Source organism: Saccharothrix sp. NRRL B-16348 (assembly GCF_001280085.1).
GTDB lineage: Bacteria > Actinomycetota > Actinomycetes > Mycobacteriales > Pseudonocardiaceae > Actinosynnema.
In genome coordinates this window covers 1-57,671 of the sequence record NZ_LGED01000113.1, presented here as the reverse complement: position 1 = coordinate 57,671, position 57,671 = coordinate 1, and the positions used below count along the sequence as shown (strand labels likewise).

General features: G+C 70.9%; 39 protein-coding genes and 2 pseudogenes (1 of these 41 running past the window's edge). 22 read left to right on the top strand and 19 right to left on the bottom strand.

Translation table 11 applies throughout. The features are described from left to right. From ADK67_RS11865 to ADK67_RS11845, 5 genes are all read right to left on the bottom strand, one after another. A protein-coding gene (locus tag ADK67_RS11865; protein WP_053716458.1) for a glycoside hydrolase family 31 protein crosses the window boundary here: on the bottom strand, nt 1-1,056 show its 5' portion. 975 nt of this gene lie to the left of the window's left edge; only the first 1,056 of its 2,031 coding nucleotides appear in the window; the start codon lies at nt 1,054-1,056; its stop codon lies off the left edge, out of view. 80 nt (nt 1,057-1,136) lie between these two features. Continuing rightward, the gene (locus tag ADK67_RS11860; RefSeq protein ID WP_053716457.1) at nt 1,137-2,177 is read right to left on the bottom strand and encodes a LacI family DNA-binding transcriptional regulator; all 1,041 of its coding nucleotides are present in this window, start codon (nt 2,175-2,177) and stop codon (nt 1,137-1,139) included. 70 nt (nt 2,178-2,247) lie between these two features. After that, nucleotides 2,248-3,225: a carbohydrate ABC transporter permease gene (locus tag ADK67_RS11855; protein WP_053716456.1), complete on the bottom strand. Its 978-nt coding sequence runs from the start codon at nt 3,223-3,225 to the stop codon at nt 2,248-2,250. Continuing rightward, nucleotides 3,222-4,160: an ABC transporter permease gene (locus tag ADK67_RS11850; protein WP_197289408.1), complete on the bottom strand. Its 939-nt coding sequence runs from the start codon at nt 4,158-4,160 to the stop codon at nt 3,222-3,224. The genes ADK67_RS11855 and ADK67_RS11850 overlap by 4 nt, the downstream gene beginning before the upstream one ends. 5 nt (nt 4,161-4,165) lie before the next feature. Then, on the bottom strand, nt 4,166-5,779 hold the full coding sequence (locus ADK67_RS11845) for an ABC transporter substrate-binding protein (RefSeq protein WP_053716454.1): 1,614 nt from the start codon (nt 5,777-5,779) through the stop codon (nt 4,166-4,168). 265 nt (nt 5,780-6,044) lie between these two features. On the opposite strand from ADK67_RS11845, the gene ADK67_RS11840 reads away from it, so the two are divergent. Then, the gene (locus ADK67_RS11840; protein ID WP_053716453.1) at nt 6,045-8,888 is read left to right on the top strand and encodes a glycoside hydrolase family 3 protein; all 2,844 of its coding nucleotides are present in this window, start codon (nt 6,045-6,047) and stop codon (nt 8,886-8,888) included. A 72-nt stretch (nt 8,889-8,960) separates the two neighbouring features. On the opposite strand, the gene ADK67_RS11835 is transcribed toward ADK67_RS11840, so the two are convergent. From ADK67_RS11835 to ADK67_RS11800, 8 genes are all read right to left on the bottom strand, one after another. Further along, the gene (locus tag ADK67_RS11835; protein ID WP_231648141.1) at nt 8,961-10,286 is read right to left on the bottom strand and encodes a ricin-type beta-trefoil lectin domain protein; all 1,326 of its coding nucleotides are present in this window, start codon (nt 10,284-10,286) and stop codon (nt 8,961-8,963) included. 52 nt (nt 10,287-10,338) lie between these two features. Beyond that, nucleotides 10,339-11,046 (bottom strand): hypothetical protein, encoded by a 708-nt coding sequence (locus ADK67_RS11830; RefSeq protein ID WP_053716451.1) that lies wholly within the window; start codon nt 11,044-11,046, stop codon nt 10,339-10,341. Between the two features lie 87 nt (nt 11,047-11,133). Next, the gene (locus ADK67_RS11825) at nt 11,134-14,604 is read right to left on the bottom strand and encodes a ThuA domain-containing protein (RefSeq protein ID WP_053716450.1); all 3,471 of its coding nucleotides are present in this window, start codon (nt 14,602-14,604) and stop codon (nt 11,134-11,136) included. A 480-nt stretch (nt 14,605-15,084) separates the two neighbouring features. Continuing rightward, nucleotides 15,085-15,858 (bottom strand): FadR/GntR family transcriptional regulator, encoded by a 774-nt coding sequence (locus ADK67_RS11820; protein ID WP_231648140.1) that lies wholly within the window; start codon nt 15,856-15,858, stop codon nt 15,085-15,087. Between the two features lie 265 nt (nt 15,859-16,123). Further along, entirely contained in the window at nt 16,124-16,918 is a 795-nt protein-coding gene (gene larC, locus ADK67_RS11815) for a nickel insertion protein (RefSeq protein WP_082403401.1), read from the bottom strand. Between the two features lie 115 nt (nt 16,919-17,033). Then, nucleotides 17,034-18,314, bottom strand: coding sequence for a nickel-dependent lactate racemase (gene larA / locus ADK67_RS11810; protein ID WP_053716449.1), 1,281 nt, complete (start codon nt 18,312-18,314; stop codon nt 17,034-17,036). Next, nucleotides 18,311-19,204, bottom strand: coding sequence for an amidohydrolase family protein (locus ADK67_RS11805; protein WP_082403400.1), 894 nt, complete (start codon nt 19,202-19,204; stop codon nt 18,311-18,313). Before ADK67_RS11805 ends, larA begins: the two co-directional genes overlap by 4 nt. 340 nt (nt 19,205-19,544) lie before the next feature. Further along, nucleotides 19,545-22,367 carry a glycosyl hydrolase family 95 catalytic domain-containing protein gene (locus ADK67_RS11800; RefSeq protein ID WP_231648139.1) on the bottom strand — a complete coding sequence of 941 codons (2,823 nt, stop codon included), beginning with the start codon at nt 22,365-22,367 and terminating at the stop codon, nt 19,545-19,547. Nucleotides 22,368-23,370: 1,003 nt separating this feature from the next. On the opposite strand from ADK67_RS11800, the gene ADK67_RS11795 reads away from it, so the two are divergent. The 11 genes and pseudogenes from ADK67_RS11795 to ADK67_RS11750 all read left to right on the top strand — a co-directional run bounded on the left by ADK67_RS11795 (nt 23,371) and on the right by ADK67_RS11750 (nt 36,955). Further along, nucleotides 23,371-26,190, top strand: coding sequence for a PQQ-dependent sugar dehydrogenase (locus ADK67_RS11795; RefSeq protein WP_053716447.1), 2,820 nt, complete (start codon nt 23,371-23,373; stop codon nt 26,188-26,190). A 111-nt stretch (nt 26,191-26,301) separates the two neighbouring features. Continuing rightward, nucleotides 26,302-28,002, top strand: a complete 1,701-nt coding sequence (locus ADK67_RS11790; protein ID WP_053716446.1) for a ThuA domain-containing protein — start codon at nt 26,302-26,304, stop codon at nt 28,000-28,002. A gap of 16 nt (nt 28,003-28,018) precedes the next feature. Beyond that, nucleotides 28,019-29,377 (top strand): annotated as a pseudogene (locus ADK67_RS53525) (RICIN domain-containing protein); the annotation flags it as partial. Nucleotides 29,378-29,643: 266 nt separating this feature from the next. Next, on the top strand, nt 29,644-29,835 hold the full coding sequence (locus ADK67_RS50720; RefSeq protein ID WP_157620181.1) for a hypothetical protein: 192 nt from the start codon (nt 29,644-29,646) through the stop codon (nt 29,833-29,835). Between the two features lie 103 nt (nt 29,836-29,938). Beyond that, a complete protein-coding gene (locus tag ADK67_RS11780) occupies nt 29,939-30,337 on the top strand; it encodes a hypothetical protein (RefSeq protein WP_053716444.1) in 399 nt (132 codons plus the stop codon). Between the two features lie 32 nt (nt 30,338-30,369). Further along, a complete protein-coding gene (locus ADK67_RS11775; RefSeq protein ID WP_053716443.1) occupies nt 30,370-31,515 on the top strand; it encodes an inositol-3-phosphate synthase in 1,146 nt (381 codons plus the stop codon). After that, the gene (locus tag ADK67_RS11770) at nt 31,512-32,291 is read left to right on the top strand and encodes an SCO3242 family prenyltransferase (RefSeq protein ID WP_053716442.1); all 780 of its coding nucleotides are present in this window, start codon (nt 31,512-31,514) and stop codon (nt 32,289-32,291) included. The genes ADK67_RS11775 and ADK67_RS11770 overlap by 4 nt, the downstream gene beginning before the upstream one ends. Beyond that, a complete protein-coding gene (locus ADK67_RS11765; protein ID WP_053716441.1) occupies nt 32,288-33,616 on the top strand; it encodes an EboA domain-containing protein in 1,329 nt (442 codons plus the stop codon). Before ADK67_RS11770 ends, ADK67_RS11765 begins: the two co-directional genes overlap by 4 nt. Beyond that, a complete protein-coding gene (locus ADK67_RS11760; RefSeq protein WP_053716440.1) occupies nt 33,616-34,491 on the top strand; it encodes a TatD family hydrolase in 876 nt (291 codons plus the stop codon). Before ADK67_RS11765 ends, ADK67_RS11760 begins: the two co-directional genes overlap by 1 nt. Then, a complete protein-coding gene (gene eboE / locus ADK67_RS11755) occupies nt 34,488-35,567 on the top strand; it encodes a metabolite traffic protein EboE (RefSeq protein WP_053716439.1) in 1,080 nt (359 codons plus the stop codon). The genes ADK67_RS11760 and eboE overlap by 4 nt, the downstream gene beginning before the upstream one ends. After that, complete coding sequence (locus tag ADK67_RS11750) at nt 35,564-36,955, top strand: alkaline phosphatase family protein (protein WP_053716438.1); 1,392 nt, start codon at nt 35,564-35,566, stop codon at nt 36,953-36,955. The genes eboE and ADK67_RS11750 overlap by 4 nt, the downstream gene beginning before the upstream one ends. Before the next feature lie 26 nt (nt 36,956-36,981). Here ADK67_RS11750 and ADK67_RS11745 read toward each other — a convergent pair whose 3' ends face one another. Both ADK67_RS11745 and ADK67_RS11740 read right to left on the bottom strand, forming a co-directional pair. After that, the gene (locus ADK67_RS11745) at nt 36,982-38,037 is read right to left on the bottom strand and encodes a LacI family DNA-binding transcriptional regulator (protein WP_053716437.1); all 1,056 of its coding nucleotides are present in this window, start codon (nt 38,035-38,037) and stop codon (nt 36,982-36,984) included. A 553-nt stretch (nt 38,038-38,590) separates the two neighbouring features. Then, on the bottom strand, nt 38,591-39,364 hold the full coding sequence (locus ADK67_RS11740) for a FadR/GntR family transcriptional regulator (protein WP_082403399.1): 774 nt from the start codon (nt 39,362-39,364) through the stop codon (nt 38,591-38,593). Between the two features lie 148 nt (nt 39,365-39,512). Between ADK67_RS11740 and ADK67_RS11735 the strand changes: the two genes are divergently transcribed. From ADK67_RS11735 to ADK67_RS11690, 10 genes are all read left to right on the top strand, one after another. After that, complete coding sequence (locus tag ADK67_RS11735; protein ID WP_053716436.1) at nt 39,513-40,781, top strand: ABC transporter substrate-binding protein; 1,269 nt, start codon at nt 39,513-39,515, stop codon at nt 40,779-40,781. A gap of 39 nt (nt 40,782-40,820) precedes the next feature. Beyond that, entirely contained in the window at nt 40,821-41,771 is a 951-nt protein-coding gene (locus ADK67_RS11730; protein WP_082403398.1) for a carbohydrate ABC transporter permease, read from the top strand. After that, entirely contained in the window at nt 41,771-42,598 is an 828-nt protein-coding gene (locus ADK67_RS11725; RefSeq protein WP_053716435.1) for a carbohydrate ABC transporter permease, read from the top strand. Before ADK67_RS11730 ends, ADK67_RS11725 begins: the two co-directional genes overlap by 1 nt. 1 nt (nt 42,599) lies before the next feature. Continuing rightward, complete coding sequence (locus tag ADK67_RS11720) at nt 42,600-43,790, top strand: mandelate racemase/muconate lactonizing enzyme family protein (protein ID WP_053716434.1); 1,191 nt, start codon at nt 42,600-42,602, stop codon at nt 43,788-43,790. A gap of 235 nt (nt 43,791-44,025) precedes the next feature. After that, nucleotides 44,026-44,406 (top strand): L-rhamnose mutarotase, encoded by a 381-nt coding sequence (locus tag ADK67_RS11715; protein WP_231648138.1) that lies wholly within the window; start codon nt 44,026-44,028, stop codon nt 44,404-44,406. 175 nt (nt 44,407-44,581) lie between these two features. Continuing rightward, nucleotides 44,582-46,936, top strand: a complete 2,355-nt coding sequence (locus tag ADK67_RS53520; protein WP_053716433.1) for a ricin-type beta-trefoil lectin domain protein — start codon at nt 44,582-44,584, stop codon at nt 46,934-46,936. 217 nt (nt 46,937-47,153) lie between these two features. Beyond that, the gene (locus ADK67_RS11705) at nt 47,154-48,977 is read left to right on the top strand and encodes an alpha-galactosidase (RefSeq protein WP_082403397.1); all 1,824 of its coding nucleotides are present in this window, start codon (nt 47,154-47,156) and stop codon (nt 48,975-48,977) included. Between the two features lie 297 nt (nt 48,978-49,274). After that, nucleotides 49,275-50,711 carry an arabinofuranosidase catalytic domain-containing protein gene (locus tag ADK67_RS11700; protein WP_082403418.1) on the top strand — a complete coding sequence of 479 codons (1,437 nt, stop codon included), beginning with the start codon at nt 49,275-49,277 and terminating at the stop codon, nt 50,709-50,711. 78 nt (nt 50,712-50,789) lie between these two features. Then, entirely contained in the window at nt 50,790-51,914 is a 1,125-nt protein-coding gene (locus ADK67_RS11695; protein ID WP_231648137.1) for an RICIN domain-containing protein, read from the top strand. Nucleotides 51,915-52,135: 221 nt separating this feature from the next. Next, the gene (locus tag ADK67_RS11690; protein ID WP_197289407.1) at nt 52,136-52,891 is read left to right on the top strand and encodes a GH12 family glycosyl hydrolase domain-containing protein; all 756 of its coding nucleotides are present in this window, start codon (nt 52,136-52,138) and stop codon (nt 52,889-52,891) included. A gap of 61 nt (nt 52,892-52,952) precedes the next feature. Here ADK67_RS11690 and ADK67_RS11685 read toward each other — a convergent pair whose 3' ends face one another. From ADK67_RS11685 to ADK67_RS11680, 4 genes and pseudogenes are all read right to left on the bottom strand, one after another. Next, nucleotides 52,953-55,055, bottom strand: coding sequence for a family 43 glycosylhydrolase (locus tag ADK67_RS11685; protein ID WP_053716430.1), 2,103 nt, complete (start codon nt 55,053-55,055; stop codon nt 52,953-52,955). Between the two features lie 78 nt (nt 55,056-55,133). Beyond that, nucleotides 55,134-55,298, bottom strand: coding sequence for a hypothetical protein (locus ADK67_RS50715; protein ID WP_157620172.1), 165 nt, complete (start codon nt 55,296-55,298; stop codon nt 55,134-55,136). A 74-nt stretch (nt 55,299-55,372) separates the two neighbouring features. Beyond that, a complete protein-coding gene (locus ADK67_RS52430) occupies nt 55,373-55,747 on the bottom strand; it encodes an RICIN domain-containing protein (protein WP_442974133.1) in 375 nt (124 codons plus the stop codon). Nucleotides 55,748-55,900: 153 nt separating this feature from the next. After that, nucleotides 55,901-56,718: pseudogene (locus tag ADK67_RS11680) on the bottom strand (endo-1,4-beta-xylanase); the annotation flags it as partial. Between the last annotated feature and the right edge of the window lie 953 nt (nt 56,719-57,671).

Sequence of the window (57,671 nt, the reverse complement as noted above, 5' to 3'; positions counted from 1 at the left end):
GCCCTTGTCCGGCCAGTCGGCGTGCGCCACCGGCCCGTGGTCGGAGCCGATGAACAGGCCCTGGTCCAGCATCGCGTGGTAGTTCTCGCTCACCGGGCTGACGGACGGCCAGACCGAGACCATGAGCTTGACGCCCAGCTCGTCCAGCTCGCGGACCATCCCGGCCGGGTCGGGCCACTCCTCCGGGTCGAAGCGCCACTCGCCCAGGTGGGTCCAGTGGAAGAAGTCGCACACGATCACGGACAGCGGCAGGCCGCGCCGCCGGTGCTCGCGGGCCACTTCCAGCAGCTCGTCCTGGGTGCGGTAGCGCAGCTTGCACTGCCAGAAACCGGCCGCCCACTCAGGCAGCTCCGGCGCGTGACCGGTCGCGTCGGCGTAGCGCCGCAGCACGTCGGCGGGCGCGCCCGCGGTCACCCAGTAGTCGATCTGGCGCGCGCTGTCGGCCACCCACCGGGTGCCGGTCTCGGCCAGCTCGACGCGGCCGACGGCCGGCGAGTTCCACAGCAGGCCGTAGCCGCGGTCGGACACCAGCAGCGGGATGGTCACCTCGCCGTTGCGCTGCACGAGGTCGACGACGGCGCCCTTCTGGTCGAACATGCCGTGCGTGTGCTGGCCGAGGCCGAAGAGCCGTTCACCGGGGTAGGCGCGGAAGCGCTGCTCCAGGCGGTGGTAGCCGTTGCCGTTCGGCGCCGCCGACCGCGGACCCGGCCACCAGAAGTGGGCGGGCTGCTCGGCCAGCAGCTCCGCGCCGTCCTCCGTGCGCAGGAACGTCAGCCGGCCCGCGGTCGCCGGGAGGTACGGGGTGACGGAGCCCGCGGTGTCGGCGTCGACCCGCACCGTCAGCGCGCCGTTGACCAGGGTCGCGTGGTGCTCGGCGAGGCTGATCTCCGGCTCGGCGCCCGGCGGGGCGTCGAGCAGCGCGCCGGGCAGGTCGTCGAGCACCGGCCCGCCGGGGGTCGCCCGGACCCGGACGGCGTCGGGTCCCCACGCCTCGACGCGCAGGGTCTCGCCGTTGGCCCGCCATTCGAGGGCGTTGCCGAGATCGCGGAAGTGCATTCGGTGCTCCTGGCGGTGGTGATGGTTCGTCGCGTCCGCGCCGCGGGGAGGTGGACGCGGGGGAGCCGCTCGCGGGTGGTTCAGGTCGAGCTGGGTGTCCGGGCGCGGTGCGGGCCGGTGCTCTCCCGGACGGTCAGCACGGGTTCGAGCAGGACGAGCTCGTCGTCCGGTTGTTCGTCGCGGCCGGCGGCGGTGATCCGCTCCATCAGCTGCTCGACGGCGACCCGGCCGAGTTCCTGCGCCGGGCCGGTGACCGCCGTCAGGGCGGGCGCGTACTGCTCGGCGAGCAGTTCGGGGCACAGCGCGATCACGGAGGCGTCCTCGGGCACCGTCCGCCCGCTGATGCGCAGCAGGCTCAGCAGCGGGCCGATCGCGCCCTCGTTCTGCACCACGAACCCGGTGGTGTCCGGTCGGTCGGCGAGGATGCGGGCCAGCGTCCCGGCGGTGCTCTCGTACGTGCCCTCGCACGGCCGGTGCACGAAGCGCAGCCCGCGCGCCTCGGCGCGTTCCCGGAAGCCCATCAGGGTGCGCTCGGCGTACCCGGCGTGCCGCTGGTAGACGCCCGAGCCGTACCCGATGAACGCGACCTCCCGGTGGCCCAGGTCGGCCAGGTGGTCCGCGCACAACGCGCCCGCGGCCGCGAAGTCGTGGTCCACGCAGGACAGGCCGCTCCGGTCGTCGGGCAGGCCGATGAGCGCGGCCTGCGTGCGCAGCTCGCGCAGCACCGGGATGCGCTCGTCGTCCAACCCGACGTCCATCAGGATCACCCCGTCCGCCAGTCCGCTCACCGCGACCCGGCGCACGCCCTCCGGCCCCTCGTCGTTGGTGATCAGCAGCACGTCGTAACCGTGCTTGCGGGCCGTCATGGTGACCGAGATGGCGATCTGCATCATGATCGGCACGTAGACGTCGGCGCGCAGGGGCACCACCAGGGCGACTATGTGCGAGCGCTTCGCGGCCAGCGCTCTGGCGCCGGCGTTGGGGTGGTAGCCGAGCTCGGCCACCGAACGCTCGACGCGGCGCCGGGTCTCCTCGGAGATCGAGCGCTTGCCGCTGAGCACGTAGCTGACCGTGCTGGCGGACACGCCCGCGTGCCTGGCCACATCGGCGAGTGTCACCATGCGTGATGCTCCTGCTTTCTCGTCCTCTTCCGGGCCCGCTCCGGTGCCCGCGTGCGCCCAGTGTGCCGGTTCAGCCCTTGACCGCCCCCGTGAGCACGCCGACGCGGAAGTGCTTCTGCATGAACGGGTACACCAGCAGCAGCGGCACGATCGTCAGCACCACCACTGCCATCTGCAACGACAGCGGCGCGGTCTGCGCGAACTGCGAGCCGAAGCCCGAGTTCACCGAGCCGGGCAGCCCGTTGCCCCGGTTGACGTAGGTCAGCAGTACGTACTGGAGCGGCCACTTCTCGCTGTCGGTCGGCATGTAGAGCATCACGTTGAAGAACGAGTTCCAGTAGCCGACGCCGTAGAACAGGGCGACGACCGCGGTCACCGCCCGGGACGTCGGCAGGACGATCCGCCACAGGATCCGCCAGTCGCCGGCGCCGTCGATCCGCGCCGCCTCGATCAGGTCGGCCGAGGTGCTGGAGTAGAACGCCCGCAGCACCAGGATGTTGAACACCGACACCGCGCCGGGCAGGATCAGCGACCAGTACTGCCCGTAGCCGCCGAGTTCGGTGACGACCAGGAAGGTCGGGATCAGGCCGCCGCTGAGGAACATCGTGAGGATCAGCAGCACCAGGATGAAGCGGTGGGCCACCGAGCCGGACCTGGACAGGCCGTAGGCGCACAGGACCGACACGACCATGGACAGCGCCGTGCCGACCACCGTGATGCCGAGGCTGACCAGCAGCGCGTTGCGCACGGTGGGGTCGCTCAGCATCACGCGGTACGCCTCGAACGTCACGTCCGTCGGCCACAGCACCAGGCCACCGGCGCGGTTGACCGCCGCCTGCGTGGACAGGCTGGTCACCACGATGATCCACAACGGGACCAGGACGACCGCGACGACCAGGCCGAGGGTCAGGCCCTTGGCGGTCTGACCGGCCGCGCTCGGCGGCTCCTCCCAGACCGGGCGCTTGCCGCGCTTCCGCCGCCGGACGGGCGACCGCCCGGTCGCGTCGCGCTTGTCCTTGGTGCGTTCGATGGTCAGCGTCTCGGTCATTTCCGGTACAACCCGTCTTCGCCGAATGCGTGCGCCAGCTTGTTCGCGCCCCAGATGAGCAGCAGCGAGATGACGCTCTTGAACAGCCCGGCCGCCGCGCCGTAGCTGTAGTTGTTGGTGGCGATGCCGTAGTAGAACGCGAAGGTGTCGAGCACGTCGGCCGCTTCGTGGCCGACCGCGTCCCGCTGGATCAGGAACTGCTCGAAACCGACGCTGAGCGCGTTGCCCAGGCGCAGCACCAGCATGAGCATGATGACGCCCATCATGCCGGGCAGGGTGATGTGCCACAGGCGCCGCCACCGGCCGGCCCCGTCCACCGCGGACGACTCGTACAGGTCGGTGTTGATGGCCGCGAGCGCGGCCAGGAACACGATGATCGACCAGCCGGCTTCCTTCCAGATCGCCTGCGAGGTGATCAGCAGCGCGAAGGTGTCCGGGTTGGTCATGATGTCCCAGATGCCGATGTCGTTGCTGCGCAGGAACTGGTTGAGCAGCCCCGCACCGCCGAACATCTGCTGGAAGATCGTGATCGCGAGCACCCACGAGAAGAAGTGCGGCAGGTAGGCGATGGACTGGATGAGGTTGCGCAGCCGTTCGCTGAGCACCGAGTTCAGCAGCAGCGCCAGCGCGATCGGGATCGGGAAGAACAGGATCAGCTGCACGAAGCTGAGGTACAGCGTGTTCGTCAGCGAACCCCAGAACAGCGAGTCGTCGAACAGGGCCACGAACTGGGCGAAGCCCACCCACTCGCTGTTCCACACCCCCACCAGCGGGTTGTAGTCCTGGAACGCGGTCAGCAGCCCGAAGAGCGGCACGTAGTTGAAGACCAGGAGCAGGGCCACGGAGGGCACGGTCATCAACAGCAGCGACCGGTCCCGCCGCAGCCGCGACCGCAGGCTCAGCTTGTTCTTCGGTGCGGGCTGCTCCGTGGTCACGGAGCTCATTGCCCGGTCCCGAACTTCTGCAGGACGTTCTCGTCCGTCCACTGGACCAGCTTGTCGCCGCCGCCGCTGGACTTCCAGGTGTTGATCGCCTCCTTCACGTCGGAGACCTTCTTCTTGCCGTGGTAGCAGTCCTTGATGGCGTCCTCGACGGCCTGTCCCGCGTCGGCGGTGGCCATCGAGCGCGGCAGGCTGATGTTCATGTTCCAGAACACCGGCTTCTTCAGGTGCTTGACGTTCGCGGCCTGCCAGGCGGTGTAGTCGTTGGTGACGACGTCCGCGCCGGGGTTGCTGATCACCGAGGCCGGCGAGGCCAGGAACGGGAAGGTCTGCGGCTGGACGTTCTTCTTGCCCTCTTCGGTGGCGGTCGGCACGCCGTTGACCATCGTGTGGTGGACGCCTTCGATGCCGAAGTTGATCAGCGTGTACTCCTTGGAGCCGTACGGCGCGGCCAGGTAGTTCGCGACCGCCAGCAACTCCTCGATCTGCTCCGGCTTCAGGTTGCTGTTGAGGTAGCTGAGGATCCGGGAGGAGGAACCGACCTCGATCCGCGGCTCGCCCTTGCCGTCCTTGGTGAAGAAGTCGAAGAAGCCCTTCCGGTAGTTCGGGTTGGCGGCCGTGCCGGACTGGTGGTCGGAGGCGTTCCACCCGCCGGCGCCGCCGCCCGCGATCAGCACCTTCCCGGCGTAGAAGCGCACGTTGCCGTCGGCGTTGTTGCCGGCCAGCGCGTCCGGGTGGATGTAGCCCGCGGTCGCGAGCTTGTGGTGCCACTCCAGGGCGTCCAGCAGTTCCGGCATGTCGTACTTGTGGACCAGCTTGCCGTCCTTCACCGTCCACTTGAGGGGCACGCCCCAGGACGGGAACATGTAGGTCCACACGTCGTCGAAGGCCCACACGCCGCCCTTGGCGTCGGTCAGCTCCTTGCCCAGGTTCATCAGGTCGTCGGCGGACTTCACCTGGTCCGCGGTGATGCCCCTGGCCTCGAGGAGGTCGCGGCGGTAGGCCGTGCCGCCGGCGATTACGAATCCGCTGGAGAACGACGGGATGCCGTAGAGCTTGTCGCCCCAGGCGCCTGCCTGCCACGCGCCCGTGGGGATGGCCGCGAGGTTGGGGTACTTCTCGATCTTGTCGCCGGCCAGGTAGGGCGTCAGGTCCGCGAGCTGCGACCCGGCCAGTTCGCCGACGTTGAAGTTGGCGTTCCACCAGTTCGGCAGCTGGATCCAGTCGGGCAGCCGCTTGGCGGCGGTCATGGTGGGGATGATCGTCGCGTAGTTGTTGCCGTCGGCGGGCTTCATGTCGAGCGTGACGCCCAGCGCCTGGTTCATGGCCTGGTAGAACGAGTTGTCGGCGGGCGGGATCGTGCCCCACAGCGGCGTGACGGCCGTGTACTTGCCGCCCTTGCCCGGGATGCCGGACACCGTGGCGACCGGGTTCGACGGGTAGGTGAGGAAGCCGGGGTCGGTCAGGATGTCCGGGCCACCGGCGACGGACGCGATGTCCGCCTTGATCGCGCTGCTCGGGACGTACTTCGGCAGCGCGGCCTTGAGGGCGTCGCTGTTCGCGCCGGTCTTCTGCTGAGCGCCGCCGCCGCAGGCGGACAACAGGCCACCCATGGCCGCTAGTCCCGCGACCGAGACCGTGGTGCTCAGGAACCTTCTGCGATTCAGCTCAATCCCCATGACAGGGCCCACCCTTCTACGTTGAAAGCCGGAGTGTCGAAGCGCTTGACGATGCCGGGAGAGTAGTCATGTGACGTGACGCACGGCAAGGGGTAGTTGCCAAGCAAGATGCGAGGTTGAAGGCATCGATTGACAGCGCTACCAGGGCCATGTCAGCGTTGAAGCGCTTCACCTGATCTCAGTTGAGGGGTTGTGCCGAGTGAGTTCCTCATCCCTGTCCGCCACCGAGCGGCTGCCGTTCCACGACTCCGAGCTGGACGTGCGCAAGCGCGTCGATGATCTCCTCGAGCGGCTGACGCTCGACGAGCGGATCGCGATGCTGCACCAGCACGCGCCGGCCGTGCCGCGGCTGGGCCTCGGCCCCTTCCGCACCGGCGCCGAGGCGTTGCACGGCGTGTCGTGGCTGGGCGTCGCCACGGCGTTCCCGCAGGCCGTGGGCCTGGGCGCGACCTGGGACGAGGACCTGGTGCGCCGCGTCGCGGAGGCGACCTCGATCGAACTGCGCGCCTTCCACCGGCACCGCCCGCCCGCCGACGGCGACGCACCGACGAGCCTGCAGGCGTGGGCGCCGGTGGTGAACCTGCTGCGCGACCCGCGCTGGGGGCGCAACGAGGAGGGCTACTCCGAGGACCCCGTGCACACCGCGCGGCTGGCGGAGGCGTTCTGCCGCGGCATGGCGGGCGACGACCCCCGGTTCCTGCGCACGGCGCCCGTGCTCAAGCACTTCCTGGCCTACAACAACGAGGACGACCGCTGCACCACCTCCTCCGGTGTGCGTCCCCGCGTGCTGCAGGAGTACGACCTGGCGGCGTTCCGGCCCGTGGTGGAGTCCGGCGCGGCGACCGGCGCCATGGCCGCGTACAACCTGGTCAACGGCCGCCCGTGCCACGTCAGCCCGTTGATCGAGGACGAGCTGCGCCGGTGGGCCGAGCCGACCGGGCACGAGCTGTTCGTGGTCAGCGACGCGGAGGCGCCGTCCAACCTGGTCGACCTGGAGCACTACTTCGACGACCACGCGGAGTCCCACGCCGCCGCCCTCAAGGCGGGCATCGACAGCTTCACCGACCACGGCCTGGACAGCGCCACGCCGGTCGGCCGGCTGCGCGAGGCGCTGGACCGCGGCCTGATCGACGAGGCCGACATCGACCGCGCGGTGCGCAGGCAGCTGGCGCTGCGGTTCCGCCTCGGCGAGTTCGACCCCGACCTCGACCCGTACGCGGCGATCGGCCCCGACGTGATCGACCACCCGGACCACCGGGTGCTCGCCGCGCGTGCGGCCACCGAGTCCGTGGTGCTGCTGAAGAACGACGGGCTGCTGCCGCTGGACAAGGCCGCGGCGCCCCGCGTCGCGGTCATCGGCCCGCTCTCCGACGTGCTGCAGGAGGACTGGTACAGCGGCACGATGCCGTACCAGGTCACCGTCGCCGCCGGCCTTGAAGAGGCGCTCGGCGAGGTGGTCCGCGTGTCGGGTGACGACCGCGTTGCGCTGCGGTCCCGCACCACCGGCAGGCTGCTCTGCGACACCGAGTTCGACGTCACCGAGTGGGGCGACGACGTGCTGACCCTGCGGTCCGCCGACACCGGCCGGTACCTCGGCGCCAAGTACGGCTCGCTGGTCATCGAGGAAGAGCGCGTCAAGAGCTGGGACGTGCACGAGACGTTCCGGCTGGAGCCCGTCGCGGACGACGGCGACGCGGTGCTGCTGCGCAACGTCCTCACCGGCCGTTACGCCGCGGTCGACCCCGCCGACGGCCGGGTGGGCGTCACGGCCGAGACGCCCGAGGCCGCCGAGCGCTGGTCGCGTGAGCTGGTGCGCGACGGCGCGGCCGAGGCCCGTGCCGCCGCGGCCGACGCCGACCTCGCGGTCGTCGTGCTCGGCAACCACCCGCTCATCAACGGCCGCGAGACGCAGGACCGCACCGGCACCGCGCTGCCCGGCACGCAGGAGGCGCTGCTCCGCGCCGTCGCCGAGGTCCGGCCGGAGACCGTCCTGGTGGTGATGAGCAGCTACCCCTACGCCCTCGACTGGGCCGATGAGCACCTGCCCGCCGTGGTGTGGACTTCCCACGGCGGGCAGGAGACAGGTCACGCGCTCGCCGACGTGCTGCTCGGCGACGCGGAGCCGGCGGGCCGGCTGCCGCAGACGTGGTACCGGGGCGACGACGACCTGCCCCACCCGCTCGACTACGACGTCATCAAGGCGGGGTGGACCTACCAGTACCACCGGACCGCGCCGCTGTACCCGTTCGGCCACGGCTTGTCCTACTCCGACTTCGCCCACCGCGACCTGCGGTTGTCGGCGGAGGTCGTGCCGCAGGACGGGGCGCTCGACGTCTCGGTGGCGGTGGCGAACACGGGCGCGCGGCCCGGCAGCGAGGTGGTCCAGGTGTACGCGCGTGCGCTGGGCGCCCGCTACGACGCGCCCCGGCTGCGCCTGGTCGACTTCCGCAAGGTCCGCGTCGCCGCGGGGGAGAGCGCGGAGCTGACCTTCCGGCTGCCCGTCGAACGGCTCGCCCACTGGGACGTCGCCCGCGGCGCGTTCACGGTCGACCCGGGCGACTACGAGATCGTCGTCGCCCGTTCCGCCGAGGACCACGTCCTCGTCGCACCGCTCACCGTCACCGGCGACAGCCCGGCGCCGCGCGCGGTGGTCGACCGGGACACCCGAGCCGTCGACTTCGACGACTACTCGGAGATCGTGCTCGTCGACGCGACCAGGGCCGCCGGCGACGCGGTCGCCCCGGTGGACCCGGCGCGCCCCGCGACGCTGCTGTTCCGCGCCGCGGACCTGACCGGCGCCGTCGGCGTCGAGGTCGAGGTGGCGCGCGCGGGTGGTCCGGGGCAGGCACGGCTGGAGCTCCACCTGGCCGACCGGTCGCTCGGCGTGGTCGACGTGCCGGTGACGGGCGACCGCTACCAGTGGACGAGGGCCGCGGCGCTGTTCCCGGAGCGGGTGGACGGTGTCCACGACCTGTCGTTGACGCTGCACGGCGACTTCGGGCTCGCCGCGTTCCGGCTCACCTCGGAGCACCCGGCCGGCTGAGGCGCTCCGCGCACCTGTCGCTGACCGATGAGTCGAGGCGGCCCGCACTGCGCGGGCCGCCTCGGTCTTCATCTAGGCCCGGGCCCAGCGCTGGTTCGCGCCGGTGTGGCAGTTCCACACGATCACCGCGGAGCCGTTGGCGGTGGCGGCCCCGTTGACGTCGAGGCACAGCCCGTTCTGCACGTTGCTGACCGTGCCGTTGGTGTTCAGGTTCCACTGCTGGTTCGTGCCGCTGTTGCAGTCCCAGATCCGCACCCGCGTGCCCGCGGCGGCGTTGCTCGGCATGTCCAGGCACTTGCCCATCACCTGCAGGGCCTTCCCGTTCACGGTGAACTGCTGGTTGGCGCCGGTGTTGCAGTCCCAGATGATCATCTGCGTGCCGCTCGCCGAGTTCGCGCCGTTGACGTCCAGGCACCGGCTGCTCGCCTCGCCGCGCAGCCGGAACGTGGTCGGGTCCGGGATGGGGCCCTGCTCACCGGTGAAGAACTTCCACACCTCGCCCTTGACCCAGCTCCTGGCGCCGGACTCGCAGCCCGCGCACCCGTCCACCGGTCCCTGCTGGTGGCCGCCGTCGAACGGGGCCCAGACGACCGGGTACCCGGTCCGGCACCCCGAGTAGGCGGTGGTGATGTGCGTGTTGCTGCCGCGGGCCGGCTCCGGCGGGTTCTGGACCGTGCAGCCGTTGTTGCGGACCCACCGGTCGCGCTGGCCGCGGCCGCTGCCGATGTTGTCCGAGATGCCGTGGATGCCCATGTAGGCGACGGGCGCGGTGCCGCCCGAGCAGCCGCTGATCTCACCGGGCGAGGCGATGGCGGCGATGGCGCGGAACACCGTCGGCCGGGAGCACGCGAGCGAGATGCTCATCGCGCCGCCGTAGCTGAAGCCGAGCGAGAACCGCTGCGTGGTGTCGACGCAGAGGTCGTCCTCGATCCGCTTGATCATGGCGTCGACGAAGTTGACGTCCTCGCCGCCGGAGTTGCCCCAGCCGTTGTTGAGGCCCTGGGGCGCGACGAAGATCGCCGTGTTGTTCGACAGCTGCTTCAGCCCGTAGTGGGCGTAGACCGCACCGTCGCTCCCGCCACCGGCGACCTGGTCCATGGTGCCGCCCAGCCAGTGGAACCCGAAGACCAACCGGTGCTGGTAGGTGTTGTTGTAGTTGTCGGGGATGCTCAGGATGAAGCTGCGGTTCTTGCCACCGGTCTGGATGGTGTGCGTGCCGCTGCGCAGGGTCGGCGCCTTGCCGCAGCCCGGGGTCGCGGCGGCGGTGGTGACGGTGTCCGACGTGACGGGCGCCGCGGGAGCGGGCTCGGCGCCCGCGACGTCGGTGCCGGCCAGGAGCAGCGCGGCGGCGGCGCCGAACAACGTCCAGCGCCGGTGAAAGCGGTTGTCCTTTGACACGGTTGTGCTTCCGTTCTGTGTGGGTGTGCTTGCTGATGGGGTGGGTCGGCGGTCACCCGCTGCCCTCCGGCGCCGTGTCGGCCGGGATCGTGCCGGAGTCCGGCCCGGACGGCAGGTACACGTGCACGTGGCCCTTGCCGGCGTCGATGCTGATCACGTCCAGCTGGAGCGCGGCGACCGACCAGGTGCGCAGTGCCAGCGTGCGTTGCGCGCCGGCCAGGGTCAGCAGGTCGCCCGCCAGTGGCGCGGGCGCGGTGGCCGCGGCGGCGAAGCCGTCGATCGCGGCGGCGAGCTGCTCGACGGCGGTGCGCATCCCGGTGCGGGCGACGTTCACGCCGTTGCCCGCGGACGGTGTCTCGGCGTACCGCTGGACCTCCGCGGACACCACGTCGCGCCATCCGCGCACGACGTCGACCGCGGGCGCGGCCGGTGACCCGGTGCCCGGTGGGGGAGACGCGGTCGCCATCGCCTGGAGCACCGGGGTCAGGCGTTCCCGGCCGCCCTTGGCGAGTTCGATCAACGTGCCGACCTGCTCGACGTCACGCTGCGCCTCGGCCTGCTCCAACTCGGCGATCCGGCGCTCCGTCGCGTCCGGGCCCGTCGTCCACGAGCCGGACACGAAGGCGACGGCGAACCCGAGCGCGAACGTGGTGACCAGGGCGGTGGCCGAGCCCCACAAGGAGCGCGGCGATCGCGGCCCGGCGGCCTGGCGTGGGGACTTCCCCGGCCGTGCCCGTGCCACCGACGTGGTCCTGCCCATGACCGTCCTCCTTGCCGTGCGGTGAGAAAGGACCTCGCGGCGAAGGGTCCGCGGCTCCGGCGCGTGCCGGAGCCGCGGACCGCCCGCTCAGGACACCGTCCACCGCTGGTTGGTGCCGCCGTTGCAGGTCCAGATGATCAGCTGGGTGCCGTCGGCGGAGCTGCCGCCGTTGGCGTCGAGGCACTTCGAGCCGTTGCGGATCGTGCCGTCGGTACCCACCGACCAGTTCTGCGCGGCGGAACCGTTGCAGGTCCACAGCTGCACCAGCGCGCCGTCGGCGGTGCTGCCACCGTTGACGTTGAGGCACTTGCCCAGGGCCTGGAACGTCTGCCCGGTGCGCGTCCACGTCTGGTTGACGCCGTTGTTGCAGGTCCACAGCTGGACCTTGGTGCCGTCGGCGGTGCCGCCGGCGTTGACGTCGACGCACTTGCCGCCGAGGCCCACGATGCGACTCGTCCCGCCGCCGGGGCCCGGTACGCCGACCCCGTTCCCGGTGAACGACATCGAGTCGACGTCGAAGGAACTGGTGCCGGTCCTGAACACCATGAACAGCTCCGTGGTGCCACCGGGGTTGGTGACGTTCACGGCGGGCGTGCTCACGTAGTTGTCCCAGCCTCCGGTGCTCGGGACCGGGACCGTGGCGATCAGCGCCCCCGTCGGCGAACCGGCGCGGAACTCGACCGAGCCACCACCGCTCGGCGACGACAGCCGCACGGACACCTGGTTGATGCCGCTGAAGTTGTACGGCGTGAAGGAGATCCAGTCGCCGGTGGCGATGTCACCGACCCGCGCGCCCGACTCGGCCGCGGCCTGCGACACGACCCGGACGCCGGAGGAGCCGGTGAAGTACTCGGCCTGCTTGCGCTTGGGCTGCAGCAGGACCTGGCGGCTGCCGTCCAGCGCGGGCACGCCGGTCGCGCCGTTGTCGGTGTACTTGCTCGCCGCCACCCAGAACGAGTTCAGGCTGGCGTGCGCGCTGTCGGTCTCGGCCTTCATCGTGCCCGTGCAGCCGGGGATCGGCGAGAGGTCGTGCCCGTGCTGGTCGTGTCCCAGCGCCGGGGTGGTGGTCACCCTGCCGCAGTCGATCGTGCCGTCCTCGGGGTCGGTGACCGTGACCGTGTACGGGATCGAGTCGCCCCAGCCGAACATGCCGCCGTTCGGGATGCTCAGGTTGACCGTCGGCGCGGTGTTGCCCGCCGTCACGACCACGCTGCCCACGCCGGACTTCCCGCCCACGTCGGTGACGGTGAGCTTGGCGTTGAACTGGCCCCTGGCGGTGTAGGTGTGCGTGGGGTTGGCCTCGGTGGACGTGCCGCCGTCGCCGAACTCCCACCGGTAGGTCACCGGGCCGCCTTCCGGGTCACCGGAGCCGGCGCTGGAGAACCGCACCGTCAGGGGTGCCGGACCGGAGGTTGGCGACGCCGTCGCGGTCGCGGTCGGGCTGCGGTCGCCGCTCTTGTAGTCGATGCGGTAGAGCCCGGAGTCTGGGTTGTCCCGACCGTAGCCGGAGCCCCATTCGAGCAGGTACATCGCCCCGTCCGGGCCGAACTTCATGTCCAGCGGCGACTTGAAGCTCAGGTTGGACAGGAAGTCGTTGATCTTCAACAGCTTCCCGTCCTGGCCGACCCGGAACTCCCACATCCGGTTGCGCGACCACTCGCCGAAGAACGGCGTCTGGTCGAAGTAGGCCGGGAACTTGGTGGCCGACGGGTTGTTCGCGTCGTACTGGTAGATCGGGAACGCGCCGGGAGCCTCGCCGCCCGACGGGCTGCCCATCTCCGGGAACTTGTTGCCGTTCGCGCCGTTGCCGTACCAGACCTCGGCCTTGCGCGCGGCCGGGAGCGTGGTCAGGCCGGTGTTGTTGGGCGAGTTGTTCACCGGCTGGTCGCAGTTGAACTTGGCGCCCGACTGCCCGGTGGCGAAGTTGTAGTCGTTGAACGGGATGTTGTCGCCGATGCAGTACGGCCAGCCGTAGAAGCCGGGCGACGTGATGACGTTCCACTCCACGGTCCCGCCGGGCCCGCGGTTCGCGTTGTCGTTGGCGGCGTCCGGCCCGTAGTCGGCCGCGTAGATCGCGCCCGTCGTCGGGTGCACCGAGAACCGGAACGGGTTGCGGAAGCCCATCGCGTAGATCTCGGGCTTCGTCCTGGCCGTGCCCGGTGCGAACATGTTGCCCGCCGGGACGGTGTAGGTGCCGTTGGTCTCCGGGTGGATGCGCAGGATCTTGCCCCGCAGGTCGTTGGTGTTGGCCGCGGTGGCCTGCACGTCGTTGTTCGCCCAGCCCGGCCGCTCGTCGATCGGCGCGTAGCCGTCGGAGCGGTGCGGCTGCACGTCGTCGCCGGTGCCGATGTAGAGGTTGCCGCCCGGACCGAACGCGATGTAGCCGCCGGTGTGGCCCGGTTCCGGCGCCTGGCGCGACGACGGCACCTTCATCAGGATCCGCTCGCTGGCCAGGTCGAGCGCGTCGCCGTTCACGGTGAACCGGGAGACCCTGGCGATGTCCTCGCCGCCGCCAGCGGGCGAGTACATCAGGTAGATCCACTTGGTGGTGGCGAAGTTCGGGTCGAGCGCGAGACCGGTCAGACCGTCCTCACCGCCGGTGTAGACGCTGAGGCTGGCCGCCGTGACGGTGGTGCGGGTGTCCGGCTTGTAGACCTTCACCCTGCCGCCGTACTCCGCGTAGAACACGCGGCCGTCCTTGGCGACGTCCAGCGCCGCCGGGCCGACGGTGTTGTCGTCCAGCGTCACCTTCTCGAAGCTGCTCCACGTGGTGGGGCCGCAGTCGGCCTGCACCTTGCCGCCCGCCGACTCCACGCCGCCCTTGACGTGCTCGCGGAACAGCGGTTCGGAGTAGCTGGACGCCTGGTGACCCATGGCGGTGGCCCACAGCCGGCCGCCCTCGTAGTTGCGGCACCACGAGATCGGGTGGTCGTACCCCATCCGGCTCGAGCCCGGGTCGTACGTCGTCTCGTCGGCGGTCACCAGCACGTGCGCGTTGCCGCGCACCGAGCGGGTGAAGTTGTACCACTCCTCGGTGCGCGTCCACCGGTCCGGCAGCGCCGTGCCGGACGGGTGCTTGCGGTCGGCGACCTTGGCGGTGCCGGACACCGTCGCGGAGTGCGCGGTCATGGTGGCGCCGAGCATCTGGTCCCACCACGGGAACTGCTGCTCGATGTTCATGTCCGTCGCGTTGTGGATCGCGACGAAGCCGCCACCGCCGCGCATGTACTTCTGGGCCGCGGCGCGCTGAGCGTCGTTGTCCCACACCATGCCGGAGGTCTGGAGCATGACGACCACGTCGAACGTGGCGAGGGCGGCGTCGTTGAAGACCGACGAGTCCTCGCTCTTGGTCAGCTCCCACTCGTTCTGGGCGGCCAACTGCTCGAACATCGTGATGCCGGCCGGGATCGAGTCGTGTCGGTAGGCCCCGGCGGCGGTCTTGCTGAACAGCAGGACGTGGAACCCTTCGGGGTGTGCGGGCGCCGGCGCGGTGGCCAACCCCATCATCACCAACGCGCAACCTATGATCGACAGCAGGCGCGCGAATCTGTGTCGCATGGCCACTCCTCTGGGGCAACTGAAGGCGACTTGGCTGGATTACGCGGCGGCGGCGGCGTGTGGGAGTTCAGCGGCGTCCGGCGGTGTCACCGGAACCGGTGTGCGCGTGCAGCGGCAGCCCGGTGCACGAGGGTCGAGCCGGCGCGGCGGACGGCGCCGCGCCGGCTCGGATTTCGGATTCCAGTCGACCGGCGCACCACGGGCTGTGAACCGGGGTGGAACTCAGGGGGCTTCACGAGGGGAGGCGGACTCGTCCGCACTCACCGGTGGCGATGATCGAGCCCATCGACGAGCAGACATGAGCGCTCCCTCGGTGCGTCGTTGCCCGGGTGCTTGAATGTCATACATGTACGCGTAGGTCCGTCGGGATTTGTAGCACACATCCGCCGAGCGAGTCCAGATCGTGATCGCCGGGCAGTGCGCCCCCGCCGTCGTGGACGGGGGCGTCACGTGGCGGATCGGGCCCGCCGCGCCGTCGTGTCAGCCGAAGAGGCGGCGCTGGATCTCGAGCCGGTAGTCCTGCAGGGTGTTGTCGATGTGCACGCCGGCGGCCGCGGCGGCGGCTTCGGGGTCGCCGTCGCGGATCGCCTCGTAGATCGCGAGGTGCTCGTCGACCGCCTCGGCCGCGTGCCCGCCGACGGAGCCGTGCAGCCCGATGGTGCTGGACTGGCGTTGCAGGCGACGGGCTTCGCGCACGGCGGCGACGAGGAACTGGTTGTGGGACGCCAACGCGACCGCGAGGTGGAACTCCTCGTCGCCGCGCTCGAACAGCGCGGGCTGGTCGGTCAGGTGGCCCTGCCGGCAGGTGTCCGCGGCGGCGCCGATGGCGCGCAGCTCGGCCGGCGTGGCGTGGGTCGCGGCCAGCCGGCTGGCGGCGGTCTCCTGCACGCGGCGGAACTCGAACAGCATGTAGACGTGGTCGAGGTTGGTCGGCAGGAAGAAGCCTCCCCACCGGGAGGAGCCGAGCATGCCCTCGTCGTCGGCCACGTAGAGACCGCGGCCCTTGTGCGCGCGCACCCGTCCGATCGCGGAGAGGATCTTGACGGCTTCCCGCACGACCGTCCGGCTGGTGCCCATCCGCGCGGCCAGCTCGTTCTCGGTCGGCATCCGGTCGCCCGGTCGCAGCTCCAGCTCGGCGATCAGCTGGAGGATCTGCTCCGCGACGAGCTCGTAGCCCGGCCGGTACGGACCGGGCGCCGGGGTCGTGTCCGGTTGCCGGGTCGGGCGGTCCGGCACAAGTGCGCCATCCGTCAACGCCGCTCCTTAGTGACGGGTCGCCAGAAGGGTATGACGGCTCACCGCTGTCCGCCCAGCCTACATCCGGGTAGGGCGACCAACGTCGAGCGTGCGTCGCGGTGCCTGGCGCGTGCACGTCAGTTCGGGATCGTACTCGGCGCTAACGATATGCGGCCAGCGGGGCATAAATAAGCATGCTTATTTGGCCCCGTGGCGGCTGACCCGGTTGTCCTGGTCGTCGGGGAACGCCGACCAGGCGCACGGCGGTCGGTCGATGGCGGAGTCACCCACCGCGGTGTGCGGAGGCCGCGATCCGGTCCCGCTCGGCCGCCCGCGCGGTGGGTACCTGCTCCTCACCTCCCTCGGCGAACGCCTCGCCCAACGTCACGGCGGTCACGTTCGGCCGGTCCGCCAGGCGGTGGGCGCCGGCGCCGTAACCCGTGGCGATCGCGGTCATGAGCGGCGGCACGTCGTAGCGAGCGCCCATGGCGCGCAGCAGGGCGGCGCCGGTCGGCGTCACCGTCTCGCCCGGCACGTCGGTCCCGGTCACCACCGCGCCGGTCAGCAGGGCGAACGTGGCGGGCGCCGGGCGCGGGAAGACGCCGTGCGCCGGTGTCACGTGACCCAGGCCGAGCGGCAGCGGCGCGCTGACCACGTCGACCACGCCGAGCGCGTGCAGCGCGGCGGCGACGCCGACGATGGACACGATCGTCCGGTGGCCGCCCAGCTCGTGCAGGCGCGCCTCATCGGGATCCGTGGCGTGCAACCTGCCCTCCGCCTCGGCGATCGCGGACACCGCGGCCACGGCGAGCGAGGCCACGGGCTCCGGGGTGGCGCGGGAGGCCAACGCGACCAGTTCGGCGGGCCGTCGCCCGGTCCGGGTGTCGGCCACCTCCACCCGCACCAGGGTGGCCGACAGCCCGTGGTCGGTGATCCGCTCCGCGGTCAGGCGCCACCCGGTCAGCCCGGTCGAGGAGATCGCGGCGCGGACCCGGGCCGCCGGCGCGCCGACGTCGAGCAGCGCGGCCAGGAGCATGTCCCCGCCCAGTCCGGTGACCGGGTCGATCACGCAGATCACGCGGTGCCTCCGGAGGACGAACGGCCCGGGACCTCCCGCGAGCGGCGGGGCGCGGCCGGCGGACCGGGGTCGGTCGCCCACGACGTGGCGCTCCGGCCCGTGCTCGGCACGCCGGTCACCGCGGACCGCCCACCAGGTAGGGGATGGTCTGGGGCCCTTCCGGCAGGACGCACACGCGCGCGCCGGGACCGGCGTCGGCGAGCGCGCGGGCGACCGTGGCCGAGATGTCGTCGGTCTGCTCCAAGTGGGCCGTGGCGAGGTCGGCGTCGCTCAGGAACGACGTGCGCATGACGACCCGGCACGTGGACTGGATGCGGGCCTGGATCTGCACCTGCCACTGGTCCGGAACGGTGTCGACGCGCGCGCTGATGTCCTCGAACAGCGCCCGGGGCGACGGTGCGGAGGCGAGCACCTGCCGGTAGGAGCCGTGGTCGGGGAAGCCGTCCCGGCACTCCGCCGCGCACACGATCACCCCACCGGGCCGGACGACCTGGTGCGCCGCCGACATCCCCTTCACGGCCTGGTAGAGGTTCTGGTCCAGCGGGAAGCCGGAGTTCGTGGTCACCACCACGTCGAACGGCGCGTCCACGGGCCGCATCGCCATCCGCTTCGCCGCGGCGGTCGCGGCGGCGTGCATCGGCAGCAGGTCGCCGCCGAACGCCGCCACGACGTCCTTGTCCCGGTTCAGCACCACGTCCAGCGAGAAGGTGGAGCCGGTGGCCTCGGCGATCGCCCGGACGTCGTCGTGCACCGGGTTGCCGCGGGTGATGCCCCACGTGGCGCGCGGGTCGCCGATCCGGGCCGCGTCGTGCAGCACCAGCACGGTCTCCAGCGCGGCCAGGCCGGGCGCGATCATCTTCGGCCCGCCGGAGAAGCCCGCGAAGAAGTGCGGCTCCACGAAGCCCGTGGTGATGCGGACGTCCGCGTCCACCCACTCGCGGTTCAGCCACACCGGCACGCCGTTGCCGTGCGTGCCGACCCACGTCAACCGGTCGCGGTCGCGCGCGTCGTGGTTGACGATCCGCACCGAGTCGACCACCTCGTCGCCGAACATCTGCCGCAGCTCGGCCTCGTCGTTGCCGCGGTGCGTCCCGGTGGCGACCAGGATCACCACGTCCTCCAGGCGCACGATCCCCTCCAGCTCGGCGAGGACGGCGGGGATCATCAGGTGACGCGGCTGCGGCCGGGTGCCGTCGCACGCCGAGATCGCGACCGTCTGGCCGGGGCGCACGCGGTCACGCAACGGCGGTCCGGCGACGGGGGAGCGCAGCGCCGCGCGCAGGACGCCCAGCTGGTCGGCGGCGGCGTCGTGGTGCACGGGTTGGACCACGGTGGTGGCCGCCCGGTCGAGGTCGATGTCGAGCCCGGTCTCCCCGTAGGCGAGGCGCACCTTCACAGTCGTTCCCCCGGCAGTCGGTAGACACGTGCGGCCGTGCCGCCGAACACCTCGTCGCGCTCGTCGGCGGTGAGCCCGGCGGTCAGCCCCTCGGCCGCCGCGACGACCTCCTCGTACGAGCCCGCGAGCAGGCACACCGGCCAGTCGGAGCCGAACATCACCCGCGACGGACCGAACGCGTCCAGCACCACGTCGGCGTACGGGCGCAGGTCCGCCACCGTCCACCCGACCGGGTCGGCCTCGGTGACCATGCCCGACAACTTGCAGGTGACGTTCGGCTCGGCGGCGAGTTCGCGGAGGTGGGACTCCCACGGTTCGCGCTCGCCGGTCGCGATCGGGGGCTTCGACAGGTGGTCCAGCACGAACGTCGCACCGGGCAGCGCGCGCACGGTCTCGATCGCCGCCGGCAACTGGTGCACGAGGGTGAGCAGGTCGTAGACCAGCCCCGCGCCCTCGACCGCGGCCAGCCCGCGCCGGACGTCGGGCCGGGTCAGCCACCGCGGGTCCGGCTCGCCCTGCACCAGGTGCCGCACGCCGACGAGCAGGTCGCCGCCGGGACCGGCGCGCAGGGCGGCGAGCACGTCGTCGACGCCGGGGTCGGTGAGGTCGACCCACCCGACGACGCCCGCCACCAGGCCCTTGCCCTCGTCGGCCGACAGGGACAGGAAGTCGGCCGTCTCCTCGACCTCCGGGACGACCTGGACCAGGACCGTCCGGTCGATCTCCGCCACCGCGGCGACGTCCGACAGGTCGTCGAGGGTGAAGTCGCGGCGGATCGGGGCGAGGTCCGCACCGTTCAGCCAGTCGTGGGCGCGACGACCCGGTCCCGTCGGGGGCGGCGCGCCCGGCAGGAGCCGCCAGATGTGGTGGTGCGCGTCGATCCGGATCATGTCGTCTCCACCTCGGTCGGCTGGTCGTCGGCCGCACTGCGGTCCAGCGGGGTGGCGGCCGGCCACGCGGTCGGGGTCGGACGCCGCACGAGCGCGGCGAGGCTAGCAATACATCCCACCTCATCGGAAGGGCTGCGCGGGCCGACCGTCGACGTCCGGTGCGGTGAATCGCTTGCCACACCTGCTGATGGTGTGCGGTGAGCCGTTCGGCGGCTCGCGGGCGGCCACCGTGGATCGGGGAAGAGATCCTATGTCTTGCGGGTAGGTGTCGCACGCCGCCCGAACCGGGCACGGCCGCCACCGGGAACGATGGCGGCCGTGCCACGCGGTACCGCGACGGTCAGGCGCGTTGGATCAGGAAGCGCTGGTTGTCGCCGGTGCCGGGGGTCCACTGCGAGATGCGCGTGCCGTCGGTGGTCGCCGCGCTCCACACGTCCATGGCCAGGTTGCTGAGGCGGTTGACCAGGCTGATGACACCGGCGCCGTGGTCGATCACGCGCCACTGCTGGCTGGTCGCGTTGGTGTCCGCCCGCTGGGTGATGTCGGCGCCGGTGCTCGAGCTCGCGACCTGGAGCACCAGCCCGCTGTGCCGGGCCCGGACGCGGTAGTAGCCGCCGCCCGAGTCGACGAAGTCGAACTGCTGGTTCAGCCCGCCGGTCGCCGACCACTGCTGCAGCAGCGCGCCTGCGGCGGTGGACACGCCGCTGATGTCGGCGAGCTTGCCGCTGTGCCGCGCGACGAGCCGGTAGTACACCCCCGGCTGGATGACGACCGCCCCGCCGCCGGTCTGCCCGGTCACGCGGTACGCGTGCCCGGCCTGGCCGGTGAACTGGATGACGTCCGCCTCGGGCTTGGTCGGCTGCACGACCGCACCGCTCGTCGTGTCGGTCAGCTCGAACGTGCCGGTGAGCACGCGGCTGCGGACCCGGACCGCGCCGTCGCGGTCCGGCGTGACGGTGAGGGTGACCGCGGTGCTGCTCCAGGTCGCCCCGACCGTGTACCCGCCGCGCCCGCGCAGACCCGTCACGCTGCCCGTCGACCACGCCGGCGGCAGCGCGGGCAGGACGTGCAGCTCGCCGTTGTGGCTGTGCAGCAGCATCTCGGCGATGCCCGACGTCGCGCCGAAGTTGCCGTCGATCTGGAACGGCGGGTGCAGGTCGAACATGTTGGGCGCGAGCCTCGCCGGTGTCACCAGGTACCGGATCAGGTCGTGCGCCCGGCCGCCCTCCTCCATCCGCGCCCAGTAGTTGATCTTCCAGGCGAGCGACCACCCGGTGCCGTCGTCGCCGCGCAGCTGGAGGGTCCGGCGGGCGGCCTCGAACAGCTGGGGCGTGCCGCGCTTGGTGATCTGGTTGCTGGGGTGCAGGCCGTACAGGTGCGAGACGTGCCGGTGGTTCGTCTCGGGCTCGATCCAGTCGTAGAGCCACTCCATGATGTTCCCGCGCGAGCCGACCCGCATCGGGGCGAGCCGTTGGCTCGTCGCGCGCACCCGCGTGCGGAAGTCGGCGTCCACGCCGAGCACCTCCGAGGCGCGGGCGCAGCCCTCGAACAGGTCGCGCAGGATCTGCATGTCCATCGTGGGCCCGGCGGCCACGCTGGCGTTCGCGTGGTGGGGCAGCTCCGGGGAGTTCGACGGGTTGGTGACCAGCCACTTCAGCGCCGGTTCCTCCACCAGGGTCTCGAGGAAGAACTGGGCCGAGCCCTTCATCGCGGGGTAGTAGGTCCGCAGGAACTCGACGTCGCCGGTGAACAGGTAGTGGTCCCAGATCATGGTGGCCAGCCACGCGCCGCCGGTCTGCCACATGCCCCACATCGCGCCGTCCACGACCGAGGAGCCGCGCCACCCGTCGGTGTTGTGGTGGGTGACCCAGCCACCGGCGTTGTACTGGGCCCGCGCGGTGCGGGCGCCGGTCACGGTGAGGTCGTTGATCATCCGGAACACCGGCTCGTAGCACTCGGCGAGGTTCGTCGAGTCGGTCGGCCAGTAGTTCATCGGCAGGTTGGCGTTGATGGTGTACTTCGAGTCCCACGACGGGGTCAGCTGGTCGTTCCAGATGCCTTGCAGGTTCGCGGGCTGGGTGCCCGGCCGCGACGACGAGATCAGCAGGTACCGCCCGTACTGGAAGAGCAGGGCGGAGAACTGCGGGTCGGTCGTGGTGTTGTGCTGGGAGATCCGGACGTCGGTCGGCTGGTCGGCCGCCGCGGTGCGACCGAGGTCGAGGGTGACGCGCCCGAACAGCCGCTGGTAGTCGGCCACGTGCCGGCTGAGCAGCACGTCGTACGCCGTGCCCTGCGCGCCGCTGAGGCGACCGCGGGCGATGCCCTGGTAGTCGCCCGCCACGTTCCGGTAGTCGACGTAGCTGGTGCCGATCGAGATCAGCAGGGTGACGCTGTTGGCGTTGGTCACCCGCAGCGTGCCGCCGGAGCTGCTGGTGCTCCCGCCCTCGGCGATGGCCTTGGCCAGCACGAGGAACTTGACCGAGCCCGCGATGCCGCGCTGGTCGCCGGACCGGCCGTCCAACCCGATCGTCGTGCCGTCGGGGCTCGACATCGTCCCCCGCTGCGGCGTGCTGAACGTGGCGGTGAACGAGATCGACCCGGGCGTCTCGGCCGTCAGGCGCATGGCGATCACCTGGTCCGGCGCGCTGGCGATCACCTCGCGCCGGTACCGCACGTTGTTCGCCGTGTAGGTCACCACCGTCGTGGCGTTGGTCAGGTCGAGCCAGCGCTGGTAGCCGGACACCGTGCCGGGGCTGGGGAAGGCGAGCCGGAGGTCGCCGACGGTCTGGTAGGCGAGCTGCCCGGCCGGGTTGCCCAGCATCGCCTGGTCGATGAGGGTCTGCGCCTGCGACCACTGGTTCGCGAACACCAGGCGTCTGATCTCCGCGAGGGCCGCCGCGCCGCGCGTGTTGGTGTAGTCGTGGGGACCGCCCGCCCACACCGTGTCCTCGTTGAGCTGCAACCGCTCCGTGTCGGCGTTGCCGAAGACCATCGCGCCGAGGCGGCCGTTGCCGATCGGCAGCGCGCGGAGCCACTCCGTGCCCGCCTGCCGGTCGTACCACAGCGCCAGGTCGTTGACCGCGCGCACTTCCGGCGGTGCGGCCGAGTCGGCACGGGCCACCGCCGTCCAGCCGCCCGGCACCAGTGCGGCCCCGGCGCTCACCGCACCGAGCTTCATGAGTCGCCTACGTGGCAAATCCGACATGGATCCTCCAAAGCGGACGGTGGTGGATCGGGAGCGGGGGACACGACTGTCCTCAGTGGCCGGTGGACCGCCGAATCGGCGTGCGACGTCAACGGCTCGACCGAAGCCCTCCGGCAACGTAGCCATCGGCGAACGTCGCCGTCAATGCCCGGCGGCCGATTCTTGTTAGCGATAACACGCCTCCCCGGGGCCGTCCGGCCTGCGTGGATCCGCATTCACGTGACGTTCGTACTGTGACCGGAAAGCGGGTGCTGCGCCGTTCCGGGTAATGCGTTAGCGCTAACAATTTTAGCAGGGCGGAACGTTGACGCCCTGACTCGTCGGTGGCTACGGTGCGGGAAGGCTCCGGAGAGACCCGCGGTTCGAGGCGGGTTGCCCGGCCGCGCCCGTCGACGATGACGAGGGGGCTCTTCGATGCGAGGAACACGTTGGGTTGGACCGGGTGCCGTGGTCCGGCCGGCGCATCCGCCCAATACCGGCCGCTCCGGCCCGTCGAGCCCCCGTCGACGTCCTGTCCGATGAGGACGGTGCGGCGCGTCGCCGGGGTGTCCGGTCGGCGGTCGGCGAAGTCGTTGCTTTAGCCGATCATTAGCACTTAGCCTCCGTCCCGGTTCGAGTCGGTTCGAACCGCGCACCGCCGATTCGTTCGGAGTACCCAATGGTTCAATGGCGAACTGTCCCGGTCGCGTCCGCCGCCTTCCTCATCGCGCGCGGAGTCGGTCCGCCGCGGCCGTTCGCCGCCGGCGCCGGCCGGTCGACGGGGTGAGCGCGGAAAATCGTCCGAATTCTTCCTGACTTCGACTGGGAGCGCTCCCGGACAACTCCGGACCGCATTCGGTCGTCGAAGAGCGAGCGGCAGGACCCGCCGACCGCCAGAAGTGCTCCACCGACGCGTCGCCGCCTCGCGCGCCTGCCGTGTCGAAGCCCCCTGTCAGCTGAGATCAAAGGGTGTGAGCCTGCCATGAGATACCGAGTCAGAGCGGCGTTGACCGCGGCACTCCTGGTGGCCGCCGGTGTGGTGGCGACAGCGGTCGGCTCCCCGCCACCGGCCGCCGCGCACCCGGTCAACGCGGCCGACTTCCAGCAGGTCGAGCTGGCCCGAGGGGTCGGCGAAGTGGGCGAGCCGATGACGCTCGCCGTGCTGCCGGACCGCTCGGTGCTGCACACCGCCCGCAACGGGACGGTGCGCCGCACCACGGCCGCGGGCGTCACCAGCGTGATCGGCACGGTGCCGGTCTACACGCACGACGAAGAAGGCATGCAGGGCATCGGGGTCGACCCCGGCTTCGCCACCAACCGGTTCATCTACCTGTTCTACGCGCCGCCGCTGAACACCCCGGGCGGTGACGCGCCGGCCACCGGGTCGGACTTCTCGGCGTGGAAGGGGGTCAACCGGCTGGCCCGGTTCACCCTGAACGCCGACTACACCCTGAACATGGCCAGCCAGATCACCGTGCTGGAGGTACCGACCGACCGGGGCAACTGCTGCCACGTCGGCGGCGACATCGACTTCGACGCGGCGGGCAACCTGTACCTGTCCACCGGCGACGACTCCAACCCGTTCGACTCCGGCGGCTACACCCCGATCGACGAGCGGACCAACCGCAACCCGGTCTACGACGCGCAGCGCAGCGCGGGCAACACGAACGACCTGCGCGGCAAGGTGCTGCGGATCAAGGTGAACGCCAACGGGTCGTACTCGATCCCGGCGGGCAACCTGTTCGCGCAAGGCACCGCCAACACCCGGCCCGAGATCTACGCGATGGGCCTGCGCAACCCGTTCCGCTTCAACGTGGACAAGGCCACCGGCGCGATCTACCTCGGCGAGTACGGGCCGGACGCGGGCACGAGCAGCAACACGCGCGGACCCGCCGGCATGGTGGAGTTCAACCGGATCACCTCGGCGGGCAACTTCGGCTGGCCCTACTGCGTCGGCTCGAACACCACGTCCGAGGCGTACGTGGACTACAACTTCGCCACCGGGCAGTCCGGCGGCCGGTTCAACTGCGCCGCGCCGGCCAACAACTCGCCGCGCAACACCGGGTTGGGCACGCTGCCCGCCGCGCGCTCGGCGTGGATCAAGTACGACAACTGCTCGTTCTCCGCGTTCGGCTGCGGCTCGGAGTCGCCGATGGCCGCGCCGGTGTACCGGTACGACGCGGCGAACCCGTCGTCGATCAAGTTCCCGCCCGCGCTGGACGGGCACGTGTTCGCCACCGAGTTCGGCCGGCGCTGGATCAAGACCATCGACGTCAACGCCGACGGGTCGGCCGGGCAGGTCAGCGACTTCCCCTGGCGCGGCACGCAGGTCATGGACGCCACCTTCGGCCCCGACGGCGCGCTGTACGTGCTGGACTACGGCACGGGCTGGGGCAGCGGTGACGCGAGTTCCGCTCTCTACCGCATCGAGTACAACCCGGCCGGGAACAAGGCCCCGACCGCACGCGCCGCCGCCGACCGCACGTCCGGCAGCGCGCCGCTGACGGTGAACTTCTCGTCGGCGGGCTCCTCCGACCCCGAGGGCACCGCGCTGAGCTACGCGTGGAACTTCGGCGACGGCTCGACGTCCACGGCCGCCAACCCGAGCCACACCTTCACGGGCAACGGCCAGTACTCGGTGACGCTCACGGTGACCGACACCGGAGGCCGCTCCGGCACCGCCGGCGTGTCGATCTCGGTCGGGAACACCGCGCCGGTGGTGAAGCTGGACGCGCCGACCAACGGCGCCCTGTTCAGCTTCGGCGACGCCGTGCCGTACACGATCACGGCGTCGGACGCGGAGGACGGCACGATCGACTGCACCCGGGTGAAGCTGAGCTACGTGCTCGGCCACGACAGCCACGGGCACCCGATCACCACGCAGACGGGCTGCTCGGGCACGTTGCAGATCCCGGTCGACGGCGAGCACGACACGGCGGCGAACCTGTTCGCGGTGCTCGACGCCGAGTACACCGACTCCGGCGCGAACGGTCAGCCGCCGGTGACCACGCACACGCAGCACGTGCTGCAGCTGCGGCACCGCCAGGCCGAGCACTTCTCGACGCAGTCCGGCACCGCGCTCTACGACAAGGCCGCGGCCGAGGGCGGGCGGACCGTCGGCGACATCCAGAACGGCGACTGGATCGCGTTCGAGCCGTACGCGCTCGGCACGACCAACAGGTTCACCGCGCGGGTGTCGTCGGCCGGCTCGGGCGGCACGCTGTCGGTGCGGAGCGGTTCGCCCACCGGACCGGTGCTCGGCACCGTGACCGTGCCGGTGACCGGCGGGTGGGAGACCTTCACCGACGTGTCCACCACCCTGTCCAACGTGCCACCCGGCAGCATCGCGCTGTACCTGACGTTCGCCGGCGGCACGGGCACCCTCTTCGACGTGGACGCGTTCACGTTCGGCGCGTCGACGGGGAGCACGCGCACCGGGCCGATCGTCGGCGTCGCGAGCAAGTGCATCGACGTCAACGGCGGCAGCACGGCCGACGGCGCGAAGATCCAGCTGTGGACGTGCAACGGCGGCGTGAACCAGCGCTGGACGGTCAACGGGACCACCCTGCGCGCGCTGGACAAGTGCATGGAGACGGCCGGCACCGCCGACGGCAGTCTGGTGCGGTTGTGGACCTGCAACGGTGGCGCCGGCCAGAACTGGACCGCGGGCGCCAACGGTTCGTTGGTGAACTCGCAGTCGGGCAAGTGCCTGGACGCCAACGGCGCCAGTTCCGCGGACGGCACGCAGTTGATCATCTGGAGCTGCCACGGCGGCACCAACCAGCGATGGACCCTGCCCTGACGACCCTGCCCCGGCGAACCCTGCCCGGGTGACACCGGCAAGGACCGCGATGTGGCGTCGTTCCCACAACGGGGGCGACGCCACATCGCCCTCCTCCCAGGAGGCTAAGAGATGAGAAACTCCCTCGCCCGGCGCGTGATCGGGGTGGCGGCTGCCGCCCTGACCATCGCCGCGCTCAACTCCAGTCCACCCGCCGCCGCGGCCGACGCGCCGTACGACGTCCTGGTGTTCTCCAAGACCGCGGGCTTCCGCCACGACTCGATCCCGGCGGGCATCCAGCTGATCCGGGAGCTGGGCGCGGCCAACAGCTTCACGGTGACCACCACCGAGGACTCCAACCACTTCACCGCCACCAACCTGGCCAAGTACGAGACCGTGGTGTTCCTCAACACCACCGGCGACGTGCTGAACGCGACGCAGCAGGGCGTGTTCGAGTCCTACGTCCGGGGTGGCGGCGGGTACGTCGGCATCCACTCGGCGTCCGACACCGAGTACGACTGGCCGTTCTACGGCGAGCTGGTCGGCACGTACTTCACCTCGCACCCGGCGATCCAGCAGGCGACGGTCCGCGTGGAGAACCGGGCGCACCCGGCCACCGCGCACCTGAGCCCGGCGTGGACCCGGACCGACGAGTGGTACAACTTCCGCGGCAGCGTCCGGTCGTCGGCCCGGGTCCTGGCGACCCTGGACGAGTCGACCTACAGCGGCGGCTCGATGGGCGCCGACCACCCCCACACCTGGTGCAAGACCGTGCAGGCCGGGCGTTCCTTCTACACCGGCAGCGGCCACACGCAGGCCAGCTACGCCGAGGCCGGTTTCCGCGCCATGGTCCTCGGCGGCCTCCGCTACACGGCCAACCGGGCCGACGCAGACTGCCGACCCGAGAACGGCTACACCACCCTGTACAACGGCTCCACCACCGGCTGGACTCAGGTCGGCCCGGGCAGCTTCAGCAACAGCGACAACACGCTGACGTCGTCCGGCGGCATGGGGATGCTCTGGTACAGCGCCAAGGAGTTCCGCTCCTACTCCCTCAAGCTGGACTGGCGGATGCCCGGGGACGACAACTCCGGCGTGGTCGTCGGGTTCCCGGCGGGCAGCACCGCGGACTCGGCCCTCGCCAACGGCCACGAGGTGCAGATCGACGCCACCGACACGGCGGACAAGACGACGGGCGCGATCTACGGGTTCAAGGGCGCCGACCAGGCCGCCCGCGACGCCGCGCTCAACCCGCCCGGCGAGTGGAACACCTACGAGCTGCTGGTCGAGGGCGAACGCCTCCAGGTGTTCCTCAACGGCGTGCTGATCAACGACTTCACCAACACCGACCCGGCCCGGTCGCTGACGTCCGGGCACATCGGCATCCAGAACCACGGCACCGGCGACGACGTGTCGTTCCGCAACATCCGCATCAAGGAGCTGGGCGTGGTGCCGGTGCCGCACACCGGGCCGATCACCGGCGCGTCCGGCAAGTGCGTGGACGTCCCCGGCGGCAACACCGCCGACGGCACGAGGTTGCAGTTGTGGTCGTGCAACAGCGGCGTGAACCAGCGTTGGACGGTCAACGGGACCACCCTGCGCGCACTGGACAAGTGCATGGAGGTGGCGGGCACCGCCAACGCCGCCGCGGTCCGGCTGTGGACGTGCAACGGCAGCGGCGGCCAGAACTGGACCCCCGGCGCCAACGGCTCGCTGGTGAACCCGCAGTCGGGCAAGTGCCTGGACGCCAACGGCGGCAGCTCCGCGGACGGCACCCAGCTGATCGTCTGGACCTGCCACGGCGGCACCAACCAGCGGTGGACCCTGCCGTGAACCGAAGGAGTGTTCGATGACAACCACCGGTGAGGCCTCCGCCTCCCCGCGGGCACGACGCAGACGACCGGTGACGGCCGCCGTGGCGTTGCTCCTCGCGGCGGGCACGATGACCGCGGTGAACGCGGCGCCCGCGTCGGCGGCCACGGTCGACACGAGCGCGTGGTACGTGCTCGTGAACCGCAACAGCGGCAAGGCGTTGGACGTGTACGGCCTGGCCACGACCGACGGCGGCCGCATCGCCCAGTGGACGCGCAACGACGGCGCGAACCAGCAGTGGCAGTTCCTGGACTCGGGCGGCGGCTACTACCGGCTCAAGTCCCGCCACTCGGGCAAGGTGCTCGACGTGCCGAACTCGTCGACCGCCGACGGTGCCGCGATCCAGCAGTGGACCGACCACGGCGGGACCAACCAGCAGTTCCGGCTGGCCGACTCCGACGGCGGCCACGTGCGGCTGATCGCCCGGCACAGCAACAAGGCCGTGGAGGTGCAGGGCTCCTCGACCGCGGACGGCGCGAACGCCGTGCAGTACGCCGACACGGGCGGGAACAACCAGCAGTGGCAGCTGGCCAAGGTGGGCGGCACCGACCCCGGCGGCACCGGCTGCGGCAAGGCGCCGACGTTGCGCAGCGGCCAGCACACGATCACGAGCAGCGGCAAGAGCCGCAGCTTCGTCCTGCGGGTGCCCGACGGCTACGACAACACCCGGCCGTACCGGTTGATCTTCGGGTTCCACTGGAACGGCGGCACGATGAACGACGTCGCCTCCGGCGGCAGCAGTGGCGCGGCCTGGGCCTACTACGGTCAGCAGGAGCAGTCGAACAACAGCGCGATCCTGGTGGCGCCGCAGGGCCTGGGCAACGGCTGGGCCAATTCCGGTGGCGAGGACATCACGTTCGTCGACGACATGATCCGGCGGATCGAGGCCGACCTGTGCGTCGACCCGAAGCTGCGCTTCGCGATGGGGTTCAGCTACGGCGGCGGCATGAGCTACTCGCTGGCGTGCTCCCGGCCCGCGGTGTTCCGCGGCGTGGTGGTCTACGCGGGCGGCCAGCTGAGCGGGTGCTCCGGTGGCACCCAGCCGGTCGCGTACTTCGGCATCCACGGCATCTCGGACAACGTGCTGAACATCTCGGCGGGTCGGTCGTTGCGCGACCGGTTCGTCCGGAACAACGGCTGTGCCGCCCTGAGCCCGCGCGAGCCGGCCCCGGGCAGCCGCACGCACATCACGACGGCGTACTCGTGCCAGGCGGGGTACCCGGTGCAGTGGGCCGCGTTCGACGGGGGGCACACCCCCGGCCCGGTGGACGGCGGCGGTGACAGCGGCGTCACGACCTGGACCAAGGCCGAGGCTTGGAGGTTCATCGCCCAGTTCTGACGGCGCGCCGGACAACCAGCGCGGATAGTCCACAACGGACGGTGGGTCGGCGGTTTCCGCCGACCCACCGATTTCGCGTGCCTGAGCGCCGTTTCCTGGCGGATCGGCTCCGGTGCGACTGGCCTGCCAAGGGTGCGTCCGGTCCACAGTGGAGTGTCGCGGTGGTCGCGTCACCCCCTCCCACGGCGAGAGCGGATCGCACACGCAGCGACGCCGGCGGTTTTGATTGACACGCACCCGACGACGCTCCTACGGTTCGCCTCATGGCCGTGGTCCGCCGAACGGCGGGCAGGGCGGCCGACCGGAGCCCCGGAGGGCGCGGCCGTTCGGCGGGCACGCGCACGGCCGCCACCACGGCGCTCGCCGGGAGTGTGGACGGAGGTGCGCGGGTGGACGTGCGGCCGGAGGGCATCACCAAGAGCAGGCTGTGGCGGGCGCGCCGGGGGAAGCGGTGATGAGGTCGGCCGGCGGACACGGGATCGGTGACGTGGCGTGAGCGTCGTGCCGGATGGGATCCCGCGGCACGCGAGCACGCCGCGACCGCGGAGGTCCGCCGGGGTGTCAGCCCAGGTCGGTCAAGGCTCGGAGTCCCAGGCCATCACCGCGGTCGTGCTCGGTGGCGCGCTGCTCGGCGGTCGCCGTGCGCGGCACCGGCCCGCGACGAGCGCGCCGGCCCCGCCGACCCGAACCGGTGACCTCGTGACCGCCGCCGAAGAACCAAGGAGCACCATGCGCACGAAGTGGTTGGCACCCGCCCTCGCGACCGCCGGTTGCTCGAGCGACCTGCCCGCCGCGGGCCCGGGCGCCACGACGACGTCCGACCAGGCGGCGAAGTCCGTCGACACGGCGAAGTTCGCCGTCCGGGACTTCGTCAAGCAGGACATGCCACCGCTGCACCACGCCACGTGCGGCGGCGAGTCGATGCCGGGCTGCCCCGGTCCCCGGAACCAGCCGTGACCGCGCGGCACCCCAGATCGGAGGGAGGACCAATGGCGGACGAGTCAACGGGGCTCTGGTTGATCGGCGCACGCGGCTCCGTCGCGACGACCGCCGTGAGCGGGCTGCTGGCCCTGCGCGCGGGCCTGGCGCCCGCGACCGGATGCGTGACCGAGCGTCCCGAACTGGCCGGCGTCACCCTGCCAGGGTGGTCGGACATCGTCGTCGGCGGGCACGACATCACGCAGACACCGCTGGAGAAGCGGGCCGAGCTGCTGGCCCAGGGCGGCGTGCTGCCGCACCACCTGCTGGAGGCCGTCAGACCCGGTCTGCGCGAGGTGGACGGCGAGATCCGGACGGCGAGCTTCGACGGCGCCCAGGCCGACGTCGCCCGGCGGCTGGCGGCCGACATCGCCGAGTTCCGCGCACGGCGCCGGCTCGCCCGCGTCGTCGTGGTCAACGTGTCGTCCACGGAACCGCCCGCGCCGCCGCTGCCCGAGCACGCCGACCTGGCCGCGTTGGAGCGCGCGATGGCCGATCCCGACCGGGAGGTGCTGCCGCCCAGTTCGCTGGCCGCCTACGCGGCGCTCACGGCGGGTTGCCCGTTCGTCGACTTCACGCCGTCGACCGGCGTCGCCCTGCCCGCGCTGGACGAGCTGGCCCGGCGGGAACGGCTGCCCTACGCCGGGCGGGACGGCAAGACCGGCGAAACCCTGCTGCGCACGGTGCTCGCGCCGATGTTCACCGCACGGGCGCTGTCGGTCCGGTCGTGGGCGGGCACCAACCTGCTCGGCGGCGGTGACGGCGCGACGCTGGAGGACCCGGCGCACGCCGACAGCAAGCTGCGGTCCAAGGCGAACGGCCTCGCGGCCCTGCTCGGCGGCGAGGTGACGGCGCCCCTGCACATCGACAACGTGCCGGACCTCGGCGAGACGAAGACCGCCTGGGACCACGTGTCGTTCGAGGGGTTCCTCGGCGCCCGGATGAGCCTGCAGTTCACCTGGACCGGCCTGGACTCGGCGCTGGCGGCGCCGCTGGTGCTCGACCTGACCCGGCTGGTCGCCGCGGCGCACGCGGCGGGGGAGACGGGCGCGCTGGGCGCGTTGGCGTTCTTCTTCAAGGACCCGCTGGGCAGCGACGAGCACCGCTTCGCCGAGCAGACCCGCGACCTGTACGAGTGGGCGGGAGGATTGGGATGAGGTCGTACCTGGAACTCGTGCGGGCGCCCGCGGCGTTGACGGCGCTCGGCGACACGCTCGTCGGCTCGGCCGCGCCGCTGCGGGGCAGGCGCCTGCTGCTGCCGCTGGCGTCGGCCGCGCTGTACTGGGCGGGCATGGCGCTCAACGACTGGTCGGACCGCGACCTGGACGCCGTGGAGCGGCCGGAGCGCCCCATCCCGTCGGGGCGGATCAGCCCGAACGCCGCCCTGGCCACCGCGGTGGGCCTGACCGGCGCGGGCATCGGGCTCGCGGCGGCGGCCGGGCGCAACGCGGTGCCGCTCGCCGCGGCGGTGTGGGCCTACGACACGGTGTTGAAGAGCACCGCGGCCGGTCCGTTCGCGATGGCCGCGTGCCGTGGCCTGGACGTGCTGCTGGGCGGCCGGGCCCCGCTGCCCGCCGCGCTGATGGCCCTGCACACCCTGGGTGTGACGGCGCTGTCCCGCGGCGAGGTGCACGGCACGTCGTCCGCCGTCGCGAAGGCCGTCGTCGGCGGCACGGCGGTGACCGCGGTGACCGCCTCGATCGCCGGTGGTCGGCCCGCCGCCGTCGCGGCCGCCGTGGCCTACGCCGCGTCGGTCGGACGTGCGCAGTGGGCCGTCGTGAAGGACCCGTCCGCCGCACGCGTGCGCACGGCGACCAAAGCGGGCATCCACGGCATGGTGCTGCTGCAATCCGCGCTCGCCCGGCACGGCACGGCGATCGTGCTGGTCCTGCCGCTGGCCCGGGCGCTGAGCCGGAAGGTGAGCCCGACATGACGTTCGACGTGGGCTACGGCACCAACGGGTTCGCCAACCACCGCTTGGACGACGCGCTCGCGATCATCGCCGACCTCGGCTACACGGCGGTCGCGCTCACGCTCGACCACCACCACCTCGACCCGTTCGCCGCGGACGTGGGCGCGCGGACCGAACGGCTCGCGGCACGGCTCTCGGCGCTGGGGCTGCGCGTCGTCGTGGAGACCGGCGCGCGGTACCTGCTCGACCCGCGGCGCAAGCACCACCCGACGCTGGTGAGCGAGGACCAGGAGGTCCGGGTCGACTTCCTGGTGCGCGCCAAGCGGATCGCGGCCGACCTCGGCGCGGACTGCGTGTCGTTCTGGTCGGGGGTCGGCTCCTCGGACAGCTGGGAGCACCTGAAGTCCGGCGTCGCCGCGGCGCTGGAAGGCGGGCCGGACGTGCCGCTCGCGCTGGAGCCGGAGCCGTGCATGGTGGTGGAGCGGCTGGACCAGGCGCTGCGGCTGCGCGACGAGCTGGGCAACCCCGAACACCTGGGCGTCACCGTGGACGTCGGGCACTGCGTGGCGGTGGAGTGGCAGGGCGCGCCGGCGTGCCTCCGCCAGGCCGGCGAGCTGCTGATGAACGTGCAGCTGGACGACATGGTGCACGGCGTGCACGAGCACCTGGAGTTCGGGGAAGGGCAGCTGGACCTGCCCGACACCCTCGGGGCGCTGATCGAGATCGGCTACACCGGTGTCGCGGCCGTGGAGCTGCCCCGGCACAGCCACGCCGCGCCCGTGGTGGCGGGTCGGGCGTTCGAGGCGCTGCGCACCGCGAACTGGCTGGCCAGGGCCGAGCAGTCGCTGCGGGCCGATCCCTCGTCGATCCAGACCCTCTTCCCGGTCGTGGGCCGTGCGGTGCGCTCCGGCGAGCGCGAGGCCAGGACGCGGCTGCTCGTCGCGTACGTCGAGAACTCCGGCGACGCGGCCGAAGGGCTCGCCGCGCTCTACCGGCACGGCACGTCGGCCGAACGCCTCGGCGTGCTGCGCGGGCTCGCCGACATCGGCGACCGGGTGCCGCGGACCGGGGTCGAGCTGGTCAAGGACGCCTTGCGCAGCAACGAGACGGGCCTCGTCGCGGCGGCCATGGGCGCCTTCGCCGCTCACCACCTCGACGAGCACGCGTGGCGGCACGGCGTGCTGAAGTGCCTGTTCATGGGCATTCCGCTGACCGTGGTGTGCGACCTCGACCGGCGCACGGACGACGAGTTGCTGCGCATGGTGTCCGCGTTCGCCGACGAACGCCGCGCGGCGGGTCGCCCGGTGCCCGCCGACGCCCTCGACCTGCTCGGGAAGGCGGCCTGATGCGCATCTTCGACCCCCACGTCCACATGACGTCGCGCACCACCGACGACTACGAGGCGATGCACGCGGCCGGGGTGCGGGCGCTGGTGGAACCGGCGTTCTGGCTCGGGCAGCCGCGCACGAACGTGGGCTCGTTCCTCGACTACTTCGACGGCCTGATCGGCTGGGAGCGGTTCCGCGCGGCGCAGTTCGGCATCGCCCACCACTGCGCGATCGCGCTGAACCCCAAGGAGGCCAACGACCCGCGGTGCGTCGACGTGCTCGAACACCTCCCGCGCTACCTGGTCAAGGACGGCGTCGTCGCGGTGGGGGAGGTCGGGTACGACTCGATGACCCCGGAGGAGGACGACGCGTTCGCACGCCAACTGGAACTGGCCGTCGTGCACGACCTCCCGGTGCTCGTGCACACCCCGCACCGGGACAAGCTGGCCGGCACGCTGCGGACCCTGGACGTGGTGCGCGAGTCGGGCATCCCGCCGCACCGGGTCCTGGTCGACCACCTCAACGAGACGACCGTGCGCGCGGTCGCGGACTCGGGGTGCTGGATGGGGTTCTCCATCTACCCGGACACCAAGATGGACGAGGCGCGGATGGTGGCGCTGCTCGCCGAGCACGGCGCCGAGCGGGTGCTGGTGAACTCCGCCGCCGACTGGGGCCGCTCGGACCCGCTGAAGACCCGGTCGACCGGTCTCGCGATGCTCGAAGCCGGGTTCGACGAGTCCGCGGTCGACACCGTGCTGTGGCGCAACCCGGTGGAGTTCTACGGCCAGAGCGGACGGCTCCTGCTCGACCCGGCCGCCGACGGCACGACCGCCGCCGCGGGCCCGGTCGACGCCGCCACCGGCAACTCGGTCCTGAGGGGCGAACGCCCGTGATCGCCTACTGCACCAACGTCCACCCGGCGGACGACCTCCCCGGCATCCTCGACCAGCTCGACCGGCACGCGGTCGGCGTGCGCGAGCGGCTCGGCGCGGACACCCTCCCGCTGGGGCTGTGGCTGCCCGCGTCCGTCGCGCGCGGCCTGGCCGAGGACCGGACCGCGCGGCACGGGCTGCTGGCCGAGCTGACCGCACGGGGGCTGACCGTCAGCACGCTCAACGCGTTCCCGTACGGCGACTTCCACGGCGAGGTGGTCAAGCACGCCGTGTACCAGCCGACGTGGGCCGACCCGCGCCGCCTGGCCTACACCGCCGACTGCGCCACCGTGCTCGCGGACCTCCTGCCCGACTCCGCGTCGTACGGCAGCATCTCGACGCTGCCGCTGGCGTGGCGCGAACCGTGGGGCGAGCCCGACGACGACCTCGCCGAGGCCGCGCTGACCGTGCTGACCGGGCGGCTGCGGGCCAGTGGCGACCGGCCGATCAAGCTCGCGGTCGAACCCGAGCCCGGCTGCGTGCTCGACACCGTCGCGGACGCCGTGGGGTGGCTGGCCGGCCGCGTCGACCCCGAGCACGTCGGGATCTGCCTGGACACCTGCCACCTCGCGGTGTCGTTCGCCGACCCGGTGGAGACGGTCGCGGCGATCCGCGCGGCCGGGCTGTCGGTGGTGAAGGTGCAGGCGTCCGCCGCCCTGGAGGTCGCGGAACCCGGCGGTGAGGAGGGTCGGCGTGCCGTCGCGGCCTACGCCGAACCCCGCTACCTGCACCAGGTCCGGGAGAACACCCCCGACGGCGTGCTGGCCGCGGACGACCTGCCGGAGGCGTTCACGTCCCTGCCCGCGCGGCACCCGTGGCGGGTGCACTTCCACGTGCCGCTGCACGTCCAGCCGGCGCCGCTGCGCTCGACCACGGACGTGCTGCTGGCCGCCATGGCGGCGGTGGAACCCGGCACGCACGTCGAGGTGGAGACCTACACGTGGAACGTGCTCGCGGACGCGGGCGACCTGACCGACGGGATCGCCGCCGAGCTGCGGTGGGCCCGCGAACACCTCTGGACGGGAGTGCCGGCGTGAAACCACTGGTGGTCGTGGACGTGGTCGGCCTGACGCCGGCGTTGTTGCCGCACATGCCGAACCTCGCCCGCCTCGGGCGGCGGGGCTGGCAGGCCGAGCTGGGCACCGTGCTGCCCGCCGTCACGTGCAGCGCCCAGGCGACCCTGCTCACCGGGCTCACCCCCGCCGGGCACGGCATCGTGGGCAACGGGTGGTACTTCCGCGACCTCGGCGAGATCCACCTGTGGCGCCAGCACAACCGGCTGGTCGGCGGCGAGAAGCTGTGGGAGACCGCACGGCGCGTCCACCCGGGCTACACGGCCGCGAACATCTGCTGGTGGTACGCGATGGGCGCGTCCACGGACATCACCGTGACGCCGAGGCCGATCTACCACGCCGACGGCCGCAAGTCGCCCGACGCCTACGTCCGCCCGCCCGAGCTGCACGACCGGCTCACCGGCGCGCTGGGCGAGTTCCCGCTGTTCCAGTACTGGGGGCCCACGGCGTCCCTGGCGTCCAGCGAGTGGATCGTCGGCGCGGCCCTGAAGGTCCTCGCCGACCACCGGCCCGACCTGCTGCTGGTCTACGTGCCGCACCTGGACTACGACCTGCAGCGGTTCGGGCCTTCGTCACCGCAGGCGGCCAAGGCCGCGGCCGACGTGGACCGGGCGCTCAAGCCGCTGCTGGACTCCGACGCGACGATCGTCGCGCTGTCGGAGTACGGCATCACCGACGCGCGCAGGCCGGTCGACGTCAACCGGGCGTTGCGCCGGGCCGGGCTGCTGGAGGTCTACACCCAGGCGGGCATGGAGTACCTGGACCCGTGGACGTCGCGCGCGTTCGCGGTGGCCGACCACCAGATCGCGCACGTCTACGTCGCCGATCCCGCCGACCTGGCCAGGACCCGGGCCGTGCTCGACGAACTGCCCGGCGTGGACGTGGTGCACGACCGGGACGCGCAGGCGGAGGTGGGGCTCGACCACGAGCGTTCCGGCGAGCTGATCGCGATCGCCGAGCCGGACGCCTGGTTCACCTACTACTACTGGACCGACGACAGCCGTGCCCCCGACTTCGCGCGCGGCGTGGACATCCACCGCAAACCCGGCTACGACCCGGCCGAGCTGTTCTTCGACCCGGCCGACCCGCTGGCCAAGGTCAAGGCGGGCGTGAACCTGGCGCGCAAGAAGGTCGGCCTGCGGTACGCGATGAACGTCGTGCCGCTGGACCCGTCGTGGGTGCGCGGCACGCACGGCAGGCTCCCGGACACCGCCGCCGACGGCCCGGTGCTGCTGTGCTCGGACCCGGTCGTGCCGCGATCGGTCGAGCGCGACGGGCGCCTGGCGGCCACGGACGTCCGCGACTTCCTGTTGTCACTCCAGGGGATCAGCGTCCCGGCCGCGGGGCGGTGACGGCCGGCCCGGTCCCCGTGCCGGGCTCATCGCGGTGGCGCCACGGAATCCCGGTGGCGGACGGGCATCGGGACGCGGTGGGTCCGGCCCCGGCGCACGCGGTCCGAGTCGGGGTGGTCGGCGTCGGCGAAGAGCAGGTCGACGGCCTTCGCGCCGAGGTCGTGGTGCGGCAGGGCGACGGTGGTGAGGCCGGGGCGCAACCAGGACGCGATGGGGTGGTCGTCGAAGGAGACGACGGAGACGTCGTCGGGCACGCTGAGGCCGGCGTCCTGCAGCGCCTGGTAGGCGCCGAGCGCGAGCCGGTCGTCCAGGCAGATCAACGCGCGGGGACGTGCCTTGAGCAGCAGGCTCCGGGTCGCCTCGAAGCCGTACTTCGGCAGCCACCAGCGGCACGCGTGGCCGCTCTCCACCTCGACGCCCACCTCGCCCAGCTCCTGGCGGATGCCGGCGAGCCGGTCGAACGCCGCGGTCCGGCCAGGGGGGACGTCGTCTCCGGACGGGCCGACGCCGATGAGGTGGATGCCCTCGCCGTGACCCGCGTCGAGGAGCACGCGCGCGGCGGCGCGGCCCGCCTGGAACTCGTCGGGCAGGACCGAGACCAGCGGTGACGGCTCGCGCGGCAGCACGTTGAGCAGCACCGCGGGTCCGGTGGCGAGCTCGCTCGGGATGCTGATCGTCCTGGTGTGCACCGAGGCGAGGATGATGCCGTCGACGTGGTAGTCGTGCATCGTCTCGATCAACGTGCGCTGGAAGCCCGCGTCGCCCTCGGTCTCGCCGAACAGCAGCGTGACGCCGTGCTTGCGGGCCGCGCCCAGCGCGCCCTTGATCATGTGGCCCGCGAGCCGCGAGCTGGCCACGGAGTCGGACACGAAGGCGATCGTCTGCGTCCTCGCCCCGCGCTGCCCCATCGACACCCGGTTGCGGCGGTACTCCAACTCCGTCGCCGCTTCGCGGACCCGGCGTTGCATCTCCTCGGAGATCCGCAGGTCGCGGCCGCGTCCCGACAAGACCAGGGACACGGTGGTTTGGGAGACGCCGACCACCTTGGCCACGTCGGCCAGGGTGACCCGTCGTGCGCCCAACGTGGACCTCCCGTTCTCCGACCGGCCGCCGGTGCGCGGCGACCCGGTGCGTGCACAACAAGGGGGATGGGCCGATCGGGATCGAGGACCGGCCACCGGGAGCGCTCCCACAGCTGGCGGTGGTGCGCGCGGCGGCCGTTCGCCGGGCGCCCGTCAGCCGGGGCCGCTGGCCCGGAGCGCGCAGGGTGCGCGGCCGTTCGGCCGTTGTGGCATGAGCTGCTCCACTACGTCGTGGTGCTCGTGGGCCGGAGTCCGACGAGCTGGATCTCCTGTCGATGAGTCAGACTCATCGTGCCGTGGTCCTAGCTACTCATGACAGCCTGTGCGCGGCTGTGTCGTCAAGGGAAACCTGAGACTATTTCGTGGCAACGCGCCGCGAGTCCTCGCATCCCCCGGGTCTCGTCAGGAAATTTCCGACAAGTGTCGATTTAAGTACTACTCATCGTTCCCTAGCGCGCAGCGGATCGGTATGCTGACCGAAGTCGTCGCCCGTGAGCGCGACGACGCTCAGCGGTGCGGCTGCGCGGAGGGGGTGATGTCGTCGGGTGACCACCTAGCGCTCCAGGCGGCCCGGGTCCCCGTTGTCGTTCCGGCGCACCAACCACGCTTCGGTGATGTGGGTGAACATGGCTTCGGCGGCGCCCGCCGGGTCGTGCGCCGCGATCCGCTCGTAGATCCGGCGGTGTCCCCGGTTGGACGCCACGCACAACGCCCGCTCGATCCGGCCCATGTAGCGGGCGGTGTTGATGACCTGGCTCTCCAGGGAGCGCACGACGCCACGGGCGATCCGGTTGCCCGACGCCTGCATGATCGTGTCGTGGAAGGCGCGGTCCTGCTCGCGGTAGGCCAGGGGGTCGTCGACGAGCTGGTCCATCCGGTCCACGAGGGCGCGTAGCCGGTCGATCGTGTCCTGGTCGGCCGTGCGGGCGGCCACCTGGGCCATGTCCGATTCGAGGAGGCGCCGGGTGACCACGAGATCGTCGAGCACGGCCAGCGTCTCGTCTTCGGCGATGGTGGCCGCGAGGACGAGTTCGTCCAGCATGTTCCACGTCGCCGGCTGGGTGACCATGGTGCCGGCGCCTTGGCGCACCTGGACCAGGCCCTTCTCCTGGAGGATCTTCACCGCCTCGCGGATCACGGTCCGGCTCACCGAGAACGTCTCGCCCAGCGCGGGTTCCGGCGGCAGGGACGTGCCGGGCGGGTGGACGCCGCGGACGATGCGCCCCACGAGCTCGGCGGTGACCGCCTTGGCCAGGTTGGTCGGTCGACGCGCCCACTCGGGAGGTGCGGGTGAGTCTTCGGTCGGTCGCCGGCCAGCTGCGGTCATCTTTCCTCCGGTTGCGCCCCGCGCCCCGGTGCTTTCAGGGCTGCGTCGAGTATACGTAGGACCGTTGACGTCAGACGTCATACGAGTTATGTTCCTGAGCCAATCGCGCCGTGGGCGTACCCGGCCGCCGTCTGGGAAGTGAGCAGCAATGAAGCAGCGCGCACTGTGGTCGGCGGCCGTGGTCCTGGGGTTGGCCCTGGCATCGGGCTGCGGAAGCGCCACGGCGCCGGGAACCTCCGGCAGCTCGGGCGACAAGCTGGTGGTCTGGGACTGGAAGTCCGGCGACGCGAACGTGGCCGCGTACCTCGACAAGGCGAAGGCCGACTTCGCGAAGAGCCACCCGGACCGCGAGGTCGAGTTCGTGGCGCAGCCGTTCGACCAGTACTACACGCTGCTCGGCGCGGCGATCCAGGCCAACAAGGGCCCCGACGTCATGCTCTTCAACGGCGGCGGCCAGCTCCGCGACCGGGTCGACGCGCTGCTCCCGCTGGACGACCACCTGGCCCAGGACAAGCAGCGGCTGGCCGGCTGGGACGCGTTCACCAAGGACGGGAAGACCTACGCCGCACCGGTGACGCTGCAAGGCCACCCGCTCTACTACAACAAGGCGTTGTACGCGCAGGCCGGGCTGAACGCCGAGGCGCCGGCCAAGACGTGGGACGACTTCGTCGAGAACTGCGGCGTCATCACCGAGAAGACCGGCGCCAAGTGCTTCGGCGTGGGCAACAAGGAAGGCATCGGCATCCAGTTCTTCCTGTCCAGCATCGGTTCCGCGGTGCTCACGCCGCAGGAGTACGACGACTGGATCGCCGGGAAGCGGAACTGGGCCTCGCCGGACGTGAAGCGGATCTTCGAGCTCTGGAAGCAGGTCAACGACAGCGGCCTGAACAACGACGGCGCCAACTCCACCGCGATGTTCAACGACGCGTTCGCGGTCTTCCAGTCCGGCAAGGCCGCGCACATCATCGGCCTGATGTCCGACATCGGGCACTGGAAGGACTTCGCCGAGTTCCTCGACGCGGACAAGGTCGGCGTGATGGGCGCGCCCGTGGTCAACCCCGCGGCCACGCCGAGCCTGCCGTACGACGGCGGCATCGGCTACGCGGTCGCCAAGTGGACCAAGGACCCGAAGGTGGCCGCGGACCTGGTGCGGTCGCTGACGTCGTCCGAGGCGCTGAAGGCCTTCTACGCCGACGCGGGCGCGATCGCGTCCGACACCACGATCGACGTCTCCGAGGCGGGCCCCGCCGTCGCCACGATCACCGCGGGCATCAAGACCGGCAAGCCGGCCCTGCACGTCGCCCTGTCCAGCAAGACGATCGACCTGATGGGCCGGCTCTCGCAGCAGCTGATCAGCGGTTCCGTCACGGTGGACGAGGCGGTCGCGCAGCTGGCCGACTCCGACAAGGCGAGTTGATTCGTGCCGTCCGGGGGTTCTCCGTCCTCGGTGCGCCCGATGGTGGCCGAGCGGAACGAGGTGGAGGCGGTCGCCGGCACGACGGCCCGGCGACCGGGGAGGCCGGCCACGCGGCGGAACCGTCGCGGGTCGCGGGCCGAGCGCCTGGCGCCGTTCGTCCTGCTGGCGCCGGCCGTGCTGATCATCGTGGTGCTGCGGCTGTGGCCGTTGCTGCTCGGGGTGAACTTCTCCTTCACCGGTGACGGCGACCGCAACGGCGTGCCGGTCGGCTTCGACAACTACCTGACCCTGTTCGGCGACCCGCTGTTCCGCACCGCGTTGCGCAACGTCGGCCTGCTGGTGCTGCTGCTCCCGGTGGCGGTGGCGATCCCGGGGCTGCTCGCCACGTTCATCTACCTGCGGGTGCCGGGGCACCGGGTGTACCGGGGCGTGTACTTCTTCCCGGCGGTGCTCTCGCCGGTGATCGTCGGGGCGATCTTCACCCTGCTGCTCGCCTACGACGGTCCGCTCAACACGCTGCTCGGCGGCGTGGGGCTCGGGCCGGTGGACTGGCTGGGCGACCCGGACGTGGCGATCTTCGCGGTGGTCGGGGTGCACGTCTGGGCGACGTTCGGCATGGCGCTGGTCGTGTTCCTGGCCGGGTTCGCCGCGCTCGACCCGTCGCTGCTGGACGCCGCCAAGGTGGACGGCGCGTCGCTGCCGCAGACCATCCGGCACGTGATCGTCCCGGCGCTGACCCGCACGATCCAGTTCGTCTTCGTCACCACGATGATCGGCATGCTGACGTCGATGTTCGGCCTGCTGTTCGTGATGACCGGCGGCGGCCCCGAGGGCTCCACCTACCTGCCCGAGTACTACATCTGGGTCCAGCAGGGGCAGTTCAACCAGCCCGCGCTCGCGTCCGCGGCGGCGACCGCGCTGTTCCTGATCATGCTCGTCGTGGGGCTGGCCCAGATCGCCGTCCTGCGCCGCGCGGGCCGGGAGGACTGATGGCCGGCCGACGCTGGACGAGGTGGCTCGTCGCGATCCCGATGGTCGCGCTGGCGCTGGCCACGGTCTACCCGTTGGTGTTCACCACGAACGTGGCCGTGAAGACCCGCCGCGAGTACGTGCTCGACCGGTTCTCGCTGGCGGATTCGCTGCGGTGGGCCAACGTCGTCGAGGCGTGGACGAGCGTCGGGATGTCCCGGTACTTCGTGAACTCGCTGATCGTGGTGACGTGCTCGGTCGCGTTGCTGCTGCTGTTCGGGTCGATGGCCGGGTTCTCGCTCGCCCGGTTGCGGTTCCGCGGCTCGTCGGTGCTGTTCCTGGGCATCCTCGCCGCGCTGTTCATCCCGTTCCAGGTGATCATGGTCCCGCTGGCGCGGATCATGGCCGACGCCGGCCTCGTCGACACGTACCCGGGGCTGATCCTGGCGTACGTGGCGCAGTTCCTCCCGTTCACGGTCTTCCTGATGACCAGCTACTACTCGACCGTGCCGCCGGAGATCGTGGACGCGGCGCGGATCGACGGCAACACCGTGTACGGCGTGTACTGGCGGATCATGCTGCCGATCGGCAGGCCGGCACTGCTGTCGGTCGGCGTGCTCAACGCCCTGTTCTGCTGGAACGACGTGCTCATCTCCCTGCTCATGATGCCGTCCGCGGAGAACCGCACGCTGATGGTCGGCGTGACCTCGTTGCGCGGCCAGTACTCCGACGACATCCCCGTGTTCGCCTCCGGCGTGCTGATCGCCGCGATACCCGTCCTCGTCGTCTACCTGTTCCTGCAGCGCCAGATCGCCGACGGCGTCACCGCAGGGGCCACGAAGGGCTGACATGCGCATCACCGGTTACCGGACCCTCACCACCGTCCAGGACTGGGGCCGTCCGGTCGGCGACGCCAACGGCGTCTTCGCCGACGGTCTCGTCCGGGTGCCGATCGTGCTCGTCGAGACCGACGTCGGCATCACCGGCGTCGGACTCGGCTCCCACGTCGAGATCGACTCCATCTTCGCCGCGATCGAGGGCGAAGACCCGCGCGGCGTCACGGCCCTCTACGACCGGATGCTGCGCCAGACCTTCAAGGCGGGCCACGCGGGCACCGTGTTCGGCACCATCGGCGCCCTCGACACCGCCCTCTGGGACATCAAGGCGCAAGCCGCGGGCGAACCCCTCTGGCGACTCCTCGGCGGACGCGACCGCCGCGTGCCCGCCTACGCCTCCGGTGTGGACATCGGCCTGGGCGACGACGAACTCGTTGCCCTGTACGAGACCTACGCCGACCGCGGCCTGCGCGTGGCGAAGCTCAAAGGCGGCCTCGACGTCGACCGGGACCGGGACCGCCTCATCCTGGTGCGCGACGTGCTCACCAGCGCCGGCGGGGGCACCAGACCGGGTCTGATGCTCGACGTGAACGAGGCGCTGACCCGCAAGCAGGCCGTGCGCCACGTCGGCGAGCTCGAGCGGACGCTCGACCTGATCTGGATCGAGGAGCCCGTCCGGCGGTGGGACGCGGAGGGGCACGCGGCCGTCGGTCGCGGCGTCCGCGCGTCGGTCGCCAGCGGCGAGAACCTCACCGGCCTGGAGCAGTTCCGCCCGCTGATCTCGACGGGCGCGATCGACATCGTCCAGACCGCGGCGGGGTGGGGCGTCACGCACTTCCTGCGGGTCTCGGCCCTGGCCCACGCGCACGACCTGCCCGTCAGCCCCATCGGCAACACCCCGGTCGGGTTGCTGCACGCCGCGACGTCCGTGCCGAACCACTTGGTCAGCGAGTTGCAGGACCTGCAGCCGCCGTCCGGGCTCTCGATCGACCTCCACGTCGAGGACGGCGCGTTCGTCCTGGGCGACAGCCCGGGGCTGGGCATCCGCGTGGACGAGGACGCGATCGTCGGCTCCCGCCCCCTGCTCGCCTTCCCGGTGACCGAAGGCCCGCACGTCCGGCCGGAACGCGCCGGGCAGCGCCTGCTGGCCGTGGTGCAGGGCGTCGTCACGCCGCCGGAACAGCTGCACCCCTTGCGGTCCTGACCCGACCGGAGTGGTCCGACAACGATGTCGAACGGCCGCGCTTCTCTTGCGAATACGTCATTCGTATGATGAAATGATGTCGGTTTTGTTTCACCGGCATCGGTCGGCTGATCGTCAGACGTCATCTCGACGCGTGCGCACGGAGCCTTCGATCCCCGCCGCACGGTTCACGCAGCGGAAGCCGTCGGCGGCAGCGCCGTGGTCCGGCGGGTGGGGCGACCTCTAGGAGTCCGATGTGGACCGCTTGCAACGTTACGGCATGGTCACCCGGTTGCGCCCGGAGCGACGCGACGACTACCTGCGGCTGCACGCCGCGGTCTGGCCGTCCGTCGAGCGCATGCTGCGCGAGGCCAACATCCGCAACTTCACCATCTTCCTGCACGGCGACCTGCTCTTCGGCTACTACGAGTACACCGGCGAGGACCACGACGCCGACCAGGCGCGGATCGCGGCCGACCCGGAGTCGCAGCGCTGGTGGGCACTGACCGACCCGTGCCAGGAGTCGCCGACCGACCCCGGCTCCGCCGTCCGCTGGGAGCCGATGCACGAGGTGTGGCACCTGACCCCCGACGCCGCCGTGCCGCGTCCCGGAGACGAGCCACCGCTTCCCCGTTAGGCGCCGCTCGACGCGAGGCGTCCGGCCGGACACGTCCCCTCCTCGGCGGCGTACCCGGCCGGCACGCCCGCGTCACCACGAAGTGCCACCCCGACACCTCGACCGGGCGTCGCACCACACTCCAAGTCAGGAGGTCTCCTTGTTTGCGTCCTCTTCCGCCGCGGTGCGAAGGCCGGTGTCGACCGGCGTCGCCGCCGTGGTGCTGACCGCGGCGGCCGCGGCGGTGGCTCTCGCGCCGCCCGCGTCCGCCGCCACCACGACCCTGTACGCCTCGCCGTCCGGCACCGGCACCAGCTGTTCGGCCACCCAGCCGTGCGCGCTGCCCGCCGCCCAGGCCGCGGTGCGCTCGCAGAGCGGCAGCATGTCCGGTGACATCGTCGTGCAGCTGGCCGACGGCGTGTACCGGCTCTCCGAGCCGCTGCGGCTGACCGCGGCGGACTCCGGCAACAACGGCTACCGCGTGCTGTGGCAAGCGGCGCCGTCCGCGCGTCCCGTCATCAGCGGCGCCCGCGCCGTCACCGGCTGGTCGCAGGTCGACGCCGGCCGGAACATCTGGCGCGCCACCGTCCCGACCGGCATCGACTCGCGCCAGCTGTACGTGAACGGCGCGGTCGCGACCCGGGCCCGCGCGCAGGTGAACCGGGCCGACTTCAGCTTCACCAGCACGGGCATGAGGTTCTCCAACTCCGCGCTGAACTACCTGAACAACCTGGGCAACCAGAACCGGGTCGAGGTGGAGAGCGTCAACTCGTTCACCGACCGGTACTCGCCGGTGCAGAGCATCAGCGGGAACTTCCTCACGATGCAGCAGCCCGCGTGGAACAACAACACCTTCGGGTACGACACGCTGACCCAGCCGCACCGGGCCGGTCCCTTCTACCTGGCCAACGCCTACGAGTTCCTGGACTCGCCGGGGGAGTGGTACCTCAACCCCGGCACGGGCGCGCTGTCCTACATCCCGTTGGCGGGGCAGAACATGAGCACCGTCAGCGTCGAGCTGCCGGTGCTGCAGTCGCTGGTGGACGTCGGCGGCACGTATGACGCGCCGGCGCACCACATCTCGTTCAGCGGCATCACGTTCACCGGCACCAGCTGGCTCGGCCCCAGCAGCAACCAGGGCTACGCCGACCAGCAGACCGGCGCCTACATGGCGGGCAACTGGAACTGGCCGGCCGACCGGCTGACCTCGTGCCAGAACGGCTGCACCCAGTTCGAGGCGGCCCGTCCGCACTGGAACCAGATGCCCGCGGCCGTGCAGGTCTCCGCCGCCAACAACATCACGTTCAGCGAGTCCCAGTTCGTCAACCTGGGGCAGACCGCGATCGGCATCGGCAACGACGCGAACGCCCACGCCAGCGGTGTCGGCCTGGGCGCCAGCAACATCACCGTCACGCGGTCCGAGATCGCCCGCAGCTCGGCGGGCGGCATCGTGGTCGGCGGCGTGCGCGCCGACGCGCACCACCCGGGCGACCAGCGGATGGTCAACCGGGACATCACCGTCAGCTACAACCGCATCCATGACCTGGGCATCGAGTACCGGGGCAACGTCTCGGTGCTGAACACCTACGTCAGCACCGCCACCGTGGCCAACAACGAGGTCTACAACATGCCGTACTCGGGCATGTCGATCGGCTACGGCTGGGGCGCGAACGACGCGGGCGGCAACAACAACTACGCCAACCGCGGCCTCTACAACTACCAGCCGCGCTACACGACGGCGACCACGGCGTCCAACAACCGGCTCATCAACAACTACGTCCACGACGTCATGCAGCAGATGAACGACGGCGGGTGCATCTACACGCTGTCGTGGAACCCGGGCGCCTCGATCAGCGGGAACCACTGCCAGCGGACCAACGGGTACTTCGGGGTCTACTTCGACGAGGGCTCGAAGTACTACTCGGTCACGGGCAACGTCTTCAACAACACCGGCACGTGGGCCACCGCGAACTACTGGGGTGGCGAGAACATGGGCAACTGGACGGTCACCAACAACTGGTCGACCAACAACAGCACCAACGTGACCAACGGCGACCGCGGCAACGTGGTGTCCGGCAACGTCGTGGTGAGCAACGGCAACTGGCCGGCCGGCGCGCAGGCCGTGATGGCCAACGCCGGTCCCGGCGGCGGCACCACCACCGGCCCGCAGAACGCCATGCTCGTGGGCACCCAGTCGGGGCGCTGCGCCGAGGTCGCCAACGCGACCACCAACGGCACGCAGGCCCGGCTGTGGGACTGCGCCGGCGGCGCCAACCAGCGGTGGACCTACACCGCGGGCAAGCAGTTGAAGGTGGGCGCCAAGTGCCTGGACGCCAGCGGCGCCGGCACCGCGAACGGCACCGCGGCGATCATCTGGGACTGCCACACCGGCACGAACCAGCAGTGGAACGTGAACGCCAACGGCACCATCACCGGGGTGCAGTCCGGGCTGTGCCTGGACGCCAGCGGCAACGGCACCGCGAACGGCACCCTGCTCCACCTCTGGTCGTGCCACGGCGGCACGAACCAGCAGTGGAGCGTGCGCAACTGATCCACAGCGCGGAGGCCGGGGCCCACCGGCCTCCGCGCGCCGGTCGTGCCCACGACTGCGCCATGTGAGCGTTCACGGGCAGGCCGACCTTGACTCCCCTCAGGGCCGCCAGCAGACTTGACGCTGCAGATCACCTGCGCGAGACCGTTCGATGTGAGCGTGAACAACCCGGTGATCGGCGGAGCGCCCTCTCGACGACGAGCAGGAGGCAGCACCCGTGGGTGGAGTCCGATCGTCCTCGCGCCGGGCGGGCGTGGTGCTCGCCGCCGCGGCCCTGCTGGCCACGACCTTCACGTCGGGTTCCGAGGAGCCCGCGTCGGCCTGGGACAACGGGGTCGCCACGACTCCGCCGCTGGGCTGGAACAGCTACGACTCGTTCAACTGGAACAACGTCACCGAGGCCCAGGTCAAGGCGAACGCCGACTACATGAGGGACAACCTCAAGCAGCACGGCTGGCAGTACATCGTCATCGACTGGGCCTGGTACCGCCCCGGCAGCGGCTCGGGCGCGCCAAGCCAGGACGCGAACCTCCAGCCCAGGCTGCGCACGGACGCGGGCGGCCTGCTGTGGCCCGACACCACCCGGTTCCCCTCCGCCGCCGGCACGAACGGGTTCAAGCCGTTGGCCGACTACATCCACGCGGGCGGTCTGAAGTTCGGGGTGCACCTCATGCGGGGCATCCCGCGCCAGGTGGTCGCCGACAACCTCCCGGTGCCCGGCACGAGCTGCCGGGCGAACGAGATCGAGAACAACACCACCGCGGCCTGGTTGAACCTCAACTGGGGCCTGGACATGAGCAACCCGTGCGCCCAGGCCTACCTGGACGCCCAGTTCAAGCTGCTGGCCTCGTGGGGCGTGGACTACGTCAAGGTCGACGACATCGCCGCGCCCACCTACCGGCAGGCCGAGATCGAGGGCTACAAGCTGGCTATCCAGCGCAGCGGCCGACCCATGGTGCTCAGCCTCTCGCCCGGCCCGACGTCGACCGGCAACGGCACGCACGTCGCGGACAACGCCAACATGTGGCGGATCGTCAACGACCTGTGGGACGACTGGCCGGGGCTGGACGCCCTGTTCGAGCGGCTGCACGCGTGGACGCCGCACCGCAGGCCCGGGGCGTGGCCCGACCCGGACATGATCCCGATCGGACGGCTGTCGCAGCAGGGACCGGTCGGCTCGCCGCGCTACTCCAACCTGACCCCCGACGAGCAGCGCACCCTGATGACCCTGTGGTCGATCACGCGCTCGCCGCTCATGTGGGGCGGTGACCTGACCCAGAACCGGGCGTCCGAGCTGGCGCTGATGACCAACGCCGCCGTGCTGGCGGTCGACCAGCACAGCACCGGCAACCGGCAGCTCTTCAGCGGCACGCACACGGCGTGGACCGCGAACGCGCCCGGCAGCACCGACAAGTACCTCGCGCTGTTCAACCGGGGCAGCGGCACGGCCACCGTGTCGGCCTCGCTCGCCGAGCTCGGCATCGGCTCCGCCACCGTGACGGACCTGTGGTCGGGCGCGAGCCTCGGCACGGTGAGCGGCACCCTGTCCCGCTCGCTGCCCGCGCACGGCTCCGGCCTCTACCGGCTCACCCCGCAGACCACCGTGCCGGTGCCGACCGCGGAAACGCTCACCGCGCGGCACAGCGGCAAGCTCGCCGACGTCTACAACGCCTCGACGGCCGACGGCGGCAACGTGGTCCAGTGGGCCGCGAACGGTCAGACCAACCAGCGCTGGCGGGTGCGCGACGTCGGCGGCGGTCAGCACGAGGTCGTCAACGTCGGCAGCGGGAAGTGCCTCGACGTCTACGGCGGCACGTCGGCCACCGGCGACGGGGTCCGGGTCGTGCAGTGGACGTGCAACTCCGGCACGAACCAGCGTTGGCGATTCGAGGACGTGGGCACCGGGCACGTGCGGCTGGTCGCCCAGCACAGCGGCAAGTGCCTGACCGTGTCCGACGGCGCGACCGCCGACGGCGCTCAACTCGTCCAGTGGACCTGCACCAACGGGACGAACCAGCACTGGCGCCGGCAGACCGTCTAGACGGCGTGGCCACGCTTTTCGGGAATGGCACGAGAGGGAGCGGCCCGGGTGTCGAAACCGTTGCTTTAGCGCTGTTTTAGCACCTACCGTCGCAGCAGTCGAATCGATTCGAAACCCGTCTGCACCGAATCGTTCCGGCACTTCACGCACCCGGCGCGACCGGGTGCGCGCCCGCCGCCGCACACCCTGCCCTCCCACATCGTCGTAGGAGTGAAAATGCAGCCATTACCCGGTTCCCCGCAGGGGCCCGTGAAGCGTTGGTGGCGTTCGCGGGCCGTGGTGCGCGCGCGTGTCGTGATGGCACTGGCGCTGTTGCCCGCGGCGTTGACGACGTGGTCCGCGCCGGTGACCGCGTTGGCGGCCGGCACCGGACCGTGCGACATCTACGCGTCGGGTGGCACGCCCTGCGTGGCCGCGCACAGCACGACGCGGGCGCTCTACGGCGCGTACGCCGGAAACCTCTACCAGGTCAGACGTTCGTCGGACAACACGACGCGGGACATCGGCCTGCTGGCCGCGGGCGGCACCGCCAACGCGGCGACCCAGGACTCGTTCTGCGCCGGCACCACCTGCGTCATCACGGTGGTCTACGACCAGTCCGGCCGGGGCAACGACCTCTGGTACCAGGGCTCGGACGTCGTGCCCGGGTCGCCCCAGAGCAGGCCCGCGCTCGCGACCTCCGAGTCGCTGGCGGTCGGCGGCAGCAAGGCCTACTCGCTCTACATCAACCCTGGCAACAGCTACTGGCGTGACGGCCACCTGACGGGCGTGCCGACCGGCGCCCAGCCGGAGGGGATGTACATGGTGACCAGCGGCACGCACGTCAACAGCGGCTGCTGCTTCGACTACGGCAACAGCGAGACGACCCGGAAGGCCGACGCGGCCGGCGCGATGGACGCGATCAACTTCAGCACGCAGTGCTGGTTCGGCGGCTGCTCCGGCACCGGTCCCTGGGTCCAGGCGGACCTCGAGTGGGGTCTCTTCCCCGGCGGCAGCCAGTCGTGGAACCCGAACCAGCGCGCCTTCACCAGCAAGTTCGTCACGGCGATGCTGAAGAACAACGGGACCACGCGGTTCGCGCTCAAGGGCAGCGACGCGCAGGTCGGCAACCTCACCACGCTGTGGGACGGCGCGCTGCCCAACGGGTACAGCCCGATGAAGAAGCAGGGCGCCATCATCCTGGGCAGCGGCGGCGACTGCTGCAAGCCCGACGGCGGCGCGAACCTCAGCGCGGGCACCTTCTACGAGGGCGCCATGGTCGCGGGCTACCCGTCCGACGCGACCGAGAACGCGGTGCAGGCCAACGTCATCGCGGCCGGGTACACCACCGGCGGCGGCACCACCCCGAACGGCGCGGTGCGCGCGGTGGGCGCGGGCAAGTGCCTCGACGTGCCGAACGGGACGGCGGGCGCGCAGGCCCGGATCTGGGACTGCCAGGGCGGCGCCAACCAGACGTGGACCCGGACGTCCTCGGGCCAGCTGACCGTGTCCGCCGGTTCCGGCCAGATGTGCCTCGACGCCTACGGCCAGGGGACGAGCGCGGGCACCAGGGCGGTCCTCTGGTCGTGCAACGGCCAGGCCAACCAGCGCTGGAACGTCAACGCCAACGGCACGATCACCGGCGCGCAGTCCGGCCTGTGCCTGGACGTGTCCAACGCGTCCACGGCCAACGGGGCGCAGGTGCAGCTGTGGACCTGCCACGGCGGGGCCAACCAGCAGTGGGCCGTCAGCTGATCCACCACCACGAGAGTTCGTGACTCGACAGCGGTCCGGCACGCCGTGCCGGACCGCGGCTCAACCCGAGGAGTGCAAGTGCGACAACGCCTCAGCAGATTCGCCGCCCGTGCCGCGGCCCTGATCACGGCCTCGCTGGTTACCGCCGCGCTGCTGCCGGCCGGCCAGGCCGCCGCGGAGTCCAACGGCGGCGTGCGGGTCATGCCGTTGGGCGACTCGATCACCGAGGGCACGCAGGTGCCCGGCGGTTACCGGATCGGGCTGTGGCAGCGGTTCGGGTCCGGCGGCTACCGGGTGGACTTCGTCGGTTCGCAGTTCAACGGTCCCGGCCAGCTCGGCGACCACGACCACCAGGGCCACCCTGGTTGGCGCATCGACCAGATCGACGCGAACGTCGTCACGTGGCTGCGGAACACGAACCCGCGCACGGTGCTGCTGCACATCGGCACCAACGACATCCTGCAGAACTACAACGTGTCCGGCGCGCCCGGCCGCCTGTCGGCCCTGGTCGACAAGATCACCGCGACCGTGCCGAACGCCGACGTGTTCGTCGCGACGATCATCCCGCTGGCCAACTCCGGGCAGAACACCGCCGCCCGCAACTTCAACGCCACCATCCCCGGCATGGTGCAGGGCAAGGTCAACGCGGGCAAGCGGGTGCGCCTGGTGGACATGTACTCCGCGTTGACGACGGCCGACCTGATCGACGGCGTCCACCCCACCGCGACCGGCTACGACAAGATGGCCGCGACCTGGTACAACGCGCTGCGCGCCGTGCCGGGCAGCATCGGCGACCCGGTGGCCTCGCAGGGCAAGCAGGTCGTCGGCACGGCGTCGGGCCGGTGCCTCGACGTGCCGGGCTCGACCACCACCAACGGCACGCAGCTGCAGCTGTGGGACTGCCACGGCCAGACCAACCAGTCGTGGACGCACAACGCCAACAAGCAGTTGGTCGTCTACGGCACCAAGTGCCTGGACGCCTACGGCCGCGGCACGGCCAACGGCACGCAGGTGGCGATCTGGGACTGCCACGGCGACACCAACCAGCAGTGGAACGTCAACGCCAACGGCACGATCACCAACGTGCTGTCCGGCCTGTGCCTGGACGCGTACAACTACGGCACCGCCAACGGCACGAAGTTGGTCCTGTGGTCCTGCTCCGGCCAGCCCAACCAGCAGTGGACGCTGCGCACCCCGGCCTGACCGGGTGACCGGCACGCGCCCACCGGGTATTTCGACGGTGATTCGAAGAATCCCGGATCCCGGTGGGCGCCTGTTCGGAATTGTTCGACGGAAATCGACCAGAGAAGTCCACCGATTCGACTCGGAATTCGCCTGTCATTCGATATTGACAGTCGCGAAAAGCGCTGCGTAGCGTTTCGCTCGCGTTAACCGCCGAATTTCGAAGAGAAAGGTGGACCTTCGTGCTCAAAAGGTTCATGGTAGCTGTGCTGGCTGCGGCCGCACTCACCTTGCCGACGACCGGCACCGCGCAGGCGGCCGGCAGCTGTGACGACTTCTACACGATCACCATGGGCAAGTACTGGGTCAACAACAACGTGTGGGGCCAGGACTCGGGCCAGGGGTGGCAGTGCGTGTGGGACGTGTCGTCCGGCGGCTCGATCTCGTGGGGCACGGCCTGGGACTGGAGCGGCGGGCCGACCTCGGTGAAGTCCTACGCCAGCTCCGTGCTCGGCTGGCACTGGGGCAACAAGCTGTCGGGCACGGGCCTGCCGGTCCGGTTGTCGGACAACCGCTCGGTGAACACGGGCGCGAGCTACACGGTCAAGCAGAACACGGCGAACGTCATGAACGTCGCCTACGACCTGTGGCTGCACCCGATGTCCAACCCGGGCACCACCAACCCGTCCGACGAGATCATGATCTGGACCTACCGGTCCGGCGGCGCCGGACCGGTCGGCACGCGGCAGGCCACCGTGTCGATCGCCGGCACGACCTGGGACCTGTACCGGGGCAACATCGGCTGGGAGGTCTACTCGTTCATCCGGACGAGCAACACCAACTCGGCGACGTACAACCTGCGCGACTTCACGTCGCACCTGGTCAACCGGGGTTGGTTGAGCAACCAGAAGTACCTCACCAGCGTGCAGCACGGCACCGAGGTCTTCACCGGGAACGGGCAGCTGGACGTGCACTCGTACTACGCCAACGTCAGCTGACCACCGAGCGCGGCGCGGCGGTTCCTGTGCCGCCGCGCCGCTTGCCCGTCGTGGCCGGGTGTCAGGGTGTGGTGAGGTCGAACTTGCTCACCGTGACGGATCCGCCGAGGGCCTGGGTGGCGTGGTTGAAGATGCCGTAGCGGTAGCCCATGAAGAACTGCCAGGCGTTGTTGAGGGTGAAGGCGGGGCCGAGCCCGGTGAAGTTGACCCCGTCGGTGCTGTAGGAGAACCGGGCTTGTCGGTTGGCGCCGGGTTGGATGTCGGCGTTGATGCGCAGCCAGACGCGTCCGCCGCTGATGCTCGCGCTCGCGGCTTCGCTGCCGGTGTTGGTGGTGCGCCAGCTGCTGTCCATGGCCAGGCCGTTCGTCATCGAGACGCGGGTCTGGCCGTTGTCGCGTCTGACGCCGATCCACGCCGACGACTGGCGGAGCATGGCGAGGCCGGACCGGTCACCGTCGCGCATGGTGCTGTAGTCCAGCTCGATGGTGGCGGTCGACGTCGGCCCTTGGATGCGGTGGGTCAGCGTGTTGCGTGCGGCGTAGAGGTCGTTGGTGACCGTGGCCGTCTGGAGCTTCAGCCCGTTGTTGACGGAGTACTTGGTGGTGTCGGGGTCGTGGTTCCACTCCCACTGCGGGCCGAGCGTGGTGCCGGTGAAGGTGTCGGTCCCGGTGAGCGGTTTCACCGGCCGCGGCGGCAGCGGTGACGGGTAGTTGACCCCCCACCTGCCGTTGACGGTCTGGAGCGTCGGCCAACCGTCCGCGGTCCAGGTGATCGGCGCCAGCGCCGGCACCCGGCCGCCGGGGTAGGCGTCGACGAAGGACATGTAGTGCCAGTCGCCGTTCTGGGTCTGCACCAGGCTGCCCTGGTGCGGCACGCCGCCGCCGGAGATGGGACCGGGCAGGTCGAGCAGCACCTGGCGGAGGGTGTACGGCCCGAAGGGGTTGCTGGCCTTGAGGACGTACTGGCCGTTGGCGGGACGGGTCAGCCAGATGTAGTAGCTGCCGTTGCGCTTGTAGAAGCGGGCTCCCTCCAGCGTGCCGATGTTCGACGGCGTCTGGAACACCTGCTGGGCCCGGACCTGGGTGCGGCCGTCCGCCGAGAGCTGGGCCACGCTGATGGTGCCGTTGCCGTACGCCACGTACATCGTGTCGTTGTCGTCGATGAGCATGCCCGCGTCGTAGTAGCAGTTGTCGATCTGGGCGTGCCTGGTCCACTGCGAGCCGACGCTGGTCGCGGTGTAGATGTAGGTGTCGTTGAAGTCGATGCACCCGGCCCAGTAGTACGTGCTGTTGCTGGGCCGGTACTGCAACGTGGACGCCCAGATGCCGTTGACGTAGGCGCGTTGTCCGTTGCTGAGGTCGTACTTCGTGCCGAAGTCCAGCGACGGCACGGAGTGCCCGGCGAACTCCCAGTTGACCAGGTCGTACGAGCGCAGGACCGGCGCGCCGGGGGAGTAGTGCATGGTGGACGCGGTCATGTAGTACGTGTCGCCGACGCGGATGACCTCGACGTCGGCGAAGTCCTGCCACACCACCGGGTTGGTGTACTGCCCGCCGGGCTGCTGCGGTGTCGTCGTGGTGCTGGTCGGGGTCGTCCCCAGCTTCACCAACTGCCACTGCTGGTTGGCGCCGCCCCAGTCGCTGTACTGGACGACGTTGGCGCCGTCGGCGGTGGAGGCGTTCTGGATCTCGACGGCCTTGTTGCTGTTGCGGTTGATCAGCCGCACGTGCCCGCCGTCGGAGTCGGCGAGCCGGAACTGCTGGTTGGTGCCGCCGTGGTCGGTCCACTGCTGGATCGCGGTCCCGTCGGCGGTCGACGAGTTCGGCACGTCGAGGACCTTGCCGGAGTGGCGGGACTTGACGCGGTAGTAGCCGTCGCCGGAGTCGACGAACTGCCACTGCTGGTTGGTGCCGTCGTTGCGGGTCCACTGGGTGATGCGGCCGCCGTCGGTGGTGGCGCGGTTGTAGAGGTCCAGGGCCTTGCCGCTGGTGCGGTTGACCAGGACGTACCAGGCGTTGGTGTCGACGGTGGCGGCGGAGCTGGTCGCCGAGCCGAAGACGACCATCAACCCGCCGAGCACGACCGCGGCCATCACCGCGGCCATCCGTGACAACCGGCCACGTCTGCGCGCGGAGCGCCGCGGCAGTTCATCGGGGACGGACATGGCTGCTCCTATCCGCCGCTTCGGTGCGGCGTGGGGAAGACCGGAGCCCCCGCACTGGGTGCGAGGGCTCCGGGTCGGTCAGCAGGAGGAGTCGCGCCGGGTCGGCAGACCCGGGCGGTTGCGCGGCCGGCTGCGGTAGCCGCCCGCGTCCTCGCAGAGGGCGGTGGCCGCCGACGCGCGTGCCGCGTCGAGGGCTGCCGCGGGACCACTGGCCGGCATCGTGGCGGCGGCGACACCGACCATGGCCGTGCTCCTCTTCGAGGGATGGCGAACGGCGGGGGACACCGGGTCCCCCGCCGTGCCACGACGGTGCCGGATCAGCCGACCCGGACGAGTTGCCACTGCTGGTTGGCGCCGCCCGAGTCCGTGTACTGGACGACGTTCGCGCCGTCGGCCGTGGACGAGCCCTGGACTTCGACGGCCTTGTTGCTGTTGCGGTTGATCAGCTTGACGTAGCCGCCCGACTCGACCGCGCGGAACTGCTGGTTCGTGCCGCCGTGGTCGGTCCACTGCTGGACCGCGGCACCGTCGGCGGTCGACGAGTTCGGCACGTCGAGCACCTTGCCCGAGTGGCGGGACTTGACGCGGTAGTAGCCGCCGCCCGAGTCCGCGAACTGCCACTGCTGGTTGGTGCCGTCGTTGCGGCTCCACTGGGCGATGCGACCACCGTCGGTCGTGGCCTTGCCGTACACGTCCAACGCCTTGCCGCTGTTGCGGTTCACCAGCACGTACCACGCGCTCGGGTCGATGGGGCCCGGCTGGGGGATGGTGCCGCCGTTGAGGGCGTTGAGGGTGGAGGTGTAGGCGGGCTTCTTGTTGCCGCTGCCGTCGAACAGCAGCGGGGTGCCGTAGGCGCGCCACGAGTCGGTGTCGCGGATGCCCCAGACGGTGATGCCGGCGCAGCGGGTGACGGCCAGGCAGGCCTTCACCACGCGCTCGTAGTTCGCCGCCTGCGCGGAGCCGGAGCCCTCGATGTCCAGCTCGGTGATCTGGACGTCGACGCCGAGGTTGGCGAAGTTCTGCAGCGTGGTCTGGTAGTTGCCCGGCACCGGGCTCTGCGCGTTGAAGTGCGACTGGAGGCCGACGCAGTCGATCGGCACGCCGCGCTGCTTGAAGTCCTGGACCAGTCGGTAGACGGCCTGGGTCTTGGCGTGCGTCCAGTCGTCGGTGTTGTAGTCGTCCAGTCGTTGCCCGTGCGCTGCAGGTTGGAGTCACGCCGCGCGCCGGAGCTGCCGTCCTGGAACGCCTCGTTCACCACGTCCCACGCGTAGATCTTGCCGGCGTAGTAGGAGGCGACCTTGGTGACGTGGTTGAGCATCGCGGACCGGAGGGCGCTGCCCGACATGTTCTGCATCCAGCCCGGCTGCTGGGAGTGCCACGCCAGGGTGTGACCGCGCACCCGCTTGCCCTGGGACCGGGCGAGGTTGACGATGCGGTCGGCGTTGCCGTAGGTGAACTGGTTCTGGTTCGGCTCGGTCGCGTCGATCTTCATCTCGTTCTCGGCCGTGACCATGTCGAACTCGCGCTGGAGGAGGCCGGCGTAGGTCGAGTCGCCGAGCCTGCCCGCAGCCACCGCGGTGCCGAAGTACCGGCCCTTCTCCGCCGCCGCGGCGGCCAGCGTCGTGCCCGCCGCCCTGGCCGAGTCTTGGAACGCCACCGCCATCATGGTGGCGATCAGTCCTACGACGAGCAGCAACGCCGTTGTTCTCGACCGGCGCGTGAGCACCGGTCGAATGACCGCTCGTGTCGAATGGTTCATCACGTGTCCTTCGGATCGGACACCGCAGGCCCGGGTGCCCGCGGTGGCAGGGGAAGCCGTCGATGTCCGCACGAGCCGAAGCGAACCGAGGCGCACTCGTGTGAGCGCTAACAAATTAGCCTCGAAGCCTCCTGGTGAAGGGAAGCGCATTCGGGCGCGGCAACCACGGCCGCAAGGGTCGGTCGTGCCCTTCAGACTGTGAACGATGGCACACGGTCGGTCAAGACGTAACGCAACTGTTTCGTGCAGGTGAGTCGCGTCTTCGTGCGCCTCGCGTCACCCGAAAGTCCTAATGCGGTTCGGCGCAGGGCGGCGCGCCCGGTGTTGTCCACAGTGGAGGCGGCCTCGTCTTCGTGGCGTGAAAGAGGTCGAACGTCGTTCGACTCGCCGCAGGCGGGGGCGGCTAAAGTCGGCGTGAGCGTTTTTAGCACTTCGAGTGAGCCTGCCGCCGATCGGCGCGGTGGGCTGCTGCGGGCCTCGTCGGCGGGCAAGTGCCGCCGAGTGGTCTGAACGGAGCAACTTCCCGGCTGTTGCCGCGATGCGGCGCGCTGATCAGACCTGGTCGGACTCCACCGCGGCCGGGTGCTCAAAGTTAGCGCTCACATTTAGCTTTGACCCGTCTTGCTTGGTCATAGTTTCATGTGCGTGACATCGGGTCGGGCTGTCAGCCGACACCGCTCGCCTGCCGACCCCGTGACCGACGCCGACGGCGTCCCGGTTGAACACTGAAGGGACGACGATGTCCACTGGCACGCGCAGACGACTCCTCCACCTCGCCTTGGCGGCCGTTGCGGCGTTGGGTGTGGTGACGGTGGCTCCGGTGGGGCCTGTGGTGGTGGCTGCGCCGGGTAGTCCGG

What these genes read in the sequence shown, in the direction of transcription:
- ADK67_RS11765 (WP_053716441.1), top strand. Translation starts at nt 32,288, where the DNA reads ATGACGTTCGACGTGGGCTACGGCACCAACGGGTTCGCCAACCACCGC.
- ADK67_RS11700 (WP_082403418.1), top strand. Translation starts at nt 49,275, where the DNA reads ATGGCACTGGCGCTGTTGCCCGCGGCGTTGACGACGTGGTCCGCGCCG.
- ADK67_RS11860 (WP_053716457.1), bottom strand. Translation starts at nt 2,177, where the DNA reads ATGGTGACACTCGCCGATGTGGCCAGGCACGCGGGCGTGTCCGCCAGC.
- ADK67_RS11720 (WP_053716434.1), top strand. Translation starts at nt 42,600, where the DNA reads ATGCGCATCACCGGTTACCGGACCCTCACCACCGTCCAGGACTGGGGC.
- ADK67_RS11825 (WP_053716450.1), bottom strand. Translation starts at nt 14,604, where the DNA reads ATGCGACACAGATTCGCGCGCCTGCTGTCGATCATAGGTTGCGCGTTG.
- ADK67_RS50715 (WP_157620172.1), bottom strand. Translation starts at nt 55,298, where the DNA reads ATGGTCGGTGTCGCCGCCGCCACGATGCCGGCCAGTGGTCCCGCGGCA.
- ADK67_RS11730 (WP_082403398.1), top strand. Translation starts at nt 40,821, where the DNA reads ATGGTGGCCGAGCGGAACGAGGTGGAGGCGGTCGCCGGCACGACGGCC.
- ADK67_RS11805 (WP_082403400.1), bottom strand. Translation starts at nt 19,204, where the DNA reads ATGATCCGGATCGACGCGCACCACCACATCTGGCGGCTCCTGCCGGGC.
- ADK67_RS11735 (WP_053716436.1), top strand. Translation starts at nt 39,513, where the DNA reads ATGAAGCAGCGCGCACTGTGGTCGGCGGCCGTGGTCCTGGGGTTGGCC.
- ADK67_RS11685 (WP_053716430.1), bottom strand. Translation starts at nt 55,055, where the DNA reads ATGTCCGTCCCCGATGAACTGCCGCGGCGCTCCGCGCGCAGACGTGGC.
- ADK67_RS11790 (WP_053716446.1), top strand. Translation starts at nt 26,302, where the DNA reads ATGAGAAACTCCCTCGCCCGGCGCGTGATCGGGGTGGCGGCTGCCGCC.
- ADK67_RS11725 (WP_053716435.1), top strand. Translation starts at nt 41,771, where the DNA reads ATGGCCGGCCGACGCTGGACGAGGTGGCTCGTCGCGATCCCGATGGTC.
- ADK67_RS11795 (WP_053716447.1), top strand. Translation starts at nt 23,371, where the DNA reads ATGAGATACCGAGTCAGAGCGGCGTTGACCGCGGCACTCCTGGTGGCC.
- ADK67_RS11845 (WP_053716454.1), bottom strand. Translation starts at nt 5,779, where the DNA reads ATGGGTGGCCTGTTGTCCGCCTGCGGCGGCGGCGCTCAGCAGAAGACC.
- ADK67_RS11855 (WP_053716456.1), bottom strand. Translation starts at nt 3,225, where the DNA reads ATGACCGAGACGCTGACCATCGAACGCACCAAGGACAAGCGCGACGCG.
- ADK67_RS11740 (WP_082403399.1), bottom strand. Translation starts at nt 39,364, where the DNA reads ATGACCGCAGCTGGCCGGCGACCGACCGAAGACTCACCCGCACCTCCC.
- ADK67_RS11770 (WP_053716442.1), top strand. Translation starts at nt 31,512, where the DNA reads ATGAGGTCGTACCTGGAACTCGTGCGGGCGCCCGCGGCGTTGACGGCG.
- ADK67_RS50720 (WP_157620181.1), top strand. Translation starts at nt 29,644, where the DNA reads ATGGCCGTGGTCCGCCGAACGGCGGGCAGGGCGGCCGACCGGAGCCCC.
- ADK67_RS11775 (WP_053716443.1), top strand. Translation starts at nt 30,370, where the DNA reads ATGGCGGACGAGTCAACGGGGCTCTGGTTGATCGGCGCACGCGGCTCC.
- ADK67_RS11830 (WP_053716451.1), bottom strand. Translation starts at nt 11,046, where the DNA reads ATGGGCAGGACCACGTCGGTGGCACGGGCACGGCCGGGGAAGTCCCCA.
- ADK67_RS11760 (WP_053716440.1), top strand. Translation starts at nt 33,616, where the DNA reads ATGCGCATCTTCGACCCCCACGTCCACATGACGTCGCGCACCACCGAC.